This window comes from Kitasatospora sp. NPDC051853 (genome assembly GCF_044452665.1).
Taxonomy (GTDB): domain Bacteria; phylum Actinomycetota; class Actinomycetes; order Streptomycetales; family Streptomycetaceae; genus Kitasatospora.
On record NZ_JBITBY010000015.1, the window covers coordinates 127,398 to 183,881 of the forward strand.

47 protein-coding genes and 2 pseudogenes (1 of these 49 cut by a window edge) are annotated in these 56,484 nt (G+C 73.1%); 22 read left to right on the forward strand and 27 right to left on the reverse strand.

The features are described 5' to 3' along the window. Window positions 1-139 precede the first annotated feature (139 nt). The 3 genes from ACIA8O_RS34560 (at window position 140) to ACIA8O_RS34570 (ending at window position 5,987) form a co-directional block, all read left to right on the forward strand. Window positions 140-391, forward strand: a complete 252-nt coding sequence (locus tag ACIA8O_RS34560) for a DUF3459 domain-containing protein (protein WP_396297984.1) — start codon at window positions 140-142, stop codon at window positions 389-391. Between the two features lie 175 nt (window positions 392-566). Continuing rightward, window positions 567-4,856, forward strand: a complete 4,290-nt coding sequence (locus tag ACIA8O_RS34565) for a discoidin domain-containing protein (protein ID WP_396297985.1) — start codon at window positions 567-569, stop codon at window positions 4,854-4,856. Between the two features lie 117 nt (window positions 4,857-4,973). Further along, complete coding sequence (locus ACIA8O_RS34570; RefSeq protein ID WP_396297986.1) at window positions 4,974-5,987, forward strand: LacI family DNA-binding transcriptional regulator; 1,014 nt, start codon at window positions 4,974-4,976, stop codon at window positions 5,985-5,987. Between the two features lie 74 nt (window positions 5,988-6,061). On the opposite strand, the pseudogene ACIA8O_RS34575 reads toward ACIA8O_RS34570, so the two are convergent. Together ACIA8O_RS34575 and ACIA8O_RS34580 are read right to left on the reverse strand one after the other, a co-directional pair. Beyond that, window positions 6,062-6,421, reverse strand: a pseudogene (locus ACIA8O_RS34575) (discoidin domain-containing protein); the annotation flags it as partial. Between the two features lie 75 nt (window positions 6,422-6,496). Continuing rightward, window positions 6,497-8,866 (reverse strand): annotated as a pseudogene (locus ACIA8O_RS34580) (discoidin domain-containing protein); the annotation flags it as partial. A 194-nt stretch (window positions 8,867-9,060) separates the two neighbouring features. Between ACIA8O_RS34580 and ACIA8O_RS34585 the strand changes: the two are divergent. The 4 genes from ACIA8O_RS34585 (at window position 9,061) to ACIA8O_RS34600 (ending at window position 12,344) form a co-directional block, all read left to right on the forward strand. Then, on the forward strand, window positions 9,061-9,795 hold the full coding sequence (locus tag ACIA8O_RS34585) for a MerR family transcriptional regulator (RefSeq protein ID WP_396297987.1): 735 nt from the start codon (window positions 9,061-9,063) through the stop codon (window positions 9,793-9,795). Further along, window positions 9,795-10,535: a hypothetical protein gene (locus ACIA8O_RS34590; RefSeq protein WP_396297988.1), complete on the forward strand. Its 741-nt coding sequence runs from the start codon at window positions 9,795-9,797 to the stop codon at window positions 10,533-10,535. Before ACIA8O_RS34585 ends, ACIA8O_RS34590 begins: the two co-directional genes overlap by 1 nt. A gap of 141 nt (window positions 10,536-10,676) precedes the next feature. Further along, entirely contained in the window at window positions 10,677-11,246 is a 570-nt protein-coding gene (locus tag ACIA8O_RS34595; protein WP_396297989.1) for a hypothetical protein, read from the forward strand. A gap of 75 nt (window positions 11,247-11,321) precedes the next feature. Then, window positions 11,322-12,344 carry a YdcF family protein gene (locus ACIA8O_RS34600; RefSeq protein ID WP_396297990.1) on the forward strand — a complete coding sequence of 341 codons (1,023 nt, stop codon included), beginning with the start codon at window positions 11,322-11,324 and terminating at the stop codon, window positions 12,342-12,344. Between the two features lie 31 nt (window positions 12,345-12,375). Here ACIA8O_RS34600 and ACIA8O_RS34605 read toward each other — a convergent pair whose 3' ends face one another. Continuing rightward, window positions 12,376-12,522 (reverse strand): DUF6126 family protein, encoded by a 147-nt coding sequence (locus ACIA8O_RS34605; RefSeq protein ID WP_396297991.1) that lies wholly within the window; start codon window positions 12,520-12,522, stop codon window positions 12,376-12,378. Between the two features lie 47 nt (window positions 12,523-12,569). Beyond that, on the reverse strand, window positions 12,570-13,097 hold the full coding sequence (locus ACIA8O_RS34610) for a hypothetical protein (RefSeq protein ID WP_396297992.1): 528 nt from the start codon (window positions 13,095-13,097) through the stop codon (window positions 12,570-12,572). 140 nt (window positions 13,098-13,237) lie between these two features. Here ACIA8O_RS34610 and ACIA8O_RS34615 point away from each other — a divergent pair, with 140 nt between their 5' ends. Next, window positions 13,238-13,426, forward strand: a complete 189-nt coding sequence (locus tag ACIA8O_RS34615; RefSeq protein ID WP_396297993.1) for a hypothetical protein — start codon at window positions 13,238-13,240, stop codon at window positions 13,424-13,426. A gap of 81 nt (window positions 13,427-13,507) precedes the next feature. Continuing rightward, complete coding sequence (locus ACIA8O_RS34620) at window positions 13,508-14,059, forward strand: methylated-DNA--[protein]-cysteine S-methyltransferase (RefSeq protein ID WP_396297994.1); 552 nt, start codon at window positions 13,508-13,510, stop codon at window positions 14,057-14,059. A gap of 52 nt (window positions 14,060-14,111) precedes the next feature. Here ACIA8O_RS34620 and ACIA8O_RS34625 read toward each other — a convergent pair whose 3' ends face one another. Then, window positions 14,112-15,230, reverse strand: coding sequence for an ATP-grasp domain-containing protein (locus ACIA8O_RS34625; RefSeq protein ID WP_396297995.1), 1,119 nt, complete (start codon window positions 15,228-15,230; stop codon window positions 14,112-14,114). Between the two features lie 471 nt (window positions 15,231-15,701). Here ACIA8O_RS34625 and ACIA8O_RS34630 point away from each other — a divergent pair, with 471 nt between their 5' ends. The 4 genes from ACIA8O_RS34630 to ACIA8O_RS34645 all read left to right on the forward strand — a co-directional run bounded on the left by ACIA8O_RS34630 (window position 15,702) and on the right by ACIA8O_RS34645 (window position 20,190). Continuing rightward, window positions 15,702-17,120 carry a family 2B encapsulin nanocompartment shell protein gene (locus ACIA8O_RS34630; RefSeq protein ID WP_396297996.1) on the forward strand — a complete coding sequence of 473 codons (1,419 nt, stop codon included), beginning with the start codon at window positions 15,702-15,704 and terminating at the stop codon, window positions 17,118-17,120. 89 nt (window positions 17,121-17,209) lie between these two features. Then, window positions 17,210-18,322 (forward strand): family 2 encapsulin nanocompartment cargo protein polyprenyl transferase, encoded by a 1,113-nt coding sequence (locus tag ACIA8O_RS34635; protein WP_396297997.1) that lies wholly within the window; start codon window positions 17,210-17,212, stop codon window positions 18,320-18,322. Window positions 18,323-18,644: 322 nt separating this feature from the next. After that, window positions 18,645-19,493, forward strand: a complete 849-nt coding sequence (locus tag ACIA8O_RS34640; protein WP_396297998.1) for a DUF1254 domain-containing protein — start codon at window positions 18,645-18,647, stop codon at window positions 19,491-19,493. Window positions 19,494-19,524: 31 nt separating this feature from the next. Next, on the forward strand, window positions 19,525-20,190 hold the full coding sequence (locus tag ACIA8O_RS34645) for a GAP family protein (protein WP_396297999.1): 666 nt from the start codon (window positions 19,525-19,527) through the stop codon (window positions 20,188-20,190). Window positions 20,191-20,259: 69 nt separating this feature from the next. Here the strand turns inward: ACIA8O_RS34645 and ACIA8O_RS34650 are convergent, their stop codons facing one another. Continuing rightward, on the reverse strand, window positions 20,260-21,987 hold the full coding sequence (locus ACIA8O_RS34650) for a hypothetical protein (protein WP_396298000.1): 1,728 nt from the start codon (window positions 21,985-21,987) through the stop codon (window positions 20,260-20,262). 156 nt (window positions 21,988-22,143) lie between these two features. On the opposite strand from ACIA8O_RS34650, the gene radA reads away from it, so the two are divergent. Beyond that, window positions 22,144-23,676 (forward strand): DNA repair protein RadA, encoded by a 1,533-nt coding sequence (gene radA / locus ACIA8O_RS34655; protein WP_396298001.1) that lies wholly within the window; start codon window positions 22,144-22,146, stop codon window positions 23,674-23,676. A 185-nt stretch (window positions 23,677-23,861) separates the two neighbouring features. After that, window positions 23,862-24,920, forward strand: a complete 1,059-nt coding sequence (gene disA / locus ACIA8O_RS34660) for a DNA integrity scanning diadenylate cyclase DisA (RefSeq protein ID WP_396298096.1) — start codon at window positions 23,862-23,864, stop codon at window positions 24,918-24,920. Window positions 24,921-24,927: 7 nt separating this feature from the next. Here disA and ACIA8O_RS34665 read toward each other — a convergent pair whose 3' ends face one another. Continuing rightward, entirely contained in the window at window positions 24,928-25,545 is a 618-nt protein-coding gene (locus tag ACIA8O_RS34665) for an ArsR/SmtB family transcription factor (RefSeq protein ID WP_396298002.1), read from the reverse strand. A gap of 104 nt (window positions 25,546-25,649) precedes the next feature. Between ACIA8O_RS34665 and ACIA8O_RS34670 the strand changes: the two genes are divergently transcribed. Next, window positions 25,650-26,888 (forward strand): MFS transporter, encoded by a 1,239-nt coding sequence (locus ACIA8O_RS34670; RefSeq protein WP_396298003.1) that lies wholly within the window; start codon window positions 25,650-25,652, stop codon window positions 26,886-26,888. A gap of 228 nt (window positions 26,889-27,116) precedes the next feature. Here the strand turns inward: ACIA8O_RS34670 and ACIA8O_RS34675 are convergent, their stop codons facing one another. The 3 genes from ACIA8O_RS34675 to ACIA8O_RS34685 form a co-directional block, all read right to left on the reverse strand. Next, a complete protein-coding gene (locus ACIA8O_RS34675; protein ID WP_396298004.1) occupies window positions 27,117-28,385 on the reverse strand; it encodes an RNA polymerase sigma factor in 1,269 nt (422 codons plus the stop codon). Further along, complete coding sequence (locus ACIA8O_RS34680) at window positions 28,382-28,744, reverse strand: YciI family protein (protein WP_396298005.1); 363 nt, start codon at window positions 28,742-28,744, stop codon at window positions 28,382-28,384. The genes ACIA8O_RS34675 and ACIA8O_RS34680 overlap by 4 nt, the downstream gene beginning before the upstream one ends. Window positions 28,745-28,878: 134 nt before the next feature. Further along, on the reverse strand, window positions 28,879-29,877 hold the full coding sequence (locus ACIA8O_RS34685) for a GlxA family transcriptional regulator (RefSeq protein ID WP_396298006.1): 999 nt from the start codon (window positions 29,875-29,877) through the stop codon (window positions 28,879-28,881). A gap of 91 nt (window positions 29,878-29,968) precedes the next feature. Here ACIA8O_RS34685 and ACIA8O_RS34690 point away from each other — a divergent pair, with 91 nt between their 5' ends. Then, window positions 29,969-30,562, forward strand: a complete 594-nt coding sequence (locus ACIA8O_RS34690) for an MBL fold metallo-hydrolase (protein WP_396298007.1) — start codon at window positions 29,969-29,971, stop codon at window positions 30,560-30,562. A 71-nt stretch (window positions 30,563-30,633) separates the two neighbouring features. Here ACIA8O_RS34690 and ACIA8O_RS34695 read toward each other — a convergent pair whose 3' ends face one another. Together ACIA8O_RS34695 and ACIA8O_RS34700 are read right to left on the reverse strand one after the other, a co-directional pair. Then, window positions 30,634-31,842, reverse strand: coding sequence for a S8 family serine peptidase (locus ACIA8O_RS34695; RefSeq protein WP_396298008.1), 1,209 nt, complete (start codon window positions 31,840-31,842; stop codon window positions 30,634-30,636). Window positions 31,843-32,169: 327 nt separating this feature from the next. Then, window positions 32,170-33,048 carry a hypothetical protein gene (locus ACIA8O_RS34700; RefSeq protein ID WP_396298009.1) on the reverse strand — a complete coding sequence of 293 codons (879 nt, stop codon included), beginning with the start codon at window positions 33,046-33,048 and terminating at the stop codon, window positions 32,170-32,172. A gap of 242 nt (window positions 33,049-33,290) precedes the next feature. Between ACIA8O_RS34700 and ACIA8O_RS34705 the strand changes: the two genes are divergently transcribed. Beyond that, a complete protein-coding gene (locus ACIA8O_RS34705) occupies window positions 33,291-34,187 on the forward strand; it encodes an A/G-specific adenine glycosylase (protein WP_396298010.1) in 897 nt (298 codons plus the stop codon). A gap of 62 nt (window positions 34,188-34,249) precedes the next feature. Here ACIA8O_RS34705 and ACIA8O_RS34710 read toward each other — a convergent pair whose 3' ends face one another. Then, entirely contained in the window at window positions 34,250-35,803 is a 1,554-nt protein-coding gene (locus tag ACIA8O_RS34710; protein WP_396298011.1) for an MDR family MFS transporter, read from the reverse strand. A gap of 132 nt (window positions 35,804-35,935) precedes the next feature. On the opposite strand from ACIA8O_RS34710, the gene ACIA8O_RS34715 reads away from it, so the two are divergent. Then, a complete protein-coding gene (locus ACIA8O_RS34715) occupies window positions 35,936-36,547 on the forward strand; it encodes a TetR/AcrR family transcriptional regulator (RefSeq protein WP_396298012.1) in 612 nt (203 codons plus the stop codon). Between the two features lie 117 nt (window positions 36,548-36,664). Here ACIA8O_RS34715 and ACIA8O_RS34720 read toward each other — a convergent pair whose 3' ends face one another. Further along, a complete protein-coding gene (locus tag ACIA8O_RS34720) occupies window positions 36,665-37,480 on the reverse strand; it encodes a M23 family metallopeptidase (RefSeq protein ID WP_396298013.1) in 816 nt (271 codons plus the stop codon). A 392-nt stretch (window positions 37,481-37,872) separates the two neighbouring features. Between ACIA8O_RS34720 and ACIA8O_RS34725 the strand changes: the two genes are divergently transcribed. Both ACIA8O_RS34725 and ACIA8O_RS34730 read left to right on the forward strand, forming a co-directional pair. Next, window positions 37,873-38,391, forward strand: coding sequence for a hypothetical protein (locus ACIA8O_RS34725; protein ID WP_396298014.1), 519 nt, complete (start codon window positions 37,873-37,875; stop codon window positions 38,389-38,391). Window positions 38,392-38,449: 58 nt separating this feature from the next. Next, on the forward strand, window positions 38,450-39,568 hold the full coding sequence (locus tag ACIA8O_RS34730) for a threonine aldolase family protein (protein WP_396298015.1): 1,119 nt from the start codon (window positions 38,450-38,452) through the stop codon (window positions 39,566-39,568). A 76-nt stretch (window positions 39,569-39,644) separates the two neighbouring features. Here the strand turns inward: ACIA8O_RS34730 and ACIA8O_RS34735 are convergent, their stop codons facing one another. Further along, window positions 39,645-42,002 carry an immune inhibitor A domain-containing protein gene (locus ACIA8O_RS34735; protein ID WP_396298016.1) on the reverse strand — a complete coding sequence of 786 codons (2,358 nt, stop codon included), beginning with the start codon at window positions 42,000-42,002 and terminating at the stop codon, window positions 39,645-39,647. Window positions 42,003-42,363: 361 nt separating this feature from the next. Next, window positions 42,364-44,877 carry an ATP-dependent Clp protease ATP-binding subunit gene (locus tag ACIA8O_RS34740; protein ID WP_396298017.1) on the reverse strand — a complete coding sequence of 838 codons (2,514 nt, stop codon included), beginning with the start codon at window positions 44,875-44,877 and terminating at the stop codon, window positions 42,364-42,366. Window positions 44,878-45,326: 449 nt separating this feature from the next. Here ACIA8O_RS34740 and ACIA8O_RS34745 point away from each other — a divergent pair, with 449 nt between their 5' ends. After that, entirely contained in the window at window positions 45,327-45,821 is a 495-nt protein-coding gene (locus tag ACIA8O_RS34745) for a hypothetical protein (RefSeq protein WP_396298018.1), read from the forward strand. 7 nt (window positions 45,822-45,828) lie between these two features. On the opposite strand, the gene ACIA8O_RS34750 is transcribed toward ACIA8O_RS34745, so the two are convergent. From ACIA8O_RS34750 to ACIA8O_RS34800, 11 genes are all read right to left on the reverse strand, one after another. Next, window positions 45,829-46,179: an Lsr2 family protein gene (locus ACIA8O_RS34750; protein WP_396298019.1), complete on the reverse strand. Its 351-nt coding sequence runs from the start codon at window positions 46,177-46,179 to the stop codon at window positions 45,829-45,831. Between the two features lie 115 nt (window positions 46,180-46,294). Then, on the reverse strand, window positions 46,295-46,822 hold the full coding sequence (locus tag ACIA8O_RS34755) for an amino-acid N-acetyltransferase (protein ID WP_396298020.1): 528 nt from the start codon (window positions 46,820-46,822) through the stop codon (window positions 46,295-46,297). A gap of 18 nt (window positions 46,823-46,840) precedes the next feature. Next, window positions 46,841-47,251, reverse strand: a complete 411-nt coding sequence (locus ACIA8O_RS34760; protein ID WP_396298021.1) for a BlaI/MecI/CopY family transcriptional regulator — start codon at window positions 47,249-47,251, stop codon at window positions 46,841-46,843. 103 nt (window positions 47,252-47,354) lie between these two features. Continuing rightward, window positions 47,355-47,504, reverse strand: coding sequence for a hypothetical protein (locus ACIA8O_RS34765; protein ID WP_396298022.1), 150 nt, complete (start codon window positions 47,502-47,504; stop codon window positions 47,355-47,357). A 4-nt stretch (window positions 47,505-47,508) separates the two neighbouring features. Continuing rightward, window positions 47,509-49,083 (reverse strand): bifunctional lysylphosphatidylglycerol synthetase/lysine--tRNA ligase LysX, encoded by a 1,575-nt coding sequence (lysX, locus tag ACIA8O_RS34770; protein ID WP_396298023.1) that lies wholly within the window; start codon window positions 49,081-49,083, stop codon window positions 47,509-47,511. A gap of 105 nt (window positions 49,084-49,188) precedes the next feature. Beyond that, on the reverse strand, window positions 49,189-50,880 hold the full coding sequence (locus tag ACIA8O_RS34775) for a hypothetical protein (RefSeq protein ID WP_396298024.1): 1,692 nt from the start codon (window positions 50,878-50,880) through the stop codon (window positions 49,189-49,191). A gap of 131 nt (window positions 50,881-51,011) precedes the next feature. Next, window positions 51,012-52,709: a hypothetical protein gene (locus ACIA8O_RS34780; protein WP_396298025.1), complete on the reverse strand. Its 1,698-nt coding sequence runs from the start codon at window positions 52,707-52,709 to the stop codon at window positions 51,012-51,014. 334 nt (window positions 52,710-53,043) lie between these two features. Further along, window positions 53,044-53,721, reverse strand: a complete 678-nt coding sequence (locus ACIA8O_RS34785; protein WP_396298026.1) for a hypothetical protein — start codon at window positions 53,719-53,721, stop codon at window positions 53,044-53,046. A 91-nt stretch (window positions 53,722-53,812) separates the two neighbouring features. Further along, on the reverse strand, window positions 53,813-54,604 hold the full coding sequence (locus ACIA8O_RS34790) for a type III pantothenate kinase (RefSeq protein ID WP_396298027.1): 792 nt from the start codon (window positions 54,602-54,604) through the stop codon (window positions 53,813-53,815). Between the two features lie 24 nt (window positions 54,605-54,628). After that, window positions 54,629-55,621 carry a carboxylating nicotinate-nucleotide diphosphorylase gene (gene nadC / locus ACIA8O_RS34795; protein WP_396298028.1) on the reverse strand — a complete coding sequence of 331 codons (993 nt, stop codon included), beginning with the start codon at window positions 55,619-55,621 and terminating at the stop codon, window positions 54,629-54,631. A gap of 32 nt (window positions 55,622-55,653) precedes the next feature. Continuing rightward, on the reverse strand, window positions 55,654-56,484 hold the end of the coding sequence (locus ACIA8O_RS34800; RefSeq protein ID WP_396298029.1) for an L-aspartate oxidase. The gene runs 831 nt beyond the window's last position; 831 of the gene's 1,662 nt are visible here — the last part of the coding sequence; the start codon falls outside the window, past its right edge; the stop codon is at window positions 55,654-55,656.

Sequence of the window (56,484 nt, forward strand, 5' to 3'; positions counted from 1 at the left end):
GGTGGTGGGCCGCCGGGGCGTCGGCCGCGGGGGGCCCCACGCCGCTGTGGGGGGGCGGGGGGGGGGGGGTGGGGGCGGCGGGGGGGGGGGCGCCGGCCCCCCCCCCCGGGGGCCCCCCCCCCCCCCCGACCCTGAGTCGATGCTGACCCTCTACCGCACCGCCCTGAAGCTGCGCCGCACCGAAGCCGCCCTGCACGGCGACAAGTTCGAATGGCTCTCCTCGGCCGGCGAGGTGCTCGCCTTCCGCCGGGGCGACCTGCTCTGCGTGGTCAACTTCGGGGCCGAGCCGGTGCTGCTCCCCGAGCACCGCGCCCTGCTGCTGGCCAGCGGCCCGCTCAGCGGCCCGGCCCTGCTCCCCACCGACACCGCGGTCTGGCTGCGCGTCGCCTGACCCGCTGACGGAGCGGCCTCCCTCCGCCCGGCCCGCCATCGGGCCGGGTGCCGCTCCGCTCGCCGCCCCTCCTCCCCGGAGGCCCGGATGGCCGCTTCGGCCCGGTCGCCACCGCACGCGCACGGTTCCCCCAACTCCTCACCCCCACCCCGTCGTCAGAGACAAGAGGACCCCCGTGAGAACCAGAGCACCCATTCCCCGGCTGGTGGCCACCGCGGCCACGCTCAGCCTGCTGGCCCTGGCCGGCCCGCTGCTGCCGACCGGGACCGCCGTAGCCGCCGGCGGTCCCAACCTGGCCGCCGGGAAGGCGGTCTCCGCCTCCAGCACCACCGGCGGGCAGGCCGTCGCCAACATCAACGACGGCAACCAGTCCACCTACTGGGAGAGCGCCAACGGCGCGCTGCCGCAGTGGGTGCAGGTCGACCTCGGCAGCTCCGCCTCGATCGACGAGGTGGTGCTCAAGCTCCCGGCGAGCTGGGAGAGCCGGACCGAGACGCTGGCCGTGCAGGGCAGCGCCGACGGCACCTCCTTCACCACCCTGGCCACCTCGGCCGCGTACTCCTTCGAGCCGGGCGCGGGCAACACCGTCCGGATCACCTTCCCGGCCGCCACCACCCGGTACGTCCGGCTGGCGGTCTCGGCCAACACCGGCTGGCCGGCCGCCCAGATCTCCGAGCTGGAGGTGCACGGCTCCTCGACCACCAGCCCCAACCTGGCGCTCGGCCGGGCCTTCAGCAGCAGCGGCGTCAGCCAGACCTACGTGGCGGCCAACGCGGGTGACGGCAACCAGGCCAGCTACTGGGAGAGCAGCAACAACGCCCTCCCGCAGTGGGTGCAGGTCGACCTCGGCTCGGCCGTCGCGGTCAACCGGGCGGTGCTCAAGCTCCCGGCCGGCTGGGAGCGCCGCACCCAGACGCTGTCGATCCAGGGCAGCACCAACGGCACCACCTTCACCGACCTCTCCGCCTCCGCCGGACGGGTCTTCGACCCGGCCACCGGCAATGCGGTCACGGTGGACCTCGGCACCACCACCGTCCGGTACCTGCGGGTGCACGTCACCGCCAACACCGCGTGGCCGGCCGCCCAGCTCTCCGAGCTGGAGGTCTACGGGCCGAACACCGGCGACACCCAGGCGCCGTCCGCGCCCGGCACCCTGTCGTACACCCAACCCGCCTCCGGTCAGGTGAAGTTGAGCTGGGGCGCGGCGAGCGACAACGTCGGCGTGACCGGCTACGACGTGTACGCCAACGGCGAGCTGCTCACCAGCGTGGCGGGCACCGTGCTGAGCTACACCGACAGCCGCCCCGACGCGGAGACGGTCTCGTACAGCGTCAAGGCCAAGGACGCGGCGGGCAACCAGTCACCCGCGAGCAACACGGTGACCCGCACCGGCCAGGGCGGCGACACCCAGGCGCCGTCCGCGCCCGGCACCCTGTCCTACACCCAACCCGCCTCCGGTCAGGTGAAGTTGGCGTGGGGTGCGGCCAGTGACAACGTGGGAGTGACGGGCTACGACGTGTACGCCAACGGCACGCTGCGGGCGAGCGTCGCGGGCACCGTGCTGACCTACACCGACAGCCGGGCCGACTCCGAGACGGTCTCGTACCACGTGAAGGCCAAGGACGCGGCGGGCAACCAGTCGGCCGCGAGCAACACGGTGCTGCGCAGCGGCACCACCGGCGGCACCAACCTGGCCGCGGGCAAGCCGATCTCGGCCTCCTCGGTGATCCACACCTTCGTCGCGGCCAACGCCAACGACAACGACGTGACCACCTACTGGGAGGCCAACGGCCAGCCCGGCACCCTGGCGGTCCAGCTCGGTTCCAACGCCTCGGTCAGCGCCGTGGTGGTCAAGCTCAACCCGGCGGCGGCCTGGTCCTCCCGGACCCAGACCATCGAGGTGCTCGGCCGGGACCAGTCGGCGAGCGGCTTCAGCTCGCTGGTGGCGGCGAAGAGCTACACCTTCGACCAGCCCTCGGGGAACACGGTGACCATCCCGGTCTCCGCCACCGCCGCCGACGTGCAGCTGCGGTTCACCGCCAACTCCGGCTCCGGGGGCGGCCAGGTGGCCGAGTTCCAGGTGATCGGCACCCCTGCGCCCAACCCGGACCTGACCGTCACCGCCACCTCGGCCAGCCCGGCCAACCCGGTGGAGACCGACGCCGTCACGCTCTCCGCCACCGTGCAGAACGTGGGCAACCTGGCCGCCCCGGCCAGCTCGGTCAACCTCTACCTCGGCTCCACCAAGGTCGGCACCGCCCAGGTCGGCGCGCTGGCCGCCGGGGCCTCCACCACCGTCCAGGTCAACGCCGGGGTGCAGAACGCCGGCAGCTACCAGCTCTCCGCCAAGGTCGACGAGGCCAATGCGGTGATCGAGCGGGACGAGACCAACAACGGCTTCACCGCCGCCGCCCCGCTGGTGGTCAGCCAGGTGGCCAGCTCCGACCTGCTCGCCTCCCCGGTCAGCTGGTCGCCGTCCAACCCGGCGGCCGGAAACGCCGTCAACTTCTCGGTGGCGGTGAAGAACCAGGGCACCGTGGCCTCGGCCGGCGGCTCCCACGCCATCACCCTGACCGTGGCCGACGCGAGCGGGGCGGTGGTGAAGACCCTGACCGGCTCGTACACCGGCGCGATCGCGGCCGGGGCCACCACCGCCCCGGTGAGCCTGGGCAGCTGGACGGCGGGCAACGGCAAGTACACCGTGAAGACGGTGATCGCCGACGACGCCAACGAGCTCCCGGTGAAGCGGGCCAACAACACCGACACCCAGAGCCTCTACGTCGGCCGCGGCGCCAACATGCCGTACGACACCTACGAGGCCGAGGACGGCGTGCTGGCCGGCGGGGCCGCCCTGGTCGGGCCCAACCGCACCGTCGGCGACCTGGCCGGAGAGGCCAGCGGCCGCCGCGCGGTGACGCTCAACTCCACCGGTGCGTCGGTGGAGTTCACCACCAAGGCGCCGACCAACACCCTGGTCACCCGGTTCTCCATCCCGGACGCGGCCGGCGGCGACGGCATCAACTCCACGCTCAGCGTCTACGTCAACGGGTCCTTCCTGAAGACCATCGACCTGACCTCCAAGTACGCCTGGCTGTACGGCAGCGAGACCGCCCCGGGCAACTCGCCGGGCGCGGGCGGCCCGCGGCACATCTACGACGAGGCCAACGTCCTGCTCGGCACCACCGTCCCGGCGGGCAGCAGGATCAGGCTCCAGAAGGACGCGGGCAACACCTCGCAGTACGCGATCGACTTCGTCAGCCTGGAGCAGGCCACCGCGGTCGCCAACCCGGACCCGGCGAAGTACGCCGTCCCGGCCGGCTTCACCCACCAGGACGTGCAGAACGCCCTGGACAAGGTCCGGATGGACACCACCGGCACGCTGGTCGGCGTCTACCTGCCGGCCGGTGACTACCAGACCGCGAGCAAGTTCCAGGTCTACGGCAAGGCCGTGAAGGTGGTCGGCGCGGGCCCGTGGTTCACCCGCTTCCGGGCCCCGGACACCCAGTCCAACACCGACGTCGGCTTCCGGGCCGAGGCCACCGCCAACGGCTCCTCGTTCACCGGCTTCGCCTACTTCGGCAACTACACCTCGCGGATCGACGGCCCCGGCAAGGTCTTCGACTTCGCCAACGTGGCCAACATGGTGATCGACAACATCTGGGTCGAGCACATGGTCTGCCTCTACTGGGGCGCCAACACCGACAACATGGTCATCAAGAACTCCCGGATCCGCGACACCTTCGCGGACGGCATCAACATGACCAACGGCTCCACCGACAACCTGATCACCAACATCGAGGCCCGGGCCACCGGTGACGACTCCTTCGCGCTGTTCTCCGCGATCGACGCGGGCGGCGCGGACGAGAAGAACAACGTCTTCGAGAACCTGACCTCGATCCTCACCTGGCGGGCGGCCGGCGTCGCGGTCTACGGCGGCTACGCCAACACCTTCCGCAACATCCACATCGCCGACACCCTGGTCTACTCGGGCATCACCATCAGCTCGCTGGACTTCGGGTACCCGATGAACGGCTTCGGCACCGACCCGACCAACCTGCAGAACATCTCGATCGTCCGGTCCGGCGGCCACTTCTGGGGCTCGCAGACCTTCCCCGGCATCTGGGTCTTCTCCGCCTCGAAGGTGTTCCAGGGCATCCGGGTGAGCGACGTGGACATCGTCGACCCGACGTACCACGGCATCATGTTCCAGACCAACTACTCGGGCGGCCAGCCCCAGTTCCCGGTCAAGGACACGGTGTTCAGCAACATCTCGATCACCGGGGCGAAGAAGAGCGGTGACGCCTACGACGCCAAGTCCGGCTTCGGGATCTGGGCCAACGAGTCGGCCGAGCCCGGCCAGGGCCCGGCGGTCGGGTCGGTGGTCTTCAACAACCTGCGGATGAGCGGCAACGCGCAGGACATCAGGAACACCACCTCCACCTTCACCATCACCGTGAACCCGTAGTCCCCTCCAGGTCCCATCCCTCCGAGAGCTGCTGCTGCCCCGGGCGCCCCTGACGCGCCCGGGGCAGCAGCGCAAGAAAGCGCAAACGGCTTGCGAAGGACGACGTACACTCCCACCATGACGCGACGACTTGCCCAGGTGGCGCAGAAGGTCGGGGTCAGCGAGGCCACCGTCAGCCGGGTGCTGAACGAGAAGCCCGGGGTCTCGGACGCGACCCGGGCGGCCGTGCTGACCGCGCTCGACGTGCTCGGCTACGAGCGTCCCACCCAACTGCGCGGCGAGCGCGCCCGGTTGGTCGGCCTGGTGATGCCGGAGCTGCAGAACCCGATCTTCCCGGCCTTCGCCGAGGCGGTCGGCGGTGCACTGGCCGGCCAGGGCTTCACCCCTGTGCTCTGCACCCAGACCGCGGGCGGCGTCTCCGAGGCCGACTACGTGGACCTGCTGCTCGCCCAGCAGGTCTCCGGCGTGGTCTTCTTCGGCGGCCTCTACGCCCAGGGCGACGCCCCGCACGACCACTACGACCGGCTCGCCGAGCGCAGCCTGCCCACCGTGCTGCTGAACGCCGCCATCGACGGCCTGGACTTCGCCCGGGTCTCCTGCGACGACGCGGTGGCCGTGGAGCAGTCCATCGGCCACCTCAAGCAGCTCGGCCACCGCAAGCTCGGCCTGGTGCTCGGCCCGGCCGACCACGTGCCGTCCCGGCGCAAGCTGGACGCCGCCCGGGCCGCCGCCGCCAAGGCGGGCCTGGAGCTGCCGGACAGCCAGGTCGAGCGGGCGCTGTTCACCCTGGAGGGCGGCCAGGCGGCCACCACCCGGCTGCTCAAGCAGGGCGTCACCGGCGTGATCTGCGCCTCCGACCCGCTGGCCCTGGGCGCCGTCCGGGCGGCCCGCCGGGCCGGGCTCTCGGTGCCGGACGACCTCTCGGTCATCGGCTACGACGACTCCTCCTTCATGACCTGCACCGACCCGCCGCTGACCACCGTGCGCCAGCCCATCGAGGCGATGGGCCGGGCTGCGGTCGACCTGCTGGTCGGCGAGATCGGCGGCGCGAAGATCACCCACGACGAGCTGCTCTTCGAGCCCGAGCTGGTGGTCCGCGGCTCCACCGCTCCGCCGCGCGAGCGTTCCTGAGCATGCAGTCCTGAGCACACGACAGAGCCCCCTACGGTCCGCCGACCGTAGGGGGCTCTGTCGTGGTGCGGTGGCTAGAGGACGGTGAGCTCGGAGAGCTGGGCGGCCGGCCAGGCGGTGTTGGCGGTGAAGGTCAGCCGCAGGTGGCGGGCGGTGGTGGAGGGGAAGGTGATCGTCCCGGTCGGGGCGATCGCCACGCTCTGGGCGGCGGCCAGCTGGGTCCAGTTCACGCCGTCGGCGGAGCCGTGCACGGCGACCGTCTCGTTCCGGGCGCCCCAGGTGGAGGGCAGGGCGAGACGCAGGCCGGTGACGGCGGTGGTGGCGCAGCGGTCGAGGGTGAAGGTCTGGGGGAAGGCGTTGTTGGCGCTCTCCCAGTAGGTGGACTGGTTGCCGTCGACCGCGTTGGCGGCGGTGTAGGTCTGGGTGGTGCTGCTCGCGGTGGCGCTCGGGGTGCAGGCGGGCGGCGTGGTCGGCGGGGTGGTGGTCGGCGTGGTGGTCGGGGTCGAGCCGGTGAGGACGGTGAGCTCGGAGAGCTGGGCGGCCGGCCAGGCGGTGTTGGCGGTGAAGGTCAGGCGGAGGAACCGGACGGTGGCGGAGGGGAAGGTGATCTCACCCTGAGGGGCGATCACCACGCCCCGGGGGGAGGCGAGTTCGGTCCAGGTGCTGCCGTCGGTGGAGCCGTGCACGGCCACCGTCTCGGTGCGGGACTCCCAGCCGGAGGGCAGGGCGAGCCGGACCCCGGTGACGGCCGAGGCGGTGCAGCGGTCGAGGGTGAGGGTCTGGGGGAAGGCGTTGTTGGCGCTCTCCCAGTAGGTGGACTGGTTGCCGTCGACCGCGTTGCCGGCGCCGTAGTTCTGGTTGGTGCTGGAGGCCGTCGCACCCGGGGTGCAGGCCGGCGGGGTGGTGGGGGAGGGCGACGGGGTCGGCGTCGGGGTGGGGGTCGGCGTGGGCGTGGGGGTGGGCGTCGGGGTGGTCCCGTTGGACGGGCGGCCGCCGTAGGTGAACTGGGGGTTGGGCCAGGTGCCGGTGCAGGTCGAGCCGGTGAGGCCGGAGTTGCCGCCGCCGTCGGTGATCTGGAAGCCGGTGCCGACGCAGTTGTGGACGGGGGTGGCGGCCTGCGCGATGTTGCGTGCCGTCACGTTGGTGAACCGCATCGAGGAGTTGGCCTGCGCCTGGACGGCGTAGGTGCCGGCCCCGTCGATGGTGACGTTGGTGAAACTGATGCCGCTGGAGGCGCCCTCGATGGTCTGGATCGCCTCGTAGGAGCTGTCCAGGATGTCGGTGTCCGAGATGGCGATGGTGGCGCCGGAGATCGGCTCGTTGAGGCCGCTGAACCAGACCGCGCCGACGCCGAAGTTCCAGTTGTAGTCGCTGTTCCCGGTCCGGATCAGGGTGTTCCGGGCGGCGGTGACGGTGCCCGCCACGGCGGTGCCGTTGCCGGAGGTGACGCCGGGGTACCGGTTGGCGATGTGCAGGCCGCCGCCGTTGGAGATGGTGTCGGCCATCACGTTGTCCGAGATGGTGAAGTCCTTGCCGCCGTACGTGACGATGTTGTTGGCCAGGATCGGCAGCACCACGGTGTTGTGGGTGAAGCTGTCGCCGACGTTGGGCACCCGCTCCGGCCAGGAGGCCAGGCCGTCGTCGCCGGTGTTGCGGACGAAGGTGTTGGTGACGGTCGAATTGGTCACGCCGGTGTGGAAGTTGACCCCGTCGGCGGTCTGGTCGAGGATCCGGCTGTTCTTGAGGGTGAAGCGGTCCATCGGACCGTCCATCCAGGCGCCGACCTTGGTGTGCTGGAGCCACAGGTTGTCGACGGTGGAGTTGCTCATCGCCCCGCCGAGCGCGTTCACCTGGTCGTCGTCGATCCGCTCGCGGACGTCGCCGATGATGGCGAAGTCCTTGAGGGTGACGTTGCGGCTCGGGCCGTTGGCCTCGTGCGGGCGGACCGCGCCGCCGTAGCCGCCGCCCGGGACGTACTTGCCGTAGATGCCGGCCGCGCGGTTGCGGTTGACCGGGTCCCGCCCGCCGAGCACGGAGTACCAGGGGCCCGCCCCGGCCAGCGTGACGCCGTCCACCACCACGTGGTCGTAGAGGGTGAAGGTGCCGGTCGGGATCCAGACCGTCTTGCCCTGCGCCTGGCCCGCGTTGACGGCGGCCTGGAACTTGGCGGTGGAGTCGGTGGCCCCGCTCGGGTCGGCGCCGAAGTCGGCCACCACGTCGAGCGCGCCCGCAGGCTTGGCCTTGGCCGGACCGACCTGCTCGAAGTCGGCCAGGTCGATGGTGAAGCTGGGGGACTGCGCGGTGGAGGAGACCTGGAGCCGGACCTTGGCGCCGGCCGGCAGCAGCGAGCCGAACATGGTCCGGGTCTCGTCGTAGAAGTGGTGCGGGTTGGTGTCGCCGGGGTTGTTGTTGAACGGGTAACCCCCGTAGTACCAGCCGTACTTGGAGGTGACCGGGAGGTCCTTGAGCTTGCTGCCGTTGACCAGCAGGTCGATCGAGGCGTCCCGCCCCTTGCCGTCGGCGGAGTCCGGCAGGGAGTACCGGAAGCTCATCGCGTCGGCGGGTGCGGTGAGGGTGAACTCCACGTACTGACCGGGGGAGTTGAGGGTCACGGCCTGGCGGCCGGAGGCCTCCGAGGGGAGCGTGCCGTAGCGCCGCTCCGGGCCGATCACGGTGCCGTTGGTGGCCGCGAACTCGGCCTCCTGCTCCTTGAACGGGACGGTCGCGCCCCGGCCGGGCACGTCGAGCGGGGAGAGGGTGGGGACGGCGGCCGCGTGCGCGGGGGCCGTGGTGACGGCGAGCAGGGCGCCGGTGGAGAGGGCGGCCGCCGTGAGGACGGCGACCGGCCCGCGCAGGCGGCGGGCGGTGGGTGGCTGCATGTGGTGGGCCTCGCTGGGTCGTGGGTGGGGGACGACGGCCGAGCGAGGGAGAGACTAGGGGCGACGCTGCATGAAGTCCATGGAAACGTGCAAAATATCGACAGGTAGTGCGCAAGTGTGTCGGCTGTGACGCCCCGGACGGTGCCGGAGCGGCGGATTGACCTTGACGTAGCGGCAAGGTGTGTCATGGAGCCATGCGAATCGGCGAACTGGCCGCCCTGGTCGGGGTCTCCACCCGGACGGTGCGGCACTACCACCACCAGGGCCTGCTGCCCGAGCCCGAGCGGCGGGCCAACGGCTACCGCGAGTACGGCCTGCGGGACGCCGTCGAGCTGGCCCGGGTACGGCGGCTGGCCGAGCTGGGCCTCTCCCTGGACGAGATCCGGGACGTGCTGGCCGACGACCGGGGCCGCGAACTGCGCGAGGTGCTGGCCGAGTTGGACCGCGACCTGGCCCGCCAGCAGCAGGCCATCGCCGACCGCAGGGCCCGGCTGGCCGCCCTGCTGGCCCAGCAGGAGCTGCACCCGGACAGTGCCGTCGACCCGGAGCTCGCCGAGGTGCTGGCCGCGCTCCCGGTCGAGGGGTCGTCCTTCGCCGCCCTGGACCGCGACGTGTTCGCCCTGGTCCACACGGCCGGCGGGCCCGAGCAGCGGGCCGAACTCCTGGACATGATCCGCCCGTTGGCCGGGAACGCCGACCTGCTCCCGCTCTACCGGCGCCTCGACGCACTGGCCGGGGCGGAGCCGGACGACCCGGAGGTCGACCGGCTGGCCGAGGAGCTGGTGGCGCACCTGCCACCGGTGATGGCCGAGCGGATGGCCGGCCGCATCCCCGGCGAGGAGCTGCCGGCCGCGCTGGCTGAGGAGCTGGCGCCCGCCCAACTGGCCGTGATCCACCGGCTGTTCGCACTCCTGGGGGGAGGGGACTGATGCCTGACGCCGAGACGGAGACCACGGTGGAGACCTCGACGGAGACGGAGCCTGCGGTGGAGAGCGAGAGGCAGGGGGAGACAGCGATGGGGGCGGGTTCAGAGCCGGGTGGTCGGTCCGGTGCGCTGCGGGTGCTCCGCCGACTGGTCCTGTTCGACCTCCGGGGGATGCAGAGCCTCTGGCTGCTGGCCCGGCGCCGCCGCCACGGCGTCCCGCCGGGCGCCACCGCCGTACCCTACGAGCGCGAGGAACGCGGGATGCTGCTGGCCTTCCTCTTCGTGGTGCTGGTCGAGGGGGTCGCCACCGAACTGCTGCTGCGCGGGGTCGGTGCCCCGGAGTGGCTGCGCGGGCTGCTCCTGCTGCTGGACGTCTACGGGGTGATCGCCGTGCTGGCGATCGGCGCCGCCCGGGCCACCCGGCCGCACGTGGTCTCCGACACCGAGCTGCGGATCCGCTCCGGCGCCTTCTTCGACCTGCGGATACCGCTCGGGCTGATCACCTCCGTGCGCACCGAGCGGAACTTCAACGAGGAGAAGGCCGTCGCCCTGGCCGACGGCCGCTGCGCGGTCTCGGCCGGCTCACAGACCAACGTCGTGGTCGAGCTCGCGGCCCCGGTGACCGTCACCCGCCCGCTCGGCCGCCGGGCCGAGGCGCAGCGGGTGCACTTCTTCGCCGACGACCCGGCCGCGGCTGCCGCCGCCCTCCGCAACCACCTCGGCCCGGTGGCCCCGGTCGGCTGACGGACCGTCCGCTCGGGGGCGGTCTTCTCCAGGGGTCGGGCCGCCGTAGCCGGGGCATGTGTACCCCGTGCCCGCCGACGCGGCGGAGCCGCACGGAGTCACGGCCGGCTCCGGCGCGGGGCCGCCTTCTAAGCTGGGCGGATGCGCCTCACCACCGACTGGCTCCTCGACTGGCGGCGCCGCACCGCCGACGACCTCACCGCGATCGACGCCCTGTTCGAGGAGGTCCACGGCTACTCGCCGTACGAGGCGTGCGAGGTGTGCGACGAGGACGCCGACTGCGGGTGCCCGCCGCCCGGGGGCCGGGTGGTCCCGGCCGACGAGCGGAGCCGGGCCCTGGCGGAGCGCCACGCCGCGGCGCCCGGCTACCCGGCCGAGCTGGCGCTGTTCCACCGGGTGGTGGCCGAGGCCTGGCTGATGAACGTCGACCACGGCTACCACCTCGCCGCCGCCGGCCGGCCGGACTGCTGCTGCCCCGGCCCGGGCCACGAGGAGCTGGCGGCGGGCGTCACCGGCTTCCCGCTCGGCAGCGACGGCGGCGGGCTGATCTTCGCGGTGGGCACGGACGGCCGGGTGTACCGGTCCGCCGGCGCGTCGTGGGAGTCCGACTTCGAGCCGGTCCAGCCGGACCTCCGCTCCTTCCTGGAGTGGCTGGCCGACGCCGTCGCCGACTTCCGGGAGCGGACCGAGGCCTTCGCCGCCGCCGGGTGACCCGGCCGCCGCCCCCGTGACGGACGGTCAGAAGCGTCTGCCGGGGCGCCCGGACCGCCGCCTACGATGGGCGGCATGTACGCCTTCCTCCCGGCCTTGATCCTCTTCCTGGCCTTCTGCGCCAGCGTCTGGCAGGACCGGAGGCGGTTCCGCAACGCGGTGCTGCTCGGGCTGACCCTGACCAGCCTGGCCGCCGCCCTGCTCGCCCAGGCCCGGCACCTGCCGGACACGCCCGCGATGATCGTCTACGCGGCGGTGCTGCTGGTGCCCGCGCTGGGCGTGCTGGTGCTCGGGGCCGCCCTGATCCTCAACGGTGTCACCGTGATCAGGAAGGAGGGCGCCCGCCCGGCCACCCTGCTCTCGCTGCTGCTCGGGCTGGCCATCTACGGGATGGTGGTCCTGGTCCTGCTCGCCGGGCGGCCGAACGCCTCCTCCGGCTACCTGGCCTTCGTGGTCGCGGCGCTGCTGCTCTCGGCCTACCTCTCCTTCCTCTGCCTCTGCTTCCTCGGCTACGCCTGGCTCTACGGACGGATCCCGGCCCGCGGCGGAGTGGACTTCGTGGTGGTGCTCGGGGCCGGTCTGATCGACGGCGAGCGGGTGCCGCCGCTGCTGGCCGCCCGGCTGCGCCGCGGCCTGGCCGTCCACGACCGCCAGGTGGCGAAGGGCCGCCCGGCCCCGGTGCTGCTCGCCTCCGGCGGGAAGGGCACCGACGAGAAGCTCCCGGAGTCCACCGCGATGGCCCGTTGGCTGGTCGAGAACGGCGCCCCGCCGGAGCGGGTGTGGGAGGAGGACCGGTCGCGGACCACGGAGGAGAACCTGGTCTTCAGCCAGAAGATCATGAGCGACGCGGTGCCCGGCTACCGCTGCGTCGTGGTGACCAACAACTTCCACGCCTACCGGGCCGCGATGCTGGCCCGCCGGGCCGGGGTCAACGGCCAGGTGCGCGGGGCCCCGACCGCCGGCTACTACCTGCCGAGCGCCAGCATCCGCGAGTTCGTCGCGGTGTTCTGGGAGCACAAGGTGGTCAACCTGACGATCTGTGCGCTGCTGGCCGGCATGGCGCTCGGCGCCTTCCTGCTCGACGCGCTCTACCGGTAGCGCCGCGACCGCCGACGGCTCGGTCGACGGCTCAGTGCCGGTTGCCCAGGGCGAAGAGCAGGATCACGAACCCGGCGAACAGGTGGGTCCCGGCGATGTAGAAGCTGGCCCGCAGCCACATCTGCTTGCGGCGGCTCTTCTCGTCCTGGACGGCGGCGCTGCGCACGGCCTCGCTCATCGCTGGGTGCTCCCCTCCGGTCGCGGCCGGCGGGCTGCCGACAGGGCTCAGATACCGAGTGTACGGGCGCGCAGTTCGGCCCTTCCGAGCACGCGGTGGACGTCCGCGAGCCTCGTACCAGGAGAGTCGTTGAACTCGTCGGGCGAGCTGACGCAGTGTCCGTCGGAGTGCAGCACCTCCATCACCTGGGCCCGGCCGCGCCGCGCCTCGGCCGCCGTGCCGAAGCCGTGCGCGAGCACCGCCGCCTGCGCGCCGAGCAGGCAGACCCGGCCCCGGGCGTCCCACATGGTGCCCTGCACCCAGCCCGCGGAGGTCAGGTAACGGGAGGTCAGGGCGAGGTGGTCGGCCACGCTCAGGGGGGCCGGCCGCGGCGGCCGGCGGAGCAGGCGGTCGAGCAGGGTGGGGGCGGGCAGCGGGAAGCCCGCGTGCCAGGGGCGCAGCACGCTGCCGAGCGGGCAGATGCGGGGGACGGCGAGACGGGCGGGGGCCGGGAGGGACTCCAGGTAGGCCTCGATCTCGGCGATCAGGGCGGAGCTGTCGGCGGTGAGCATCGGTGGTGGGGTGAGGACCGGCATGCGGCTGCTCCTTATGTACCGATTTGGTGGCCTTTCTCTTGATACCCGAGCCGGTCCGGGGAGGCCGCCGCCGACGCGCGGGAAGAGCACGGGGACGCGGCGTACGGTGGGAGGCGGGGGTCGGAACTGAGGAGGACACGATGCCCGGTTCGGTCACCATCGGACACACCGATGCACTGGTGATGCTCAGTCACGACGACGCCGCGCGCCTGGCGCGCACCCTGCGGGCGCTCTCCGAGGGCGGGCCGGCGCCGGCGGCGAAGGACGAGGAGGAGGACCAGGCCCAGTGGTCCCGCCGACTGGCCGACTACCTGGACCAGCACCTCTGACGAAGCCGTGCACCTCCGGCGGAGCTGGGCACCTCCGGCGAAGCCGGGACGCGGCGTGAGCCGGGCGGGTAGCGTGCGGGCATGTCGATCTCGTGGGTGACCGTTCCGACGCCGCTGCCGAGCGGGCCCGTCCGGCTGGCCGTCACCGACCGGGGCGTGGCCGCGGTCTCGTACCACGGTGACGTGGTGGCGGGGCTGCCCGCCGGGCTGCCGGAGTGCGAGGACCGGGAGCGGGTGGCGCTGGTGCGCTCCCGGGTCGACGAGTACTTCGCGGGGAACCGGCGGGACCTGGAGCTGCCGCTCGACTGGCGCTTCGCCACCGGCCCGCACCGGGTGGTGCTGGAGACCCTCAAGCGCGAGGTCCCGTTCGGGAGGACCGTCACCTACGGCGAACTCGCCACCCGCAGCGGGGCCTTCGACGAGCTGGACGAGGGCGACTGGGCCGCCGCCCGGACCGTCGGCAAGATGATGGGGGCCAACCCGCTCTGCCTGCTGGTGCCCTGCCACCGGGTGGTGGCCTCGGACGGGATCGGCGGCTTCGGCGGCGGTCAGGTCGGCATCGAGGTGAAGCGCTGGCTGCTCACCCTGGAGGGTGTCCTCCCGCCGACCCTGGACTGGACTGGACCGACCTGACCTGACCTGACCTGACCTGACCCGGCCTGACCCGCCGTCGGGCCGGGGAGGCTCAGGCCATCGCGGCGAGCCGTGCCACCGGGGCGGCGGCTGCGGGTGCGGGTGCGGGGATGGCCACGGGTACGGGAACGGCCTCAGGCGCGGGGACGGCCTCGGGTGCGGGCAGCACCGGCTGGATCGAGGAGACCAGCGCGTAGTCGGTGCCCAGCAGGTCCTCGACCAGCGGCAGCACCGGGCTGGCGCCGAGGGCGAGCTGGACGGCGGCCAGCGGCAGGTTGAGGCCGCAGAGGCGGAGCTGGTGCAGGCCGCCGGAGGGCCGGGTGTTGATGTCCAGCAGGACCGGCGTGCCCCGGAAGTGGCGGAACTGCACGTTGGAGAGGTACGACAGGCCGAAGGTCTCCACCAGCTGCCGGGCCGGCTCCAGGTAGGCCGGGTCGGTGGTGAAGCCCCGGCGGCGGCCGGTCTTGGTGCGGCCGACGGCGGCCAGCAGGCGGCCGTCCTGGTCGGCCAGGCAGTCCACCGAGATCTCGGGGCCCGCCAGGTAGGGCATCACCAGCAGGTCGACCGAGCCGGGCGCGGCGGTCAGCGCGGCGGCGAGCTGGTCCAGCTGGACGCTCCCGCTCGGCCAGCCGTTCAACTGCCGCAGGCTGAACGGCTCCCGGGTGATCGTACGGAAGCCCTCGCCGCCCGCGCCGCTGGCCGGCTTGAGGCAGGGCTGCTCACCCATCTCCTCCAACTCGGCCACGGCGGCCAGGAGTTCACCGGCGGTGCGGACCCGGTACCAGGGCGGCACCGGCAGGCCGGCGGCGGCCATCGCCACGTAGCCGTCCACCTTGTCGGCGAAGGTGGCTATGCCCTCGGCGGGCGGGCAGACCAGGGCGGTGCCGATCGCGGCGAACTCCGCGCGGTGCCGGGCCACCACCTCCTGGTGCAGCCGCGGCAGGAAGACGTCGATCCGGTGCCGGCCGCAGAAGTCCAGCGCGAACTCCAGGTACGCCTCCGGGGTCAGGCCGTCCGGCTCCGGCAGGCCGTGGTCGGCGGCGGCCAGCACCGGGGAGTCGGTGTCCACGTGGGTGGCGAAGACCTCGACCGGGGCGGCCCGGAGCAGGTCGATGAAGAAGACGTTCTCGGCGTAGGTGCGGTTCAGCCAGACGCGGACGGGGGCGCTCACGGAGGTCTCCCGGGGAGAGGGCACGGCAAGGCAGGAGGCAAGGCAGGAGGGCAGGGCGAAGGGCAGGGCAGGAGGGCACGGCAAAGGGAGAGGGCGTCCGCGGAAGAGTGGCCAGAACGGCCTTGGTCGCGCCCTTGTGGTGGCACCTTAGCGCCCCGTTCGAACCGGGTGAACGGGGGGTGGCAGCCGATCCGTGACGCGCGTGGACCCGGGGGCGGACGGAGGGTCAAAAGCCCTGCCAGGGGCGGTTCCTGAGGTGGGGCGCGGAAGGTTACCGGGAGGTGAAATCTTCCGGGAACGGAGCGTACGGGGGCGCCCGGAGCACAGAGGTGGCGCCGAAGGGGCTCGAACGCCTGAACTGTCATCAGTTCGGGTGAGTTGATCCGCCGGACTGGACCGTGGGCGTCCGATTCCGCAGCACCATGGAGCGCAACCACGTCCACGTTCGCCGTGCCCGCGGAGGGGTCACAGATGACCACCGAGATCCAGCAGGGAATCCCCGCCCCGCGCGGGGCGGAACAGTCGCGTTCCAGCCTCGGCACCGAGGCGGCGCGCACCCTCTCCAGCACCACCAAGTCCGCCCCCCAGATGCAGGAGATCACCGACCGCTGGCTGCTCAGGGCGCTGCCCTGGGTGGAGGTGCAGGCCGGGACGTACCGGGTGAACCGCCGGCTGACGTACCTGGCCGGCCGCGGCCGGGTCGCCTTCGAGCAGACCGGTGCCGCGGTCCGCCCGGTGCCGCCCTCGCTGCGCGAACTGCCGGTGCTGCGCGGCTTCCCGGAGGACGGGCCGCTGGCCGAGCTGGCCGACCGCTGCGTGCAGCGGCAGGTCGCGCCGGGCGAGGTGCTGGCGGAGGCCGGCCACCCCGTGGCCGAGGTGCTGCTGGTCGTGCACGGCAAGCTCGGGCGGACCGGCACCGGCAAGTACGGCGAGACCACCGCGCTCGGCGGCGCCGCCGACGGCGACCCGGTGGGCGACGAGGCGCTGGCCCAGGACGAGCCGCACTGGCCGTACACCGTGACCGCCACCACGGCGGGCACCGTGCTGGCACTCCCGCTGGACGCCTTCCGGCAGCTGGCCGAGCGCTCGGCCGGGCTGCGCGAGCAGCTGCGCGCCCACCGCGAGGCCGCCGCCCGCCCCGTCAACAAGCGCGGCGAGGCCGCGATCGAGCTGGCCGCCGGGCATACCGGCGAGCCGGTCATCCCCACCACCTTCGTGGACTACGAACTCCGGCCCCGCGAGTACGAGTTGAGCGTGGCCCAGACGGTGCTGCGGGTGCACACCCGGGTCGCCGACCTCTACAACCAGCCGATGAACCAGACCGAGCACCAGCTCCGGCTGACCATCGAGGCGCTCCGCGAGCGTCAGGAGCACGAGCTGGTCAACAACCCGGAGTTCGGCCTGCTGGCCAACGTGGCGCACGAGCAGCGGATCTCCACCCGCTCCGGCCCGCCCACCCCCGACGACCTGGACGAGCTGCTCAGCCGCCGCCGGGGCACCAAGTTCTACCTGGCCCACCCGAGGGCCATCGCCGCGATCGGCCGCGAGGCCAACCGGCGCGGCCTGTACCCGCCGGCCAGGGAGAAGGACGGCAGGCAGCTGACCACCTGGCGCGGGGTGCCGATCCTGCCCTGCAACAAGATCCCGATCAGCCCCGGCCAGACCACCTCGATCCTGGCCATGCGGGTCGGCGAGAAGCAGCAGGGCGTGATCGGCCTGCGGCAGACCGGCATCCCCGACGAGGTCGAGCCCGGGCTGAACGCGCGCTTCATGGGGATCGACGAGAAGGCGATCGTCTCCTACCTGGTCAGCACCTACTACTCCGCGGCCGTGCTGGTGCCGGACGCGGTCGGCGTTCTGGAGAACGTCGACGTGGCCCACCGCGGCTAGCGGGCCCGGGGTTGGCGGTTCGGTTCGTTCGAGGCAGTCGAGGCAGTCGAGGCAGTCGAGGCAGTCGAGGAACAGAGGGGGAGGGCACGATGGGGATCTTCGCGCTGGAGCGGAGCGGGACGGGCGCGGGGACCGGGACAGCCGGTACCGGAGCCGCCGAGGCCACCGGGACCGGCGGCCAGGAGGGCCAGGAGGCGGCCGAGCTGCTGGCCCGCTCCCGGGCGGTGGTGGACCCGGCGCTGCGGGCCGCGATCGACTCCATGCCGGAGTCCATGCGGCTGGTGGCCGGCTACCACTTCGGCTGGTGGGAGGCGGACGGCACGCCCTCCGACACCGGCTCGGGCAAGGCGATCCGCCCGGCCCTGGTGCTGGCCGCCCTCCAGGCGGTCGGTGGCGCCGACCCGGCCGTCGCCGTCCGGGCCGCCGCGGCGGTGGAGCTGGTGCACAACTTCACCCTGCTGCACGACGACGTGATCGACCGCGACCTGACCAGGCGTCACCGGGCCACCGCCTGGCGTGCCTTCGGCACCACCGAGGCGATCCTGGCCGGGGACGCGATGCACTCACTGGCCCTGCGGGTGCTCGCCGAGGACGGCCACCCCGCCGCCCCGCAGGCGGTACGCCGACTGGCCGACTGCGTGGTGGAGCTGTGCGCGGGCCAGCAGGCCGACTGCGCCTTCGAGCAGCGCACCGACGTGACACTGGCCGAATGCCTGGAGATGGCCGAGGCGAAGACCGGGGCGCTGCTCGGCTGCGCCGGAGCGGTCGGCGCGCTGTACGGCGGGGGCGGGGAGCAGGCGGCCGAGGCACTGGACGCCTTCGGCCGGGAGATCGGGCTGGCCTTCCAGCTGATCGACGACCTGATCGGCATCTGGGGCGATCCGGCCGTCACCGGCAAGCCGGTCGGTGCCGACCTGGCGGCCCGGAAGAAGTCGCTCCCGGTGGTCTTCGCCCTCGGCTCGGGCACCGAGGCGGGCACCCGGCTGGCCGAACTCTACGCACTGGAAAGCCCGTTGACGGAGGAGGAGCTGGCCGAGGCCGCCGACGCCGTGGACCGGGCCGGCGGCCGCGCCTGGGCCCAGGGCGAGTCCTGCGAACGGATGGCCGCCGCCATCGGCCACCTGGCCGACGCGGTGCCCGACCCGTCGGCCGCCGACGACCTGCTGGCGCTGGCCGAACTGGTCACCCGACGGTCCTTCTGACCCGTGCAGTGAGGGCACATCGGGCCGCCCTCGGGCCGCCCTCGGACCGCCCTCGGACCGCCCGGAGGGCGGTCAGGGGCGCGGGGAACTGCGCGAATCGGAAGACACAGACCCGTGTGCCGGGTACGGAGACTCACGTGCAAGTGGCTGTCCGTACCCGGCACACGGGTTTCGTCCTTCCGCCGCGCGCAGTTCCCCGCGCCCCTGGGATCACCACTTTCGTCGCGTGCCCCCCCGGGGTGGCCACCTTCCTGCGCCGCGTGCCCTGCGTGCCGGGGGCGGGCCGGTCGCATAGCATCCGGACCGTACGGTTCGTGACGGTATGTCCGGAAACGGGGAGCGCGGCGGCATGGGCAATCCGGCACTGGTGGACCCCGGGACGGTCCGACGGACGGCGGCGGAGGCCTGGAGCTGGGGGCACCCCCTGCTGGAGGGCTACCGGCTGCTCTACCCGGAGGTGCTGGACGAGGCCGACCCGGGCTACGTCGGCGGCTTCGGCCGGTTCGGCCGCCACCGGGCGGAGGGCGGCGGGTACGCCCGGGCCTGGCTCGACCTGCGGACCGAGCCCTGGGTCCTGGAGCTCCCGGCGGCCGGCCCCGGTGTCTCGGCCACCGTGCAGGAGCTGGACTCCTCGCTGATCGGCACCCTCACCTGCGGCGCCCGCCCCGTGCGCTACCTGATCGCCGGGGCCCGGCACGACGCGGCGCCGTACGACGCGGCCGAGTACGACGGTGCCGGGTCCGACGGGGTGCCCTACGGGGACGAGCCGTACGAGGGGGTGCTGCGCGCCGACGGGCGACTGGTCCGGGTGACCGTCCGGGCCGAGGAGCCCTGCGAGGGTGGTGTGCTCCTGCTGCCGCTCAGCGCCCACCACGGCGAGCCGCCGGCCGCCGCGCCGGAGCCGGTCTGGCCGGTCTGGCGGGACGAGCTGCTGACCGGCCCGGACTACTTCGTGCTGCTGGACTTCCTGCTCGGCTTCCTGCCCCTCCCCGCCGACCCGGCGGCCCGCCCGGCCGAACGCGACCTGCGCCGGCGGTTGGCCGAACTCGGCATCGGGGCTGGGGACTTCGAGCCGGCCGTGCTGCCGGTCGAGCTGCGCGAGGAGATGCTCGCCGGGATCCGCGAGGGCCGCCCGTCCGCCGCCGCGCCGTCCGGCCGGTCCGCGGTCTGACGGGGCGTCGGGCAGCCGGGAGGGAGCACCCGTGGGTGAGGCCGTCGGGTCCGTGCTGGCCTCGGCCGTCGGCATCGCGTTCGGCCCGGTGCCGCTGATCGCCGTGGTGCTGGTGCTCGCCACCCCGCGGGGACGGTCCAACGGCGTGGCGTTCGCGGCCGGTTGGACGCTGACGCTGGCGGCCCTCGCGGCCGCGGCGGTGACGGCCGCGTCCGCCCTGGGGCTCCGTGGCGACCGCGGCGGGTGGGTGCAACTGGCGGCCGGGCTGGCCCTGCTGGGCATGGGCCTCGGACGGTGGCGCAACCGCCCCCGCCAGGGCCACGTGACCCGCCCGCCCCGCTGGCTGCGCGAGGTGGACCTGCTCACCCCGGGCCGGGCGGCCGCCCTGGCCGCCGCCCAGGTGGTGGCCGACCCGAAGAACCCGGTGCTGCTCGCCGGTGCCGCGGTCGCCGTCACCACCACCGGTGTCGGCCCCGGCGCCAGGGCGGTGGCGGTGGCGGTGCTGGCCCTGACCGGCTCGCTCTGCACCCTGCTGCCGCTCGCCGTCCGCCTGTCGGGCGGCGCGGCGAGGACCGCCACCACGCTGGGCGAGTGGAAGGCCTGGACCTCGGCGCACCGGGCGGCGATCACCACCGTGGTGCCGCTGGTCCTCGGCGCCGCGTACGCGGGGGACGCGCTCTCGGTCCTGACGGCCTGACAGTCCGTCGGCCCGGTGGTCCGGAACCCGTCCGGGTGGCGGCCGCCGTGGGCGGGTCACCGCCTCCTGTCAGGCCGGGCCCTGGCCCGTGGTCGGCGACGGGGCGTCCGACGGGGTGGGTGTGGGGTTCGGGTCGGCGGATGGGGAGCCGGACGGCGTCGGGGTCGGTGTGGGGGTCGGGGTGGGCGTCGGAGTCGGCTCGGTGGTGGGGGAGTGGCTCGGTGTCGGGGTCGGGTCCGGGGAGGGCGTGGAGCCGGGGGAGGTGGGCTGGGTCGGGACGCCACGGTCGGACGGGCCGCCTTCCAGGGTGACGACGGCTTGGGAGGGGGGCAGGGCGATCCGGGCCCGCCAGGGGTGCTGCGGGGCGAGGTCCTGGTCGACGGTCACGGTGAGGGTGATCCGCTGGGAGGGCTCCAGGGTGCCGGAGTCCCGGCTGAGTCGCAGCCACGGGGCGTCGCTCTCGGCCCGCCAGTGCAGGACGGTGGAGCCGGAGTTCACCAGGGTGATCACCGTCCGTTCGCCGAACTCCTGTGCCTGGACGGTCAGTTGGCCGCCGCCCTGCTGTGCTGACGGAGCCGCCGGGCCGGTGGCGGGCGGCGTTTCGAGGTGGGGCGTGGCGCGGTCGAGCCGTACCGCGTTGCGGGAGGGCACCGGGACGGCGGGGCCGAGCACCGAGGGGAGCAACGTTTCTGCGCCTGCGGGCACGGCCACGCCCACGGCCCCGTCCGCGGCGCCGGTGACCGCGCCGGCCAGCGTCAGGCCGGGCTCGCCGGCCGGGCCGTGGTCCGAGGCCGGCTGGGGGGCGTGCGGGGCGGAGCTGGGCGCCGGGGTCTCCACCCGGACCGAGGAGACCGAGCTGGCCTGGCCGGAGCCGCCGTCCGCGCCCCGGTGCGCGCCCCAGAGCGCCACCACGGGCGCGGTCAGCACGGCCGCCAGCACGCCGGTGGTGACCACCCGCTGACGGACCGCCGGACCGCGCAGCCGGCGCGGCGCCCGGTGCCGGGGGAAGCCCTGCCGGTCGAAGCGGAGCGTCTCCTCCTCGGGCCCGGCCTGCCGCCGGACCACCAGCCGCTCCCGCAGCACCGCGGGCGCCCGCAGCAGCGGCAGGCCGGGCAGCGCGGCCAGCCCGGAGTCCAGCTCGCCGGAGACCCGCTCGGCGGTGCCCCGGCAGGTCGGGCACTCCACCACGTGCCGCACCAGCTCCCGGCGCAGCGCCGGGCCGAGCACCCACTCCCGCCAGTGCTCCGCCCCGGCCCCGCCCAGCTCGGCCAGCACCGGGCAGCTGCCCACGCCGAGCACCAGCAGGGCCACCCTGGTCCGCCAGACCTCGGCCTCGGCGGCGGCGAGCAGCCCGTCGGCCTCCGGCCCCGGCAGCCCGAGCACGGCGGCCACCTCGGTGGGGGCCAGCCGGTGACGGACCGCCAGCTCCAGGGCCTCGCGCTGCTCCGGGGACGTCCCGGCGCCCTCCGGCCAGGCCAGCGAGGCCAGCTCGCGGCGGTGCTCCCGGCTGACCGGGGCGCCCCCGGCGGGCGGTGCGCCGCCGTCCGGGCCCTCGGCCATCCGGCGCAGGCAGCAGTGCCGGGCCAGCGAGTACAGCCAGGCCCGGCGCAGCCCGGGCTCGCCCAGCCGGGCGTCGTGACGCAGTGCCAGGTCGCGCACCTCGCGGACGGCGGCCACCGCGGCGTCGTGGTCGCAGAGCACCGAGAGGCAGTAGGTGAACAGCCCGTCGGCGTACTGCTCGTAGGCCGCGGCCGTCGACGCGGTGCCGGCGGCCTGGGGCGTGGGGGAAGTCGACACCCTTCCGACACTAGGCACCGGCCCGTGCGCCGGTGCGGAATCGGGCTCCTTGTACTTCTTTCGGGTAACAACACCAGCCGCACCGTCACCTCCGCGAGCCGCCCCGTCACCCGTACGCGCCCCCGGTTGTCGGTGGCAGCCGTTACGGTGTGGGCCATGGCTGCCCGTACCAAGACCACCGCCAAGCCGCGCCCGGCCTACCGCTGCACCGAGTGCGGGAACGTGGTGCCCAAGTGGGTCGGCCGCTGCCCGGAGTGCAACGCCTGGGGGACGGTCGAGGAGTACGGCGCGGTGCCGATCCGCACCACGGCGGCCGGCCCGGTCAGTTCGCCCGCCAAGCCGATCGGGCAGATCGACGGGCAGGTGGCGACGGCCCGTTCGACGGGCGTGCCGGAGCTGGACAGGGTGCTCGGCGGCGGCCTGGTGCCGGGCGCGGTGGTGCTGATGGCCGGCGAGCCCGGCGTCGGCAAGTCCACCCTGCTGCTGGACGTGGCGGCCAAGGCGGCCACCGCGCAGCACCGCACGCTCTACGTCACCGGCGAGGAGTCGGCCGGCCAGGTCCGCCTGCGGGCGGACCGGATCAACGCGCTCTCCGACCACCTCTACCTGGCCGCCGAGTCCGACCTCGGCGCGGTGCTCGGCCACATCGACACCGTCAACCCCGGGCTGCTGATCCTGGACTCGGTGCAGACCATCGCCTCCGCCGAGCTGGACGGCGCCCCCGGCGGCCCGGCCCAGGTCCGCGAGGTGGCGAACGCGCTGATCCGGGTCTCCAAGGAGCGCGGCATGGCCACCCTGCTGGTCGGCCACGTCACCAAGGACGGCCAGATCGCCGGGCCCCGCCTGCTGGAGCACCTGGTCGACGTGGTGCTGAGCTTCGAGGGGGACCGGCACGCCCGGCTGCGCCTGATCCGCGGCGTCAAGAACCGCTACGGCGCGACGGACGAGGTGGGCTGCTTCGAGCTGCACGACGAGGGAATCGTCGGCCTGGCCGACCCGTCCGGCCTCTTCCTGACCCGGCGTGACAAGCCCGTCGCCGGCACCTGTCTGACCGTCACCCTGGAGGGCAAGCGCCCGCTGGTGGCCGAGGTCCAGGCGCTGATGGTGGACTCGCAGATCCCCTCCCCGCGCCGGACCACCTCCGGCCTGGAGTCGCCCCGGATCGCGATGATCCTGGCCGTGGTGGAGCGGCACGGCGGGGTGAAGCTCGGCAAGCAGGACATCTACACCGCCACCGTCGGCGGGGTGAAGCTCACCGAGCCCTCGGCCGACCTGGCGATCGCCCTCGCGGTGGCCTCCTCCTCCACCGACACCCCGCTGCCGAACAACCTGGTGGCGATCGGCGAGGTCGGCCTGGCCGGCGAGGTGCGGCGGGTGACGGGCGTTCAGCGGCGGCTCGCCGAGGCGCACCGGCTGGGCTTCACCCACGCCCTGGTGCCGCCGGATCCGGGCAAGGTGCCGCCGGGCATGAAGGTGGTCGAGGTCTCCGACATCGGCGAGGCGCTGCGGGCGATCCCCGGCCGCCGCCGGGCCTCCGCGAAGCCCAAGGCGGACGGTGCCGCGGGCTCCGCCGCCGCTCCGGCGCCGCGGCAGAGCACCCGTCAGCCGGCCCGTCAGGCCCCGGTCGCGGCCTACCCCGACGAGCTGATGGAGGGTTGGGAGCCGGTCGACTCCGACGAACTCATCTGACCCAGACCCCGTTATTGCCGCACGCCGTTAGACTTTCCCCTGTTTAATCGGCAGAAGCATCAATGCAGTAATGCAATAACGAGAGACAAGACCGCCGGGCCCCAGGCCGAGCGGTCCGGGTCTACCGGAGGAGTCACGTGGCAGCCAGCGACCGGGCGGACAAGTCCTCCCGTGAGGAGGCCCTGCTGCGGGCCTCCCTCAGTGCCATCGCCCCGGGCACGGGACTCCGCGACGGACTGGAGCGGGTGCTCCGGGCCAACACCGGCGGCCTGATCGTGCTGGGCTTCGACAAGACCGTCGACGCCATCTCCACCGGCGGGTTCGTGCTGGACGTGGAGTTCACCGCCACCCGGTTGCGCGAGCTGTGCAAGCTGGACGGCGCGGTGGTGCTGGACAAGGACATCACCAAGATCCTCCGGGCCGGCGTCCACCTGATGCCGGACTCCACCATCCCCACCGACGAGACCGGCACCCGCCACCGCACCGCCGAGCGGGTCAACCGGCAGACCGGCTACCCGGTGGTCGCGGTCTCGCACTCGATGCGCCTGATCGCCATGTACGTCAACGGCACCCGCCGGGTCCTGGAGGACTCCACCACCGTCCTCTCCCGGGCCAACCAGGCACTGGCCACCCTGGAGCGCTACAAGCTCCGCCTCGACGAGGTGGCCGGCACCCTCTCCGCCCTGGAGATCGAGGACCTGGTCACCGTCCGGGACGTCACCGCCGTGGCCCAGCGGCTGGAGATGGTCCGCCTGATCGCCGCCGAGATCGCCGGCTACGTGCTGGAGCTCGGCACCGACGGCCGCCTGCTCTCGCTCCAGCTGGACGAGCTGATCGCGGGCGTCGAGCCCGAGCGCGAGCTGGTCGCCCGGGACTACTTCCCCGAGCGGGCCGCCAAGCGCGGCAAGACCGTCACCGACGTGCTCGCCGACCTGGAGGCGCTCACCCACGCGGAGCTGCTCGACCTCCAGACCGTGGCCAAGGCCTTCGGCTACTCCGGCACCCCCGAGTCGCTGGACTCGGCCGTCTCACCGCGCGGCTACCGCCTGCTGGCCAAGGTGCCGCGCCTGCCCAACACGGTGATCGAGCGCCTGGTCGAGCACTTCGGCGGGCTGCAGAAGCTGCTGGCCGCCTCCATCGACGACCTGCAGACCGTCGAGGGCGTCGGCGAGACCCGGGCCCGCTCGGTCCGCGAGGGACTCTCCCGGCTCGCAGAATCGTCCATCCTGGAGCGTTACGTCTGACGGGTGGTCAGTCCTCGGCCGGGGGCAGCGGCTTGACGGCGTAGTAGAGCAGCATCAGGGAGACCTCGACGGCGTCCGGGTCGGTGCTGTTGCCGTCGGCGAGCGCCTCGTCGATCACTGCGGCGAGCCGGTCGCGCAGCTCCAGTGCCCGGGCGGGGCTCAGTCGCAGGCCGCCGTTGCTGAACAGGCTCGGTGAGGCGGCCCGCGCCGGATCCGTCGAGGGCAGCCCGAGCCGGCCGGCCAGGAACAGCCGCCGGTACTCGTCCCGGGCCTGGTCCAGTGCGGCCAGCATCGCGTTCAGCGCCTGCGGCCGTTCCTCCGAGTCGCTCGCGAACACGCTGTTGGAGATGTGCAGGGTCTTCTGCCCGAGCCGGTAGCGGCTCTCGGTGATGCCCGAGACCAGCCGGGTGCCGGCCACCATGATCAGGCCGACCTGCTCCAGCTGCTTGATGTGCCGGTAGAGCTTGGTCGGCGGCTCGTCCAGCGCGGCCGCGATCTCCTTGACCGTCAGCTCCTGCGGTTCGCGCCGGTACAGCGCGTTCATGATCGCGATCCGGACCGGGTCGGCGAGCGCCTTGAGGGTCGCCACGTCGGTGACCTCGCGCTCCGTCAGTTGCTCCACCACGCGGCCATTAACCCATGGACATCCACCCTTGTGCAAACGGTCACGCCTCTGCAATCGTTCACTCAAGCGTGAATGGTTTCCAGTGAGTGAACGGGGTGAGTGCGGTGACCGCGCTGCAGGTCGAACGCGAGACGGGGAACGAGCCGGAGCCAGTGGTGCCGCTGCGCCGCAACTGGCGCTTCCAGGCGCTCTGGAGCGGAGCCGCCGCCTCCATGCTCGGCACGATGGTGGCCGACACCGCCTACCCGCTGCTGCTGCTCACGATGACCGGCTCCCCGTCGCTGGCCGGGGCCTTCGGCGCGGTCCAGTTCACCGTCTCGCTGCTGCTCGGCCTGCACGGCGGCGCCCTGGCGGACCGGCGGAACCGCCGGGTGATCCTGATCGTCGGCGACGCCGTCCGGGTGCTCGCCACCCTCAGCGTCCCGGCCGCCCTCTGGCTCGGCCGCCTCACCGTCCCGCACGTCCTGCTGGTCGCCGCCGTGCTCGGCGCCACCATCGCCTACTCCGGGCCGGTGCGGATGCTCGCGGTCCGCTCGGTGGTGCCGCCGAGTCAGCTGCGCCAGGCCCTCAGTCAGGACGAGGTCCGGGTCAACGGCGCCTCCCTGCTCGGACCGCCGCTGGCCGGCCTGCTGCTCGGCCTCGGCCGGGCCGTCCCGTTCCTGGCCGTGGCGGCCGGCTCGCTCTACGCCCTGGCCACCGCCTGCCTGGTCCGCTTCGACGGCCGCCCCGGCGGTGAGGCCGGAGCGAAGGACGGCAGCATGCTCGACGGCCTGCGGGAACTGGCGCGCAATCGGCTGATGCTCGCGGTCCTCGTGGTGATCGCCCTGATCAACCTGGCCGGTTCGACCAGCCTGCTGCCGGTCATGGTGCTGCTGCGGGACAACGGCGTGAGCAGCACCGGCACCGGGCTGGTGCTGGCCGGCGAGGCGGTGGGCGGACTGCTCGGCGCGCTGCTGGTCCGCCCCCTGCACCGGTGGTTCGGCCCGGGGGTGCTGGCACTGCTGGTGAGCGGGGCGATGGTGCCGGTGCTGCTGGTGCCGTACGTGAGCGACTCCGCGGTGGTGCTGTTCGGGGCGCTGGTGCTGCTGGCACTGGGCGTGCCGGCCCTGCGGGTGATGCTGGACCTGCTGGTCTTCCAGCGGGTGGCCGACGAGGTGCGGGGGCGGGTGATCGCGGCCGCGATGACGGTGCTGATGCTCGGCGTTCCGCTGGGGATGTTCCTGGGCGGGATGCTCCTGGACCACCTGGCGGCACGGACCGTCCTCGGGCTGGTGGCGGCGGTGCTCGCGGTCGCACTGCTCGCGATGGCCGCACCGAGGCGGCTCCGCACCGCGACATGGTGATCCCAGGACCGCGAGCCTGATGGCCACCCCGGTGCAGCGAGGTCGGCGCTCACCCCGGTGCAGCGGGGTTGGTGGTCACCCCGGTGCGGGAGCCTGATGGTCACCCCAGGGCGGCGGGGTTGGTGGTCACCCCGGGGGCGCGGGGAACTGCGCGCGGCGGAAGGCACGGACCCGTCTGCCGGCTACGGAGCTTCACTTGCAAGTGGGCGTCCGTACCCGGCACTTGGGTCACGGTCTTCCGCTGCGCGCAGTTCCCCGCGCCCCCAGAAGCGTGGCCTTGTCCCGCAAGTGGCGTTGCTCGGGTGCGCTGCTGGTGCGGCGGGCGGCCTCGGCGTAGGCGGTGGCCGCCTCCTCGGTGCGGCCGAGGCGCTCCAGGAGGTGGGCGCGGGTGGCCAGGAGGCGGTGGTGGCGGGTCAGCCGCTTGTCGGTGGCGAGCCCGTCGACCACGGCGAGGGCCGCCTCGGGGCCGGCCACCTCGGCGAGGGCCACGGCCCGGTTGAGGCTGACCATCGGGCCGGGGTCGAGCTGCTCCAACAGGTCGTACAGGACCAGGACTTGGGGCCAGTCGGTGTCCTCCACCCTGGCCGCTTCGGCGTGCACTGCGGCGATCGCGGCCTGTACCTGGTAGGGGCCGACCCGCCCCAACGGCAGTGTGTGCTCCAGGAGTTCGACGCCCTCGGCGATCAGGGAGGCGTCCCAGCGGGAGCGGTCCTGGTCGGCCAGTGGCACCAACTCCCCGGCGGGGCCGGTGCGGGCGGGGCGGCGGGCCTCGGTGAGCAGCATCAGGGCGAGCAGTCCGGCGGCCTCGGTCTCGTCCGGGACCAGGCGCAGCAGCAGCCGGGTCAGCCGGAGTGCCTCGGCGGAGAGGTCGGGGGCGGTCAGGTCGTCCCCGCCGGTGCTGGTGTAGCCCTCGTTGAAGACCAGGTAGAGCACCCGCAGCACCTCGCCCAGCCGCTCGGCCCGCTCGGCCGGGGTGGGCATCCGGAGGTCCGCGCCGCCGTCCCGGACGGTCTGCTTGGCCCGGCTGATCCGCTGCGCCATCGTCGCCTCCGGCACCAGGAAGGCGGCGGCGATCTGAGCGGTGGTCAGGCCGCCGACCGCGCGCAGGGTGAGGGCCACCCGGCTGGGGCGGGAGAGTGCGGGGTGGCAGCAGAGGAAGAGCAGGGCGAGGGAGTCGTCCCCGGCCGGGGCGTCGAGGTCGGCGGCGGGGGCGAGCAGCGCGGACTGCGGGGTGGCCAGCGCCACCCGGTCCTCACGGTCCCGCCGGGCGGACTCGCTGCGCGCCTGGTCGACCAGGCGGCGGGAGGCGACGGTGACCAGCCAGCCGCGCGGGTTCTCCGGCAGGCCCTCGGCGGGCCACTGGAGGGCGGCGGCGAGCAGCGCCTCCTGCACCGCGTCCTCGCAGCTGTCGAAGGTGCCGTAGCGGCGCAGCAGCGCGCCGAGGACCTGCGGCGCGAGTTCGCGCAGCAGGTCCTCGGCGGCGGGGGTGAGGCTCACGCCTCGGGGGCGGCTTCGTGCAGGACCGGCCAGAGCTCGACCGGGTCCACGTCCGCGAAGGGCATGTCGGCCGCGATCTGCTGGGCCCGCTCCAGGCTCTCCACGTCCAGCAGGTAGAAGCTGGCCAGGTACTCCTTGGTCTCCAGGTACGGGCCGTCGGTGACGGCGGGGGCGCCGTCCTGACGGCGCACCAGCTGGGCGGCGGCCGCGTCGGCCAGGCCGTAGGCCCCGATCAGCTCCCCGGTCTCCTGGTACTTCCGGTTGAACGCGTCCTGCCGGGCGATCGCGGCCGGCCACTCCTCGGCCGGGAACGACTCCCACTTGGCCTGGTTGCCGTAGATCATCGCGACGTACTTCACGGTGGTTCCTCCTCGGTGCGGTGCACTGTCACCCTTCGGTCGGAGCCACCGCGAGGTTCTCTACACACCGGCCGGAATCTCTTCGAAGATCTTTTCCGCGACGGTACCGGACGGCCTGACCGGGCGTCAGCACCTCATCCGTCCGATCCGAATCCGTCCGGTCGGAGGACGGGCCCCGCCGCGAAGGTGCGGCGGTAGACGGTCGGGGGGACGCCGCGGCGGCGGACGAACTGGTCGCGCAGCACCGCCGCGCTGCGGTAGCCGACCAGGTGGGCGACCTCCTCGACGGGGAGGGTGGTGGTCTCCAGGAGTTCCTCGGCGCGGGAGAGGCGGAGTTCGAGGAGCCAGGCGTGCGGGGTGGTGCCGGTGGCGGCGGTGAAGCGGCGGGCGAAGGAGCGGCGGCTCATCAGGGCGCGGCGGGCCAGTTCGGCGACGGGGAGCGGCCGGTCGAGGTGGGCGCGGGCCCAGGCGAGGACCTCGGCCAGGCGTTCGTCCTCGGTGTCGGCGGGGACGGGGGCGGCGAGGTACTGGGCCTGGCCACCGGCCCGGTGCGGGGGGAGGACCAGGTCGCGGGCGATGGCGTTGGCGGTGGCGGCGCCGTACTCGCGGCGCAGCAGGTGGAGGCAGAGGTCGAAGCCGGCCGCCGCGCCCGCGCCGGTGACGATGCTGCCCTCGTCCACGTAGAGCGCCTCGGGCTGGACGGAGACCTCGGGGTGACGGTCGCTCAGCAGCTCGGCGAAGCGCCAGTGGGTGGTGGCCCGGCGGCCGTCCAGCAGGCCGGCGGCGGCCAGCGCGAAGCTGCCGACGCAGTGGGCGCCGACCAGGGCGCCGCGGGCGTGGGCGGCGGCGAGGGCGGCCAGCACGGCGGGTGGCGGCGGGGTGCGGAAGTCGGACCACGGGAGGAAGAGCACCAGGTCGGCGGTGGCCAGCCGGTCCAGGCCGTGGGCCACCTGGACCGGGACGCCGACGTCGGTGGGGACCGGGCCGGGCCGTTCGGTGCAGAGCGCGAAGTCGAAGCGGGGCAGCCCTCCGCCGCGCTCGGCGAACACCTCGGCGATCACCCCGACGGCGAGCAGTCCGACGCCGGGCGGGGCGTAGGCGGCGACGGAGCGGAAGGGGGCGGGAGCGGGCATCCGGGCAGTGTGGCACGGTTGGCACGAATCCCGCGATCGGTGGCATCACGGCCACTCGTCGGAACGCCGCAGGTCGGCGAGGCTCTACGGCATGACCACTGACGCACCTTCGGGCCGCAGCGCCTCCTTCACCGTCCTGACCACCGGCTACACCCTCTCCACCGGCCCCGGCGTGGCCGCCACCGTCTCGTACGTCACCGACGGCGGCCGGCACCTGGTGGTGGACCCGGGCATGGTGGCCCACCGGGACCGCATCCTCGGCCCGCTGGCGGAGCTCGGCCTGGCGGCGGAGGACGTCACCGACGTGGTGCTCAGCCACCACCACCCGGACAACACCATGAACGTCGGCCTGTTCGGCGAGGCCGCCGTCCACGACCACAAGGCCGAGTACCGGGCCGACCAGTGGACCGACCGCGACGCCGACGGGTACGAGCTCACCCCCTCCCTGCGCCTGATCGCGACCCCCGGCCACAGCCCGGAGGACATCACGCTGCTGGCCGGCACCCCGGAGGGCGTGGTGGCCTTCGTCGGCGACCTCTGGTGGCGCCCCAACGGCCCGGTCGAGGACCCGGTCTCCCCGGACCAGACGGTCCTGCGCGCCTCCCGCGAACGCGTCCTGGCCGCCGCCGACCTCATCGTCCCGGGCCACGGCGCCCCGTTCCGCGCGGCCGATGCGCTGCTCTAGGACGGCTGCTCCGGGGACGCCGCTGCCCGCCGCGGCCGAGGCGGGCCGGGCGGGCAGCGGGTGACGGAGGATCAGCCGATCACGCGCAGGAGCTTGTTGGGGCTGCCGGTGCCGATCGAGGTGAGGACGTTCGGGGTGGCGGCCGCGACCAGGGCCGAGGTGACGGCGGCCGGGGTGGCGGTGGTGTGGGTGGAGAGGTAGACGGCGGCGGCGCCGGCCACGTGGGGGGTGGCCATGGAGGTGCCGGAGATGGTGTTGGTGGCGGTGTCGCCGGTGCCCCAGGCGGAGGTGATGGAGGAGCCGGGGGCGAAGAGGTCGAGCCGGCTGCCGTAGTTGGAGAAGCTGGAGCGGGCGTCGGTGCTGGTGGTGGAGCCGACCGTGATGGCGGTCGGGACGCGGGCCGGGGAGTAGTTGTTGGCGTTGGCGTTGGAGTTGCCGGCGGCCACCGCGTAGGTGACGCCCGAGGCGATCGAGGCGGCCACCGCGTTGTCGAGGGTGGTGGAGACGCCGCCGCCCAGGCTGAGGTTGGCCACGGCCGGCTTGACCGCGTTCTTGGTGACCCACTCGACGCCGGAGACCACGCCGGCGGTGGTGCCGGAGCCGTTGTTGTCGAGCACCCGGACGCCGACCACCTTGGCGGCCTTGGCCACCCCGTACTTGGTGCCCGCGATGGTGCCCGCCACGTGGGTGCCGTGGCCGTTGCCGTCCTGGGCGACGGCGTCGTTGTCGACGAAGTCCCAGCCGTTGGCGGCGCGCGGTGCCAGGTCGGTGTGGCTGATCCGGACGCCGGTGTCGATGACGTACGCGGTGACGCCGGCCCCGGCCCGGTCCGGGTAGGTGTAGCTCTGGTTCAGCGGCAGCGCCGCCTGGTCGATCCGGTCCAGGCCCCAGGACGGCGGGTTGGCCTGGGTGGCGGTGACGGTGAAGACCTGGTTCTGCTCGACGCCGGCCACCGACGGGTCGGCGGCCAGGCGGCGGGCCTGAACGGCCGTCAGGCCCTCGACGGCGTAGCCGTGCACGGCCTTGTCCCAGACCTGGGTGATCCGGCCGCCGCGCTGGACGGCCAGGCCCTGGGCCGCGGCCGAGGAGGGGGCCAGGCCGGAACCGGGCTTGAGGGTCACCAGGTAGCTGCCGGGTATCGCGGACGGCGAGCTGGCCTGGAGCACCACGCCCTCGGCGGGGGCCGCGAAGGCGGGGGCGGTGACGGCACCGGAGAGGGCCGCGGTGGCGACGGCGGCGGCCAGGACGGCGAGCGCGCGGCGGCGGGTGTGCTGAGCCATGGGAGGGGTCCTCCTCGTCGGTGGTGCGGGGTGAGTGAGGACCAGCCTGAAGTCTTGGCGGTGTACCGACGAAGGGGCTTTCTCGTCGTCATGTACCGGACATGCTGCTGTGGTCCGGGGTTGGCGGGAGGCGGGGCGAATGCATCCCAAGCGGGCCGCCGGACGGGCCGCGGAAGGGCTCCGTTCACGGGGGCGTGACGTCCCGGACGCGGAGAGGTGGCCAGCACTGGCCGGAACCCGCCGGGGCGGCGGCGGGGAGATGGCGGAGAGACGGCGAGAGCCCCGCCGGACCGGGGTCCGACGGGGCTCCGCGACGAGAGGGAGGTCCTAGTTGTCCAGGCGGATCAGCGCGCGGGCCGAGACCGGGCCGCCGGCCGGGCCGGTCAGGGCGGCCTGCACCAGGTAGCGGCCGAGCGGGGCGGGGGTCGCGTCCGGGGTGGCGCACTGTTGCTTGGAGCGGCCGCGCTCCCAGGTGAAGGTCTCGGTCAGGCCGGTGCCGGCGCCGAGCTGCACCCAGGTGTCCTGACGGTCCGTCGGGCAGTCGCCGGAGGACCAGACCCGCTCGTTGGACTCCGCCAGCGTCACGGTGACGGTCGAGGCCAGCCGGCCGAGGTTGACCCGGCAGGCGCCGGTGGAGGTGTTGCGCACGGTGAGGGAGAGGCGGGGCTTCTCCTTGGCCTTGTAGGCGTCCTGACTGCCCGCCAGCTCCAGCGAGAGCTGTCCGGCCGAGCAGACCGGGAGGGCCATCACCTCGGCGGTGTTCACCGGCAGGGGGTTGCCCGCGCCGCCGGTGCCGCCCGCGGCCCCGCCGCCGGCCGTACCGCCGGAGCCACCCGTACCGCTGCTGCCGCCGTTGCTGCCGCCGGACGCGCTGCCCGTGCCGCCGCCGGCGGTCAGGCTGACCTCGCCGCCGCCGGAGCCGGAGACCCCGCCGCTGCCCGTGGAGCCGCCCGAGGAGCCGGAGCCGCCGGAGCCGCCGGGGCGGCTGTCCACGGCGGGGCCGGTCGGCGAGGCGCCCGGGGTGATGGACTGCACCGGGGCGGGCTGGGCGCCGCCCTGCTTGCCGGACTTCCCGTCGCCCCCGGAGCCGGCGAACATCCAGAAGGCCAGCGCCAACACGATGGCGAGGGCTACGAGCACGACGATCCGCCGACGCCAGTAGATCGAGGCCGGCAGCGGTCCCACGGGTTGACGCAGAGAAGGCACGGGCAAACTCTACGAGACCCGGAGGACCCGATGGTGCATCAACACCGGTCTGGCGTCGCTTCCTTCACATCATCCGTGTTTTGCTCCGGCCGGGTGAGGTCCCGGCACCGGCCGGGCGAGCCCCCGGCGTGCCTCCGGGCCCGCCGGCCGGCGGGCTGTCCGGCCCGCCCGTCCGCGGGTCGGACCGGGCCCCACCGGGCCGTTTGGAGGCCCGGCGAGGCCGGTGCGAGGATGGCCGGGCCATGGCTGCCACCACCACTGAGACCCCCGCCCCGCTGCTCCACTCGACCGTGCTCGACTGGTACGGGGCCAACGCCCGCGACCTGCCCTGGCGCACGCCGGAGGCGAGCCCCTGGGCCGTTCTGGTCAGCGAGTTCATGCTCCAGCAGACCCCGGTGAAGCGGGTGCTGCCCGCGTACGCCGCCTGGCTGGAGCGCTGGCCCACCCCCGCCGCGCTGGCCGCCGACGCGCCCGGCGAGGCGGTCCGGATGTGGGGCCGGCTCGGCTACCCGCGCCGGGCGCTGCGGTTGCACGCCGCCGCCACCGCGATCACCGAGCAGCACGGCGGGCAGGTGCCCGAGGACCACGCCGCGCTGCTGGCGCTGCCCGGGGTCGGCGAGTACACCGCCGCCGCCGTGGCCTCGTTCGCCTTCAAGCAGCGCCACGTGGTGCTGGACACCAACGTCCGCCGGGTCTTCGCCCGCGCGGTCACCGGCGTCGAGTACCCGGCCCAGGCCACCACCGCCGCCGAGCGCCGCACCGCCACCGCGCTGCTGCCCGAGGACACCGCCACCGCGGCGGTCTGGGCGGTCGCGGTGATGGAGCTCGGAGCGCTGGTCTGCACCGCGCGCAGCCCCGGGTGCGGGGCCTGCCCGCTGCGGCGGCGGTGCGCCTGGCAGGCGGCGGGGTGCCCGCCGTACGAGGGGCCGGCCCGGCGCGGGCAGACGTACGAGGGGACGGACCGTCAGGTCCGGGGCAAGCTGCTGGCAGTGCTCCGGGAGGCGCACGGCGAGGTCCCGCAGGCCCGGCTGGACGCGGTCTGGCCGGACCACGTGCAGCGGGCCCGGGCGCTGGACGGGCTGGTCGCCGACGGGCTGGTCGAGCCGGTCGCGCAGGGGGTCTACCGGCTGCCGCAGTAGCCCGCGCACGCCGAGGGGCCCGGTCCGTACGGACCGGGCCCCTCAGCCGTGCTGACGGCGCGTCACTCGGAGAGCACCGGCTCCCCGGCGCCGCGCAGCGGCACCTCGCGGAGGAAGACCGAGGCGGCCACCGCGACCAGGCTGATCACCGCGCCCCAGATGAAGACGGTGTGGATGCCGTTGGCCACCGCGTGGTGGAAGGCGTCCTGGACCGGGGCGGGCAGCGCCCGGACAGCCTCCGGGCCGAGCTGGGCGATGTTGCCGTGGCCGCCGCCCTGGACGCCGGCCCCGGCCATGGTCGAGGTGACCCGGTCGTTGAAGAGCGCGCCGAACAGGGCCACGCCGAAGGAGCCGCCGATGGTGCGGAACAGGGTGGCGGTGGAGCTGGCCACGCCCATGTCCTTGAGCTCCACGCTGTTCTGCGCGACCAGCATGGTGACCTGCATCAGGAAGCCCATGCCGGCGCCGAGCACCACCATGTAGCAGGAGGAGACGAAGCGGTCGGTGTCGGTGGAGAGGGTGGAGAGCAGCAGCGAGCCGCCGGCCATCACCGCCGTGCCGATGATCGGGTAGATCCGGTACTTGCCGGTCTTGGTGATGGCCTGGCCGACCACCAGCGAGACCACCAGCATGCCGAACATCATCGGCATCAGCTGCAGGCCGGAGGAGGTGGCCGAGGCGCCCTGCACGTGCTGCTGGTAGAGCGGCAGGAAGGTGACGGCGCCGAACATCGCGAAGCCGACGATGAAGCCGATCACCGAGACCATGGTGAAGTTGCGGTTGCGGAAGAGGTCGAGCGGGAGCATCGGCTCCTCGGCCTTCTGCTCCGCGTAGACGAAGCCGATCAGCGAGGCGACCGCGAGCGCGGTCAGGCCGAGGATCTGCTTCGAGGCCCACTCGTACTCCTGGCCGCCCCAGGTGGTGATCAGCACCAGCGAGGTGATGCCGACGGTCAGCAGGACCGCGCCGAGGTAGTCGATCTTCGCCTTGGAGCGGACCGTGGGCAGCTTCAGGGTGACCACGATGAAGGCCAGCGCGACCACGCCGAGCGGCAGGTTGATGTAGAAGGTCCAGTGCCAGCTGAGGTGGTCGGTGATGAAGCCGCCGATCAGCGGGCCGCCGACGGTGGCCAGCGCCATCACGGCGGCGAACATGCCCTGGTACTTGCCGCGGTCACGCGGGGCCACCAGCGCGCCCATGATCGACATGACGCCGACCATCAGACCGCCGGCGCCCAGGCCCTGCACGGCGCGGAAGGCGATCAGCTGACCCATGGTCTGCGAGAGGCCGGAGAGCGCCGAGCCGAGCAGGAAGATCGCGATCGAGATGACGAAGGTGCCCTTGCGGCCGTAGAGGTCGCCGAGCTTGCCCCAGATCGGGGTGGAGGCGGCGGTCGCCAGGGTGTAGGCGGTCACCACCCAGGAGAGGTGCTCGGCGCCGCCGAGGTCGCCGACGATGGTCGGCATCGCGGTGCCGACGATCAGGTTGTCCAGCATCGCCAGCAGCATGGCGACCACCAGACCGATCATCACCAGCCGGATCTCCCGCGGGCTGCGCGGGGTCGGGTCGGCGGCCGCTGCCGGCGGCTCGACGGTCTCGACCTGCTGTTTCGACATGGGTACGGGCTCCCTGCACTACCGCCGCCGGGTTACTTACTTGCCGCCCGGCTAGTTGATGGACCTGTGGCACGGTAAGGTGTCCTTGTCCTGACGTCAAGCCGATTTCCGACGAGCCGAGGCCGCCCACCGATGAGCACGACGCAGAGCCCGCGCACTGGCACCAGGGGACGGATCGTCGAGGTCGCCCTGGAGCTGTTCTCCGAGCAGGGGTACCAGGAGACCTCGCTCCGGGAGATCGCCGACCGGCTGGGTGTCACCAAGGCCGCGCTGTACTACCACTTCAAGACCAAGGACGACATCGTCCACGGCATCATCGAGCAGGCGGCGTCGCCGATCGACGAGGTGATCGCCTGGGGCGAGGGGAAGCCCTGGACGCCCGAGCTGCGCGACGAGCTGATCCGCCGCTTCGCCGCCGGCGCGGTGGGCCGGGCTCCGCTGCTGCGGTTCTTCCACGAGAACCAGCCGGCCCTGCGGGACTCCTCCTCCGGCCTGGCGTTCAAGGAGCGCATGGTCGCCATGATCAAGCTGGTGCACGGTCCGGAGGCGACTCCGGCGGACCGGCTCCGGGCGGCGATGGCGCTGTTCTCCTTCCACACCGCGCTCTTCCTGCTCAAGCAGGACTTGGAGGCGGGGCCGGAGGCGGCCTGCGCGACCGGCATGGTGACCAGCCTGGCGCAGGCGACGGACGCGGCCCTGGAGGTCGCGCTGGAGATCGCGGAACGGATCGAGCCCCGCGGCTGAGCCCCCGTCGGGGCGGGCCCCCGCGCGCCGGAGCCCCCGCGACACCCAGGTGTCGCGGGGGCTCCGGCATGCAGGGGGCAGGCCGTGGCTGACGGGGCGTCACGGCCTGCCGGTGCGTCAGAAGCCGACGGCGCCGTGGCCCTTGAGGTACGCCAGCGGGTCGATCACGGCCGCGTAGCGGTTGGCCGAACGGATCTCGAAGTGCAGGTGCGGGCCGGTGGAGTTGCCGGTGGAGCCGGCCTTGCCGATCTGCTGGCCCGCCTTCACGGTCTGGCCCGCCTTCACCCCGATCGAGGACAGGTGCGCGTACTCGGCGAACTTGCCGTCGGGCAGCTTCAGCACGACCTCGTTGCCGTACGCGCCGTCCCGGCCGGCCGAGACCACGGTGGCGTCGGCCACCGCGAGCAGCGGGGTGCCGGTGCTCACCGCGAAGTCGGTGCCGGTGTGGTAGCCGGCCGCGTAGCTGGCGTTCTTGCCGCCGTAGGGGTTGCTGATCCGCGCGCCGGGGGCGGGCGAGGTCCAGGACGGGGCGGGGGCCGGCTCGGGCTGCGCGGCGGGGGCCGGAGCCTCCGCCCGGGCCTCCGACCGGTCGGCGGCGGGGGCGCTCTCGTGGGCCTCGGCCGGAGCCTGGGCCTGGGCCTGGGCCTGGGCCTGGGCGAGGTTGTCGGCGACCGAGACGGCGGCCTGCGCGGAGGCGGAGTGCGGCAGCTCGTACGCGCCCGGCTGGGCGACCTCCACCGAGGCGTTCTGGTCGGTGTAGGCGGGGGCGGTGAAGAGCGAGGAGCCCGGGGTGGTCGGGTGCACGGTCTGCGCGGCGGCGGTGCCGGGCACCAGCAGCGCGCCGGAGGCCAGCGCCAGGGCGCCGGTCCAGAGCACGACCGGGCGGTGGGCGGTGAGCCAGCTCTTGGCGGCGTGGCGGGCGGACGTCGTCATGGTGGCAGCACCTCGGGGCAGCGGGGACGGATGGGGACCAGACAGGTCTAAACGGTCGGCGGGGGCTGCCCCAAACGGTGTGACGTACGACGGCGGGTAGTGCCCCGGGCGGGCTCTTGACGGGGTCCGCCGGGTCGGGCGGGCCGCTGCGGGGCGGTCGTCGGCTACTACCTCCGCTCGTACTCCCGTCCGGCCTGTGACGAGGCCCACCGCCTTACCCCGCCCGCCGGGGCGTCAACCGTGAGGGCGGTCACAGGACTGACGGGGTCTCATGGACATACCGGGCAAGCCGGACCGATGTGCGGAACGTGTGAACCCGTGTGCGAACGGAGCGGTACCCTCCGCGCACCCAGAGTTTCGGGGCTCCCCCCGACCGAGCCGGAACAGGTCGTATGAGACAGCCGAGCACCTCCCTGAGCACCGCCCTCCGCACCGCCCTCCGCGCCGCCTTCCTCGCGGTGGCCGCCACCGCCCTCGCCGCCTGCGGGCCGGGGACCGTCACCCCGGTCGAGGCCCCGACGAGCTCGGCCGCCGTCTCCAGCCCGGCGGCCTCGCCCACCCCCTCGCCCACTCCCTCGCCGACGCCGACCCCGACGCCCTCGGAGACGCCGACGCCGGCCCCCGCGGTGGTGGCCCCGTCCACCGTCCCGCCGGCCGCCACCCCGCCGGTCACCACCAAGGCGGCGACCACCAAGCCGGCCACGCCCAGGCCCGCCACCACCACGCCCTCGGCGCCGAGGACCACGGCCCCCGCCGCCCAGGTCTGCGAGATCAGGTCCAATGCGGGCAACTGCTACAACGACGGCCAGTTCTGCCGGAAGGCCGACCTCGGGCGCTCCACCCACGACCGCAACGGCGAGTGGATCACCTGCAAGGTGGACGGTTCGGTCTACCGCTGGATCGCCGGCTGACGGTCCGCCCCGTCCGCGAGCCTGTCGCTCCGACCGGTGCTGGTGCAGCATCGTTCGTATGACCGATTCCTCGCTCGCGGTCCTGCGGGACCGCCGCTTCACCGCCTTCCGCCGCTGCGGGCGGCTGCTCTCGGGCAGCCGCCCGCAGTCGCTCCGGGAGCGCATGGCCTCCCTGGCCGCCGAGTCCGAGACCGTCGGGCTCGACCTGGACGTCCGTCCCGACATGTACGGCGACGGTGTGGTGCACGCCCTGGAGCAGCGGGTCGCCGAGCTGCTCGGCAAGCCCGACGCCGCCTTCTTCCCGACCGGCACGATGGCCCAGCAGGTCGCCCTGAGGTACTGGGCCGACCGCACCGGCAGCCCGGTGGTGGCGATGCACCCGCTGGCCCACCCCGAGCGCTGGGAGCGCCGTGCCTACCAGCGCCTCACCGGCCTCTCCGCGGTCTGGCCGACCAAGGAGCCCCGGCTGCCCACGGCGGAGGAACTGCTCGGCTGCGAGGAGGAGTTCGGCACCCTGATGCTCGAACTCCCGCTCCGCGACGCCGGGTTCGTGCTGCCGAGCTGGGAGGAGCTGGTGGCGGCGGTGCGGGCCGTGGAGGGCGTCCGGGTGCACCTCGACGGGGCCAGGCTCTGGGAGTCGGTGCCCCACCTGGGCCACTCGCTGCCGGAGATCGCGGCCCTGGGGGACTCGGTCTACGTCTCCTTCTACAAGACCCTGGAGGGCATCAGCGGCGCCGCGCTGGCCGGCCCCGAGGCCTTCGTGCGCGAGGCCAGGGTCTGGCGCCACCGCTACGGCGGCCAGGTCTTCCAGCAGTGGCCGGCGGCGCTGTCGGCCCTGGCCGGGCTGGAGCGGGTGCTGCCGGAGCTGCCGGCCTACGTCGCCCAGGCGAAGGTGGTGGCGGCCGCGCTGGGGAGGGCGGCCGGGGCCCGGGTGGTGCCGGAGGTGCCGCACACCCACCAGTTCCAGCTCTGGCTGCCGTACGGGGCGGGGGAGTTGAACGAGGCGACGGTGCGGCTGGCGGAGGAGCAGGGCGTCGGGCTGTTCGGCCTGTGGGCCCCCGGGCTGGTGCCGGGCTGTGCGATGACCGAGGTGACGGTGGCCGCCGAGGCGCTGGAGTGGACGGCCGAGGAGATCGAGGAGGCCCTCACGGAGCTGCTGGGGCTGCTGGGGAAGTGAGGAAACACTCCGGCCCCGCCGGGACGAATCCCGGCGGGGCCGAAGTCACCTGTTTACCACGTCAGTTGAGCGGAGCTCACTTGCCGGGGCTGACCAGGACCAGGGTCTCGAGCTTGTTCCAGCTCTCGTAGAGGACCGAGATCGCGGTGTTGGTGTTCGGGACCTTGACGGAGGAGAACTTCGTCTCGGCGTCCCAGTACTTGTTCTTCGCGTCGTTGAAGGACGAGACGCCCTTCGAGGACGGGATGGTGGTGAGGACGTCCGCCTTGTGGAGCTTCAGGCCGTCGGTGCGGTCGAAGCCGAAGGTGGAGTCGTAACCCTGCAGGCGCGGACGCATGTAGGTGTTGTCGGCCCACTTGAGCGGGGTCGGGTGCGAGTCGACCGGCAGGACGAGGCCCTCACCCGGGTGGTTGGTGACGTTGTTGTCGGTCTGGGACTCGTCCCACAGCCAGATCAGAAGACCGTTCTGGTTGGCGTAGTGGTCCACCCAGTCCGGCTTCGCGGCCGAGCCGAAGACGTACGGGCCGGTCTTCAGGGTCTCGTCGTACGAGATGTACTGACGGTTCTCCACCAGGTAGTGCTGGGCGTAGTCCTTGGAGAACTTGCCGTTGATGCGGGAGAAGCCGGTGGCCGCCCAGCCGTTGTCGCCGTTCTCCACGGTGTCCGTGAAGACCTGCGCGCCGTCGGCGGTGATGGCGATGTTGTCGAGGGCGAGGCCCTTCTCGTGCACGCCACCGTCGGTGGTGTAGTGGAAGCGGACCTTGACGGCCTTGCCCACGTAGGGGTTCAGGTCGTAGGCCAGGTCGCCCCACTGACCGCCCGAGTTGCCGGTCAGGCCGGCCTTGTTGCCCGGGTTGAGCGGGATCGCCGTGCCGTTCCAGGTGCCGGTCAGGCCGACCCAGTTGGCGCCGCCGTCGGTCGAGACCTCGGCGTAGGCGTAGTCGTAGTCCTGCTCGATCTCGTACCAGCCCTTGGCCGTCAGCGAGGCCGAGGTCTTGCCGGTGAGGTCGACGTCGCGGGTGAGGGCGACGTTCAGGTCGTCGGCCGAGCCGCTCCACCACTCACCGCTGCCCTGGAAGGGGGTGTTGATCTCGGTGGTGACGGTCTTGTTCGGCAGGTCCACAACGAGGCCCTGCGGGCGCTTGTTGTTGTACTCGGCCGGGCCGAGGAGGTGGGCGGAGAACTTGCCCGCCTTGGCCTTCTCGAAGTCGAACCAGCCCAGCTTGAGCTTGGACCAGGCGTCCAGGTCCGACGGCTTGTCGCCGATCGAGTCCTTGCCGGTGCCGAGCCAGGAACCGGACGACATCAGCGACCAGAAGCCGACCGAGTTGTCGTTGCCGGAGCCGGTGGTGTCGTAGAGGTCCGGCAGACCGAGGTCGTGGCCGTACTCGTGGGCGAAGACACCGAGGCCACCGTTCTCGGCCTGCATGGTGTAGTCGCCGACCCAGATGCCGGTGTTGCCGGCCTGGGTGCCACCGAGCTTGTTGTTCGCCGGGCCGGTCTGGCCCTGGAGCGAGCCGTAGGCGTACGAGCGGTGGGCCCAGAGCGCGTCGGTGCCCTGGGCACCGCCGCCGGCGGACTGGTCCTCACCGGCGTGCACGATCTGGAAGTGGTCGACGTAACCGTCGGGCTCGTTGAAGTTGCCGTCGTGGTCGAAGTCGTACCGGTCCCAGGCGTCGTACTTGGCGATCTCGGCCTTGACCTGCTCGTCCGTCAGGCCCTTGGCCTTCTGGTCGGCGACCCAGGCGTTGACGCCGTCGCGGATCAGGTCCTGGGCGTTGTTGCAGACGTGCTGGCCGCAGTAGTCCGAGCCGTAACGGGCCTCGTTCCACGGCACCTTGACCCAGTCGGTGACCTGACCGTCGACCGAGTAACGGCCGGAGGACTGACGCTCGTAGTAGGTCTTGAGCGAGTCCTTGGTGGTGCTGAAGTACATGTCCTGGTAGTGCTGGCGGTTGTAGTCCGCCCGCCAGTCCGTGGAGTTGTCCTTCGTGCGGTCCGGCTGCGGAATCTGGTTCCGCTGCGGGCCGGGGGTGCCACCGTACTTGAGCTTGCCGTCGGGCAGCTTGGTGGTGTTGTCCACCTGGTCGGAGAACTCGACCAGGATGGTGAAGATCTTGTCCGTGCGCTCGCGGGCGAGCTCCACGTACTTGTCGCGGCCGAGCTTGATGCTGGAGCCGCCGTTGTGCTTCTCGATCTTCGCGGTGCCGGCGAGCAGCTGGTCCAGAGCGGCCTTCTGCTCGGCCTCGACCTTGGCGCTCAGCGGACCGGCAAGGTTGTGGTCCACGGACGCGGTCTGCACCGCGTCGGCCGGGTCGTTGCTGACCGGGACGACCGGGGCGGCCGTGGCGGAGGCCGGCAGGAGCCCCGCGCCGAGGGCGGTGATGACCGCCGCGGCCGCGGTCGCCGAGGCAACCTTCTTGGATATGTTCAACGTGGTGACGTCCTCCCCATACCGGCCAAGCTCTTGGCTCCGCCGGTGAACCAATGAAAGACAGGTGGACGTCATTTGATCCAAGCGTGGATGAAAAAGAAAGACCTTGACCATGGCATGGTCACGCCGCTATGCTCCGGCGCTCCGATCACCTGATCATGCGTCAAATCCCGGGGCCGAACCGGCTGGTGAGGCCGTCCATCGCGTACGGACCATCGGCGCCACCCGTCGATCGGCGGGGACCGGCGTGCGGTTCATCACAGGAATTGTGACCTGGGGATGAAGCGGCGGGCATAACGAAAGGGCCTCTGCCCCGGTGTTATGACCGGGGCAGAGGCCCTTTTCGAACTGGTGGGAAACCTTACTTGGTGAGGTCCGGACCCGCCGTCACCGCTGCCGGGGAGTCGGCCACGGGGGACTTCTCCTCGCCGCGGAAGGTGAACTTCGCGTCCTTGCCCTCGCCCTCGACGCCGACGACCACGATGTGGCCGGCGCGCAGCTCGCCGAAGAGGATCTTCTCGGACAGGTGGTCCTCGATGTCGCGCTGGATGGTGCGACGCAGCGGACGGGCACCCAGGATCGGGTCGTAGCCGCGCTTCGCCAGCAGCTTCTTGGCCTCGACGCTGAGCTCCAGGCCCATGTCGCGGTCCTTGAGGCGGCCGTCCACCTTGTCGATCATCAGGTCGACGATCTGGATGATGTCTTCCTCGGACAGCTGGTGGAAGACCACGATGTCGTCGACGCGGTTCAGGAACTCGGGGCGGAAGTGCTGCTTGAGCTCCTCGCCGACCTTCGCCTTCATCCGCTCGTACCCGGTGGTGCTGTCACCCGTGGCCGCGAAGCCGAGGTTGAAGCCCTTGGAGATGTCCCGGGTGCCGAGGTTGGTGGTCATGATGATGACGGTGTTCTTGAAGTCGACCACCCGGCCCTGGGAGTCGGTCAGGCGACCGTCCTCCAGGATCTGCAGCAGCGAGTTGAAGATGTCCGGGTGCGCCTTCTCGACCTCGTCGAAGAGGACCACCGAGAACGGCTTGCGCCGCACCTTCTCGGTGAGCTGGCCGCCCTCCTCGTACCCGACGTAGCCGGGCGGGGAGCCGAAGAGCCGGGAGACGGTGTGCTTCTCCGAGAACTCCGACATGTCGAGCGAGATCAGCGCGTCCTCGTCGCCGAACAGGAACTCGGCCAGCGTCTTGGACAGCTCGGTCTTACCGACGCCGGACGGGCCGGCGAAGATGAACGAACCGCCGGGACGCTTCGGGTCCTTGAGGCCCGCACGGGTGCGCCGGATCGCCTGGGAGAGCGCCTTGATGGCGTCCTTCTGGCCGATGACGCGCTTGTGCAGCTCGTCCTCCATGCGCAGCAGGCGGGAGGACTCCTCCTCGGTCAGCTTGAAGACCGGGATGCCGGTGGCGGTGGCCAGGACCTCGGCGATGAGCTCCTCGTCCACCTCCGCGACGACGTCCATGTCGCCGGCCTTCCACTCCTTCTCCCGCTTGGCCTTCGCGGTGAGGAGCTGCTTCTCGTCGTCGCGCAGCGAGGCGGCCTTCTCGAAGTCCTGCGCGTCGATCGCGCTCTCCTTCTCCCGGCGCACGTCGGCGATCTTCTCGTCGAACTCGCGCAGGTCCGGCGGCGCGGTCATCCGGCGGATGCGCATCCGGGAACCGGCCTCGTCGATCAGGTCGATCGCCTTGTCCGGCAGGAAGCGGTCCGAGATGTAGCGGTCGGCCAGGGTCGCGGCGGCGACCAGCGCGGCGTCGGTGATCGACACCCGGTGGTGCGCCTCGTAGCGGTCCCGGAGGCCCTTGAGGATCTCGATGGTGTGCGGCAGCGAGGGCTCGGCGACCTGGATCGGCTGGAAGCGGCGCTCCAGCGCGGCGTCCTTCTCCAGGTGCTTGCGGTACTCGTCCAGCGTGGTGGCACCGATGGTCTGGAGCTCACCGCGGGCCAGCATCGGCTTGAGGATCGACGCGGCGTCGATCGCGCCCTCGGCGGCGCCCGCGCCGACCAGGGTGTGCAGCTCGTCGATGAACAGGATGATGTCGCCGCGGGTGCGGATCTCCTTGAGCACCTTCTTCAGGCGCTCCTCGAAGTCACCGCGGTAGCGGGAGCCCGCGACCAGCGCGCCGAGGTCCAGGGTGTAGAGCTGCTTGTCCTTCAGCGTCTCGGGAACCTCGCCCTTGACGATGGCCTGGGCCAGGCCCTCGACCACGGCGGTCTTGCCGACGCCGGGCTCACCGATCAGCACGGGGTTGTTCTTGGTGCGGCGGGACAGCACCTGCATGACCCGCTCGATCTCCTTCTCGCGCCCGATGACCGGGTCGAGCTTGGCCTCGCGGGCGGCCTGGGTGAGGTTGCGCCCGAACTGGTCCAGGACCAGGGAGGTGGAGGGGGTGCCCTCGGCGGGGCCGCCGGCCGTGGCCGACTCCTTGCCGCCCGACTGGTAGCCGGAGAGCAGCTGGATGACCTGCTGGCGCACCCGGTTGAGGTCGGCGCCCAGCTTCACCAGGACCTGGGCGGCGACGCCCTCGCCCTCGCGGATCAGGCCGAGCAGGATGTGCTCGGTGCCGATGTAGTTGTGGCCGAGCTGGAGGGCCTCGCGGAGCGACAGCTCCAGCACCTTCTTGGCCCGCGGGGTGAAGGGGATGTGACCGGACGGGGCCTGCTGGCCCTGGCCGATGATCTCCTCGACCTGCTGGCGGACGGCCTCCAGAGAGATCCCGAGGCTCTCCAGGGCCTTGGCGGCGACGCCCTCGCCCTCGTGGATAAGGCCCAGGAGGATGTGCTCGGTGCCGATGTAGTTGTGGTTGAGCATCCGGGCTTCTTCCTGAGCCAGGACGACAACCCGCCGCGCGCGGTCGGTGAACCTCTCGAACATCGTTTATCGCTCCTCAGAGCGGTCGGGCAGTTCGGGGACTGTCCCCGCCCTGTCCTTCCGCATGCTAGTCCCGCTCAGCGGCGCGGCTCACGGATCGGCTCCACTCGCGTGGAGCCTTATCAGCTGCGCGACCAGCCGACACCATTCCCAACCTGATGCTGGGTGACGGTGTTCCCACGGTCGGGCCCCATGCACCCGATTCCGCTACGCCAACGGCGAACAAGGCCCGTCGTGGACGCGTCGGCCGGTCCCGCGATCTGCTCGGCCGGGGCCCTCTGCCCCACCCACCTGCATTCATACCCGGTATTCCGGCGAGTTTCGCGCAGTTTCCCCGGTGGCGGTGTTCGCCTGGCGAGAAGTCCCCCGGGGTGACGGGGGATCAGCTCGGGCCCGGGGCCGTCCGGGTGGTGCCCGCGTGACCGCCGTGCCCCTCCAGCGTTGCACAGCCCATGACCGTCCAGTCGGGCCGGACCGCCGCCCCCGGGGTGCTGCTCGGCTCGGACCGGGTGGAGCTGGCCCGCCCGGCGGGGCTGGCCGCGCTCGTCCGGCTGGACCGGCTCGGCCGGCCCACCGGGCCGGTGCTGGCCCGCGGCCGCCGGGCCGCCTTCCTGCTCGCCCCCGGCACCGCCGAGCAGGTGCCGGAGCTGCTGGACTGGCTCGGCTGGGGCCCCGGGCTCGGCCTCGACCTGGTGCCGCTGGCGGCCGGGGACCTCAGGGTGCCGCCGCCCAGGCCGCCGCGGCCGGACCGCTCCGGTCCGCGCCGGGCCGGGGTACGGCCGCGGGGCGCGGAGGGGGACCCTCCGCGCCCCGATGACCGACGGACGGTCTGGTTGCGTCACGGCGGGCACGGCCCGGGCCTGGACCTGCGCTCGCCCGACCTGCTCCGCCTGCTGGACTGCCTGGCCGACGCCTGCGCCCGGGCCAGGCTGGGCCTGGCGCCCTGACGGGGCGTCAGGACGGGTTCTCCCGCTCGTACGCCTCGCGCACGTTGCTCGGGACGCGGCCGCGGTCGTTGACCTCGAAGCCGTTCTCCTTCGCCCAGGCGCGGATTTTGGCGGTGTCCGGGGCACCGGCCGCCGGGCGGCCCGCGCTCCGCGCCGCACCGCGGCGGCCGCCGGCCAGACGGCCGCTCTGCTTGCGGCCCTTGTCCACGTACGGGGCCAGCAGCCCGCGCAGCTTGTCCGCGTTCGCGCTCTTCAGGTCGATCTCGTAGGCCACGCCGTCCAGGGCGAACGTCACGGTCTCGTCCGCCGAACCGCCGTCGAGATCGTCTTCAAGAATGACCTGCACCCTCTGTGCCACGGGCTTCCCTTTCCGTGTAAACGACCCATTGCCTGAGGAAAGGAAAGCGCCTTTTCCGTGAAAACACAAACCCCTGGCTGCTCCGAAGGTGTCCGATGGCCTGTTCCGTACGTGTTCAGAGGCGCAGCAGCATGCGCGAGTTGCCCAGCGTGTTGGGCTTCACGCGCTCCAGGTCCAGGAACTCCGCGACACCTTCGTCGTACGAACGTAGAAGCTCCTCATAGACGTCCGTAGCGATGGCCGCCGGGTCTGAGGTACCGTCGTCGGTTTCGCCGATCTCCACGAAACCGTGTTTCGCGAAGAAGGAGACCTCGAACGTCAGGCAGAAAATCCGACGGACGCCCAGCCAGCGGGCGGTGGCCAGCAGCTTCTCCAGCAGCAGGTGGCCGATGCCCTGGCCGTGGCAGACCGGGTCCACCGCGAGGGTGCGCACCTCGGCCAGGTCCTCCCACATCACGTGCAGGGCGCCGCAGGCGACCACCAGTTGGTCCTCGTCGCGTTCGGCGACCCAGAACTCCTGGACGGACTCGAACAGTGTGACCGTCGGCTTGTCGAGCAGAATGCCGTTCCGCGCGTAGCCGTCGATCAGTCGCCGAACGGCACGCACATCGCTGGTCCGCGCCCGGCGGATGGTGACCTCCATGGCGGGACGCTATCGCGCTCAGGCGTCCGTGGTCTCCCCGGTATCGCCTTCCCCGCCGGCCGGCGGGGTGTCGGGCGAGGTGACCCGCAGGGCGTCACGGAGTGCCTCGCGCTGCTCCGGCGACATCAGGCCGAAGAAGTGCACCAGGGCCGCGGCGGGATTGTCACTGGTGGCCCAGGCGTCGTTCATCAGGGCCGCGGTGTACGCCTCCCGGGAGGAGACCGGCTCGTACACATAGGCCCGGCCGGCCCGCTCGCGGCGGAGCCAGCCCTTTCTGTGGAGCTTGTCGAGCACCGTCATGACGGTGGTGTACGCGATATCGCGTTCCTCCCGCAGATCCAGCAGAACCTCGCGAACGGTGACCGGCCGGTTCCACCGCCAGACCCTGGTCATGATGGCGTTCTCGAGTTCTCCGAGTTGCCGCACCATAGTCCGGCCAGGATAGGGGGGAGAACCGGACAAATTTTGCTTATTCGACGCAAAGCGGCGCGCCGCCACCCCGAAGGGTGACGGCGCGTCAGCGGGCTTGCGGTTATTCGGCGTTCCGGGTCGCCAGCGCCTCGGCGGCGGCGTCCTCCTTGGCGCGCTGGGCGCCGCCCTGGGAGCGGATGATGGCCCGCACCAGGAAACCGAAGCCGATCGCCATCACCAGCGGGGGGACGATCGCGCTCACGTAGTCCATCGGGTCACTCCTCGTCAGAGTCGGTGGCGGCGTCGGCGGCCTTGGCGCTCCGGGCGGCCCCGCCCAGGTCGGGCTTCACGATCGGGAAGAGCACCGTCTCGCGGATGTTCTTGCCGGTCAGCAGCATGATCAGGCGGTCCACGCCGAGGCCGAGGCCACCGGTCGGCGGCATCGCGTACTCCAGGGCGCGCAGGAAGTCCTCGTCCACCTGCATCGCCTCGACGTCGCCGCCGGCCGCCAGCAGCGACTGCGCGGTGAGCCGGGCCCGCTGCTCGACCGGGTCGACCAGCTCCGAGTAGGCGGTGCCGATCTCGGTGCCGAAGATGACCAGGTCCCACTTCTCGGCCACGCCCGGCTCCGAGCGGTGCTGACGGGTCAGCGGGGAGACCTCGGTCGGGTAGTCCTTGATGAAGGTCGGCTTGATCGCGTGGTGCTCCAGCAGGCGCTCGACCATCTCCAGCACGATCTGGCCGTGGCCCCAGTCCTTCTCGTACGGGATGCCCGCCTTGTCGGCCAGCGCCCGCAGCTCGTCCACCGAGGTGTCCGGGGTCACCTCGGTGCCCAGGTGGGCGGAGATGCCCGGGTAGACCCGGACCTCCTCCCACGGCTCGGCCAGGTCGATCTCGTGCTCCTGGCCGTCCGGGCCGAGGCCGCGCACCACGGTGGTGCCCAGCGCGTCCCGGGCCGCGTTCACGATGGTGGCGCGGATCAGCTCGGCCTGGGTGTCGTAGTCGCCGTAGGCCTCGTACGACTCCAGCGAGGTGAACTCCGGGTTGTGGGTGGAGTCGGCGCCCTCGTTGCGGAAGTTGCGGTTGATCTCGAAGACCTTCTCGGCGCCGCCGACCACCAGGCGCTTGAGGTAGAGCTCCGGGGCGATCCGCAGGTAGAGGTCGATGTCGTACGCGTTGATGTGGGTGGTGAACGGGCGGGCGTTGGCGCCGCCGTGCACCGGCTGCAGCATCGGGGTCTCGACCTCGATGTAGCCGCGCTCCTCGTAGGTGCGGCGGATCGAGCGGACCACCTTGGAGCGCAGGTAGAGGACGTCGCGGGCCTCCTGATTGACGATCAGGTCGACGTACCGCTGGCGGACCCGGGCCTCCGGGTCGGTCAGGCCCTTGTGCTTGTCCGGCAGCGGGCGCAGGCACTTGGCGGTCAGCTCCCAGCGGTCCACCATGACGCTCAGCTCGCCGCGCTTGGAGGTGATCACCTCGCCCTCGACGCCCACCTGGTCGCCCAGGTCGATGTCGGACTTCCAGGCCGCCAGCCGCTCCGGGCCCAGCTTGTCCAGGGAGAACATCACCTGGAGGTCGCCGGAGCCGTCCCGCAGGGTGGCGAAGCAGAGCTTGCCGCCCGTCCGGGCCAGCACCACGCGGCCGGTCACGCCGGCCCGCTCGCCGGTCGCGGTGTCCGGCTCCAGGTCGGGGTGCTTGGCACGCAGGTCGGCGATGGTGGTGGTGCGGGGGAAACCGACCGGGTACGGGTCGATGCCGGCTGCCCGGAGCCGGTCCAGCTTCTCGCGCCGGACGCGCATCTGCTCGGGAAGGTCGTCGGTCGCGGGGACGCTGATCTGATCGCTCACGACACCAGGGTATCGAGCGTTACGCGCCGCCCGGCCCCGGGATGACGGCAGCGGCCCCGGGGGTGTCGCGAGGACGCCCCCGGGGCCGCTCGGTGCGGTGCGGGCCTACCGCCGGGAGGCGGCCCGGCGGCGGACGGCCACCAGCAGGACGACGCCGAGGGCGACGGCCGTCGCGCCCGCCGCGGCGATCGGGCCGGCCGCGGCCCCGCCGCCGGTGGCCGCGAGCGGGCCGGTGACGGCGGTGCCGGAGGGGCTCGCGGTGGCGGTGGCGGTGGCGCTCGCGGAGGCGGACCGGGACGGGCTCGGGGCGGCGCTGCCGGTGCCCGCGGTGGCGGTCGGCTGCGGACCGGCGGTGCCGGCCGGGGTGGTGGCGGTCGGCGACGCGCCCGGCGTGCCGCCGGTGCCCTCCCGGGAGCCGAGCACCAGCTCGACCCGGTCGTTCGCGGGGTTGGTGTTCCAGCCGACGGCGCCCGCGAGGTGGTCCATGTCCTGGACCTGCACCACGGCCGTGGCGCCCCGGGCGCCGCTGCCCACCGCGAGCTCGAAGGCGTGGGTCCGGTGCTCCCCGGCCAGTGACCGGTAGTTGCCGTAACAGGTGTAGCGGCGCGGGCCCCGCTGGTCGGTGGTGTAGCAGTTCTCGGGGGTCCTGGTCACCTGGACCCCCTCGGGGAGCACGACGGCGGCCGTGGGGACGGGGGCGCCGACGCCGGTCCCCATGAACGAGGCCGGGCCGTGGTTGGCCAGGCCGATGGTCAGGGTGCCGGTGGAGCCGTCCGTCGAGGGCGCCCAGACGCCGGTCGCCTCCAGGTCGGCGCTGTTCCGGGCGGTGACGGTGAGGAACTCGGCGTCGTACTGGCTCGGTCCGCCGGGCTGGGCGGTGGCCGGGCCCTCCGGCTTGCCGAAGGTCAGGTGCGGGGCGGACGGGGACTCGGGGACGTACACCAGCCGGTCCTCGGCCAGCTCGTCCCGCAGGCTGCCCACCCGGAGGAACATCTCGCTCCAGTAGGCGTCGGGGCCGACCCGGAACCGGACCGGGTCCACGGTGACGGTCTCGCCCGGGGCGATCGGGGAGTCGATCGCGCAGATCATCGCCTCTGCGGTGCGGGTGGGCTCGCCGGTCCGCGGGGTGCCGTACTCGCAGTTGCCGAAGCGCTCCGCGAACGGCATGGTCCGGTCGGTGGCCGCCGACAGGTAGACCCGGGTGGCGGGCAGCTCGCCGTTGTTGGTGATCTGCAGGGTGGAGGAGACGGTGGAGCCGGGCGTGGTGTCCCGCACCGCGTCCGGGTGCTTGAGCTCCAGCAGCGGGCCGCCGATGTGCACGGGCAGGTCCACGGTGACCGGGGCGGTGGCGTTGGCGGCGGTCGCGGTGATGTGCAGGACGCCCTTGTCCTGGAGCTTCGCGCCCGCGGCGGTGCGCAGCCCCGGCGTGCTGTCGTTGTCGATCGGGAGGTAGTCCCAGGTCAGCGGCTTCGACTCGGTGCAGCGCAGGACGGTGCCCGAGGCGGTGCAGTTGGGCGTCGGGACCGGCTCGGCGATCCCGGCCAGGTCCTTGAAGTCGTAGGAGAGGACCAGGTCGTGGCCGTCCACCTTGTTCAGCCGGTGGACGGTCGGCCCGATGTGGGCGCCGGGGCGCCACTTCCCGTCCGGGTCGGCGCCGAGGGTGAGCACGCCCCGGTAGGTGGTGAGCTTCAGCTGCACCCCCTCGGCGGCGGAGGCGGGTACGGAGGTGCCGGCCGCCGCCAGGGCGAGGGCGGCGGTGGCGAGGCCGAACGAGCGGGCCGGTCGGGAGAGTCCCACGGATGTCCTTCGATCACGGAACGGTCGTTCGGCACCCTAGGCGCCCCCGGCGGACGAACGGCGTGATTAAAAAGGGCAGTTGTGATCAGCGAAGGACAATTCCCGTCCGGGGATACCCGATTGTTATGCCGTCAGACGCGCCGTCGGCGGTGGGCGCCGGTCCGGCGGCGGCGGGCCACCACCACCATCAGCACCAGGCCGAGGGTGAGGGCGGCACCGCCCGCGGCGGCCGTCGGGCCGGCCGAGGCCCCGCCGCCGGTGGAGGCCAGCGGGGCGGGCAGGGCGGCCGGGGCCGCGGAGGACGGCGGAGCCTGGCCGGGGGCGGTGGTGCCGGTGCCGGTGGTGGCGGCCGCCGGGACGGGCTGCGCGGTGGTGGGGGAGCCCTGGGCGGCGGGGCTGGTGGCCGGCGGCGGGGCCTGGGCCGGCGGGGCGCTGGTGGCCGGCCCGGAGAGCCGGACCTCGACCAGGTCGTTGGCGGCGTTGCGGTCCCAGCTCATCGCGGCCGAGGCGCGCCCGGGCTCGCTGTGGCTGATGAAGTTCTGCAGCGAGACGCCGAACCGCGCGTCCCGGGCCGGGTCGGAGAGCTCCAGCGGGAAGTCGTAGTCGGCCCGCAGGCCGTTGGGGGCCCACACGTCGTGCCGGCAGCTGTAGCCGCGGCCGTCGTCGCCCGGGTGGCAGCCCGCCGGGACGGCGGTGGCGCGGGCCCCGGGCGGCAGCGTGAACTCGACGGTGGGCATCGCGTCCCCGCCGGTGCGGTCGGCGATCGAGGCCGGGCCGTTGTTGTGCAGGCCGACGGTCAGCGTGCCGGTGCGGCCGTCGCCGCCGGGGGACCAGCGGCCGACGGCCTCGAAGTCGGCGCTGTTCTCGGCGAAGACCTCCAGCTCGGTGGTGCCGCCCTGCCCCGGAGGGCTCTCCAGACCCGGCCCGCCGGGCTCGGCGACCGGGGACTCGGGCTTGCCGGTCGTCAGCCGCGGGCCCGCGCCGGGCGTGAACTCGTGGCCGCGGCGCACCCCCTGGGTCCCGGTCTCCAGGTTGGCGAGCACCGAGAAGGTGACGAAGCCGTAGTACGCGGCGGGGGTGACGCCGACCCGGACCGGGTCCAGCCGGACCGTCTCGCCCGGCGCGACAGCGGAGTCGACGGTGCAGACCACCGCGGTGGTGGCGGGCCTGCTGCCCCCGCCCTCCGGGCCGCGCGCCCGGGTGCCGTACTCGCAGTTGCCGAAGCGCTGGTCCAGGCCGAGCGTCTCGTCGGTCTGCATCACCACGACGAGCCGACGGGCGGGCAGCGAACCGGAGTTGGTGACCTCCAGGACGGCGTCCAGGGTGCTGCCCGGCCGGACGTGCTGCGCCTTCGGGAGCTGCCTGACCGTCAGCCGCGGGCCGCCGGCGTACACCTCCAGGTCCAGGGTGGCCGGGGCCGCGCCGGGGCTGGTGGCGGTGATGTGCAGGGTGCCCCGGGAGCCGGGCACGGCGCTCTTGGGGACCGTCACGGCCGGGGCCCCGGGGAGGTCGGCGAGCTCGGTTGCGCTCCGCTGCGTGCAGGTGTGCACGGTGCCCGAGACGGTGCACCCGCGCAGGCTCAACTCGGCCGTCCCGGCCAGGTCCCTGGTGTCGAAGCCGACCACCACGTCCCGGGCGGCCTCCGTGCCCGGCCGCCGCACCTGCAGCGGCAGGCCCGCGCTCGCGCCGGGCTCGACCGCGACCGCGGACGGCCCCGAGAGCTCCAGCCGGGGCCGGTCGTCGGCGGTGGCGGGGAGGGTGGTGACGGAGGCCGCGAGGGCGAGGGCGGCGACGAGCCCGAACGGGCCGGCCGGGCGGGCGAGTCCCACAGCTGTCCTTTGGTCACGGAGTGTTCGGTCGGCACGATAGGGCCCCGAGGCGAACGGTCAGTGCGGGTCAAAGGTGTCGGATGCGCCCGGAATCGGACAATCGGTGTGCGCGGATGCGCAATTGTTATGCCGGTGGGGGCTGTCTCTTCGGTGGGGTCGGATCAGTGGGCGTCGTTGGGGTGCGTGCATCGGCGCCGCCGAGGAGGGAGCCACTGCGGAGCTTTGGCGACCGACGAGAAGGTGGCGAGGTGCGTGCCCCGGCGGCGGCCGCCCGGCCCCACCGAAGAGACAGCCCCTGGGGGGAGGCCGGGTCGAGGCCTCCCCTGGGCCGGTGTCAGCCGGTGGCGAGCTCCAGGTCGTCCTGGGTGGGGGCGGGGGCGGGCTCGGGGTGGTGGGTGCGGCGGCCGAAGAGCTCGGCGGGGGTGGGCATCCGGCGGGGCTGGGGGCGGCCGTCGGCGGGGGGCTTGGCTTCGGTCATCGGGAACCGTCCTCCTACTGGGGTGGGAGAGCCGCCACTCGGGGGAGCGGCGGGGCTCGGTACGGCCGCGAGGTGCCGCTGGCCGGTGCTCAGGGCGAGCCGTTCGCGGACGTCGGCCTCGGCCAGGGCGTGGCAGCGGCCGGCCAGCCGGGAGCGGCGGGCGCGTTCGCCGCTTCCGCAGGGCATCCGGGTCAGCGCCCGCAGGGCGGTGAGGTCGTCGGCGGTGGGGAGGTAGCCGTCGGCGATGGCCTCCTCCAGGCGTTCCAGGTAGCCGGTGGCGCTGCCGGGGAGGGCGGTGCGGTAGCGGGCCAGGTCGGCCAGCAGGAAGGCGCGCAGGCGGCCGCCCTCCTGGACGGCCTCGTCCACCGCCTCGGCGAGGCGCAGGGCCTCCTGGACGTCCTCGGCCCAGAGTTCGCCCGCCGGGCTGTGCGGCAGGTGGACCGGGTACAGCGCTTGGGCGAGGGCACGGCGCAGCACGCGGACTTCGTCGGCGCTGAAGGCCATGCCGCCGCGGGATCCGTGTGGCGTCGGCATGGCTCGACAGTACGTGGCGTACGTCCGATTTATGGCGATTGGCGTTGCTGATCGGCCCGATTGGCGGATGGTGGGCTGATCGGACGGTCCGTCAGGTCTGCGGGCGGTTGCGCTCGTAGACCAGGCGCAGGCCGATCAGGGTCAGCCACGGCTCGTGGACGTCGATGCTGCTCGCCTCGCCGAGGACCAGCGGGGCCAGGCCGCCGGTGGCGATCACCTGGACGTCGTCCGGGTCCTTGGCGAGCTCCTTGGCCATCCGGTCGACCAGGCCGTCCACCTGGCCGGCGAAGCCGTACAGGATGCCGGACTGCATCCCCTCAACGGTGTTCTTGCCGATCACGTTACGGGGCCGGACCAGCTCGATCTTGCGGAGCATCGCGGTGCGCCCGCCGAGCGCGTCCACCGAGATCTCGATGCCCGGGGCGATCGCGCCGCCCACGTAGTCGCCGCGCTCGTTGATCGCGTCGAAGGTGGTGGCGGTGCCGAAGTCGACCACGATGCACGGGCCGCCGTAGAGGTGGTTGGCGGCCAGCGCGTTGACGATCCGGTCGGCGCCGACCTCCTTGGGGTTGTCCATCAGGACGTGCACCCCGGTCTTCACCCCGGGCTCCACGATCACCGCGGGGACGTCGCCGTAGTAGCGGCGGGTCACCTCGCGCAGCTCGTGCAGCACCGCGGGGACGGAGGAGCAGATGGCCAGGCCCTCCACCCGGTCCTCGGCCGAGACGACCGGGTGGGAGCCCATCAGACCCTGCATCAGCACCGCGAGTTCGTCCGCGGTGCGGCGCGGATCGGTGGAGATCCGCCAGTGCTCCACGATCTCCTCGCCGTCGAACAGGCCGAGCGTGGTCTGGGTGTTGCCGACGTCGATGGTGAGGAGCACGAGGAGCCTTCTGGTGAGGAGGGGTCAGGAGGAGCGGAGGTCCAGGCCGATGTCCAGCACCGGCGAGGAGTGGGTGAGGGCGCCGACGGCCAGGTAGTCGACCCCAGTCTGGGCGACCTCGCGGGCGGTGGCCAGGGTCAGCCCGCCGGAGGCCTCCAGCTTGGCCCGGCCGTTCACCAGCTCGACCGCCTCCTTGAGCTGCGGGACGGTGAAGTTGTCCAGCAGGATCAGGTCGGCGCCCGCCTCCAGCACCGGCGGGATCTGGTCCAGACGGTCGACCTCGACCTCGACGTCCAGGTGCGGGAACGTCTCCCGGACGGCCTTGAACGCCTCGGCCACGCCGCCCGCGGCGACCACGTGGTTGTCCTTCACCAGGGCGGCGTCGGAGAGCGCCATCCGGTGGTTGACGCCGCCGCCCGCGCGGACCGCGTACTTCTGCAGGGCGCGCAGGCCGGGCAGGGTCTTGCGGGTGTCCCGGACGGCCGCGCCGGTGCCCTCCAGGGCGTCGGCCCAGGCCCGGGTGGCGGTGGCGATGCCGGACAGGTGGCAGAGCAGGTTGAGCGCGCTGCGCTCGGCGGTCAGCAGGTCGCGGGTGCGGCCGCGGACCGAGAGCAGCACCTGGCCGGCCTCGACCCGGTCGCCGTCCTCGACGTGCCGCTCGACCTCGAACTCCTCCTCGCAGACCAGCGAGACCACGGCCTCGGCGATCCGCAGGCCCGCCACCACGCCGGCCTCACGGGCCGTGAAGTCGGCGGTGGCGACCGCCTCGGCGGGCACGGTGGCGACCGAGGTGACGTCGTCGCCGCCGGCCAGGTCCTCGGCCAGCGCCAGGGTGGCGATGTCCTCGACCTCGACCGGGTCCAGGCCGGCCGCCTCCAGCAGCTCGGCCAGCGCCGGGTCCAGGCCGGTCTCGTACGCCTCGCCGTCGCCGCAGGCGCAGCCGTCGCCGCAGCCGCCGGCCATCGGCAGCTCGGTGTGGGCGTGGCCGTCGTGGTCGTGGTCGTGGTCGTGGGACATCGGTGCTGCTCCTAGGGAGAGGTGAGGGGTCGTCAGACGGTGCGCAGGGCGCCGTCGGCGTCGAGGGTGGTGGTCAGGTGGCGCCGCCACCGCTGGTCGTCGCGGTCCGGGAAGTCCTCCCGCCAGTGGCAGCCCCGGGTCTCCTCGCGGAGCGCGGCGGCGGCCACCAGGGCGGTGGCGACCAGGTGGAGGTTGGTGGCCTCCCAGGTCTCCACCCGCGGGTCGGCGGGCTTCTCCTCGGCGGCGTGGGCCAGGGCGGCGTCGGCCAGGGTGGCCAGGCCCTCGGCGGAGCCGGCCATCGAGGCGGCCGAGCGCAGCACGCCCGCGCCGGTGGACATCAGCCGCTGGACCTCGGCCCGGGCCTCCGGGGCGAGCAGCGGGACGGCCTTGCAGGCCTGGGCGGCGGCCACGTCCACCGAGCGCTCCGGGAGGTCCCCGGCGGCGTGACGTTCCGTCAGGTCGGCGGCGATCGCCTCGGCGAAGACCAGGCCCTCCAGCAGGGAGTTGGAGGCCAGCCGGTTGGCGCCGTGCACGCCGGTGCAGGCCACCTCGCCGCAGGCGTACAGGCCGGGCACCGTGGTGCGGCCGGCCAGGTCGGTGCGGATGCCGCCGGAGGCGTAGTGCGCGGCGGGCGCCACCGGGATCGGCTCGGTGACCGGGTCGATGCCGTGCGAGCGGCAGGAGGCCAGGATGGTCGGGAAGCGCTCGGCCCACATCGCGGCGCCGAAGTGCCGCCCGTCCAGGTACATGTGCTCGGCGCCCTGCTCCTGCATCCGCCGGGTGATCGCCTTGGCGACGATGTCCCGGGGGGCCAGCTCGGCCAGCTCGTGCTGCCCGAGCATGAAGCGCACGCCGTCGGCGTC

What these genes read in the sequence shown, in the direction of transcription:
- ACIA8O_RS34630 (WP_396297996.1), top strand. Translation starts at nt 15,702, where the DNA reads ATGACCACCGAGATCCAGCAGGGAATCCCCGCCCCGCGCGGGGCGGAA.
- ACIA8O_RS34570 (WP_396297986.1), top strand. Translation starts at nt 4,974, where the DNA reads ATGACGCGACGACTTGCCCAGGTGGCGCAGAAGGTCGGGGTCAGCGAG.
- ACIA8O_RS34610 (WP_396297992.1), bottom strand. Translation starts at nt 13,097, where the DNA reads ATGCCGGTCCTCACCCCACCACCGATGCTCACCGCCGACAGCTCCGCC.
- ACIA8O_RS34600 (WP_396297990.1), top strand. Translation starts at nt 11,322, where the DNA reads ATGTACGCCTTCCTCCCGGCCTTGATCCTCTTCCTGGCCTTCTGCGCC.
- radA (WP_396298001.1), top strand. Translation starts at nt 22,144, where the DNA reads ATGGCTGCCCGTACCAAGACCACCGCCAAGCCGCGCCCGGCCTACCGC.
- ACIA8O_RS34590 (WP_396297988.1), top strand. Translation starts at nt 9,795, where the DNA reads ATGCCTGACGCCGAGACGGAGACCACGGTGGAGACCTCGACGGAGACG.
- ACIA8O_RS34725 (WP_396298014.1), top strand. Translation starts at nt 37,873, where the DNA reads ATGAGACAGCCGAGCACCTCCCTGAGCACCGCCCTCCGCACCGCCCTC.
- ACIA8O_RS34760 (WP_396298021.1), bottom strand. Translation starts at nt 47,251, where the DNA reads ATGGTGCGGCAACTCGGAGAACTCGAGAACGCCATCATGACCAGGGTC.
- ACIA8O_RS34615 (WP_396297993.1), top strand. Translation starts at nt 13,238, where the DNA reads ATGCCCGGTTCGGTCACCATCGGACACACCGATGCACTGGTGATGCTC.
- ACIA8O_RS34685 (WP_396298006.1), bottom strand. Translation starts at nt 29,877, where the DNA reads ATGCCCGCTCCCGCCCCCTTCCGCTCCGTCGCCGCCTACGCCCCGCCC.
- nadC (WP_396298028.1), bottom strand. Translation starts at nt 55,621, where the DNA reads ATGTCCCACGACCACGACCACGACCACGACGGCCACGCCCACACCGAG.
- ACIA8O_RS34730 (WP_396298015.1), top strand. Translation starts at nt 38,450, where the DNA reads ATGACCGATTCCTCGCTCGCGGTCCTGCGGGACCGCCGCTTCACCGCC.
- ACIA8O_RS34720 (WP_396298013.1), bottom strand. Translation starts at nt 37,480, where the DNA reads ATGACGACGTCCGCCCGCCACGCCGCCAAGAGCTGGCTCACCGCCCAC.
- ACIA8O_RS34715 (WP_396298012.1), top strand. Translation starts at nt 35,936, where the DNA reads ATGAGCACGACGCAGAGCCCGCGCACTGGCACCAGGGGACGGATCGTC.
- ACIA8O_RS34620 (WP_396297994.1), top strand. Translation starts at nt 13,508, where the DNA reads ATGTCGATCTCGTGGGTGACCGTTCCGACGCCGCTGCCGAGCGGGCCC.
- ACIA8O_RS34635 (WP_396297997.1), top strand. Translation starts at nt 17,210, where the DNA reads ATGGGGATCTTCGCGCTGGAGCGGAGCGGGACGGGCGCGGGGACCGGG.
- ACIA8O_RS34585 (WP_396297987.1), top strand. Translation starts at nt 9,061, where the DNA reads ATGCGAATCGGCGAACTGGCCGCCCTGGTCGGGGTCTCCACCCGGACG.
- ACIA8O_RS34705 (WP_396298010.1), top strand. Translation starts at nt 33,291, where the DNA reads ATGGCTGCCACCACCACTGAGACCCCCGCCCCGCTGCTCCACTCGACC.
- ACIA8O_RS34690 (WP_396298007.1), top strand. Translation starts at nt 29,969, where the DNA reads ATGACCACTGACGCACCTTCGGGCCGCAGCGCCTCCTTCACCGTCCTG.
- ACIA8O_RS34640 (WP_396297998.1), top strand. Translation starts at nt 18,645, where the DNA reads ATGTCCGGAAACGGGGAGCGCGGCGGCATGGGCAATCCGGCACTGGTG.
- ACIA8O_RS34710 (WP_396298011.1), bottom strand. Translation starts at nt 35,803, where the DNA reads ATGTCGAAACAGCAGGTCGAGACCGTCGAGCCGCCGGCAGCGGCCGCC.
- ACIA8O_RS34785 (WP_396298026.1), bottom strand. Translation starts at nt 53,721, where the DNA reads ATGCCGACGCCACACGGATCCCGCGGCGGCATGGCCTTCAGCGCCGAC.
- ACIA8O_RS34595 (WP_396297989.1), top strand. Translation starts at nt 10,677, where the DNA reads ATGCGCCTCACCACCGACTGGCTCCTCGACTGGCGGCGCCGCACCGCC.
- ACIA8O_RS34560 (WP_396297984.1), top strand. Translation starts at nt 140, where the DNA reads ATGCTGACCCTCTACCGCACCGCCCTGAAGCTGCGCCGCACCGAAGCC.
- ACIA8O_RS34605 (WP_396297991.1), bottom strand. Translation starts at nt 12,522, where the DNA reads ATGAGCGAGGCCGTGCGCAGCGCCGCCGTCCAGGACGAGAAGAGCCGC.
- ACIA8O_RS34695 (WP_396298008.1), bottom strand. Translation starts at nt 31,842, where the DNA reads ATGGCTCAGCACACCCGCCGCCGCGCGCTCGCCGTCCTGGCCGCCGCC.
- ACIA8O_RS34755 (WP_396298020.1), bottom strand. Translation starts at nt 46,822, where the DNA reads ATGGAGGTCACCATCCGCCGGGCGCGGACCAGCGATGTGCGTGCCGTT.
- ACIA8O_RS34765 (WP_396298022.1), bottom strand. Translation starts at nt 47,504, where the DNA reads ATGGACTACGTGAGCGCGATCGTCCCCCCGCTGGTGATGGCGATCGGC.
- ACIA8O_RS34745 (WP_396298018.1), top strand. Translation starts at nt 45,327, where the DNA reads ATGACCGTCCAGTCGGGCCGGACCGCCGCCCCCGGGGTGCTGCTCGGC.
- ACIA8O_RS34740 (WP_396298017.1), bottom strand. Translation starts at nt 44,877, where the DNA reads ATGTTCGAGAGGTTCACCGACCGCGCGCGGCGGGTTGTCGTCCTGGCT.